Here is a 56,764-nt window from a genome sequence, read left to right on the forward strand (position 1 = left end):
AACAATACCTCTGTCCCCCGCTCAGCCTGCCAGGAATGCCGTATGAAGAAAACAACCATCGATATTCAGGCTTTTATCAACGAACATCCATTCACTAAGTACCAATGGATGATTCTCGCCTTATGTTTTATTACCGTCGCGATGGACGGATTTGATACCGCGATTATCGGATTTATTGCTTCAGACCTGGTACAGGAATGGGGAGTTGAGAAATCCGCGCTGGGCCCGGTAATGAGCGCCGCTCTGGTCGGGCTCGCCGTCGGCGCGCTGACGGCCGGGCCGCTCGCCGACCGTATTGGCCGCAAGAAAGTGCTGATTATGTCGATCCTGGTGTTCGGCGGCTTTAGTTTGTTAACCGCGTTTGCCAGCAGTCTGAACCAACTGACATTATTACGCTTCCTCACCGGTCTGGGCTTAGGCGCGGCAATGCCGAATGCCGCGACGCTAATGAGCGAATATGCTCCGGAACGCCGCCGCGCGCTGATGGTAAACCTGATGTTCGTCGGCTTCCCGATGGGATCGTCGCTCGGGGGCTTCCTGTCAGCCTGGATGATCCCGCACTATGGCTGGCAAAGCGTGTTAGTGCTTGGCGGCGTGATGCCGCTGCTGCTGGCCGTGGCGTTAATGTTCCTGCTGCCGGAATCCGCCCGCTATATGGTCGTGAAACGGCAGCCGGCACAACGCATCGCCGCCATCCTGAAGCGTATCGCGCCGCTGCCGGATGCGGTTGAATTTGAGCTACGTGAAGCAGGCCAGGTGAATGAAAAGTCGGCCATTGGCGTGATTTTCTCCCCGCGCTACGCCGTGGGCACCGTGATGCTGTGCCTGACCTATTTTATGGGATTATTGATTTTCTATCTGCTGACCAGCTGGCTACCGCTGCTGATCCGCGAAACCGGCGCCTCGATGAGCCAGGCTTCTATCATCACCGCGCTGTTCCCGCTCGGCGGCGGGATTGGCGTATTGATCCTCGGCGCGCTAATGGACAAGATCAACCCTAACAAGGTGGTTGCCGTCGGCTGGCTGCTCACCGGCGTCTTTGTTTGCCTGGTCGGTTTCTCAACCAGCAATCTGCTGCTGATGGGAGTGATGGTGTTCATCGCCGGCAGCATTATGAACGGCGCGCAATCATCAATGCCGGCGCTGGCTGCCGGGTTCTACCCAACCCAGGGCCGTGCCACCGGCGTTGCCTGGATGCTGGGTATCGGCCGCTTCGGCGGGATCCTCGGCGCCTTCAGCGGCGCTTTCCTGATGCAGGCGCAATTGTCGTTTGAGACCATCTTCACGATGCTGGCGATCCCGGCGTTTTTATCCGCCATCGCTCTGCTGGTGAAATACAAAATGAGCCAGCGCCAGCCAACCGTCAGCGAAAATGACAGCAAGAATTTACAAAAAGCCTAATCAATCCAGCCAGCGCTCTGCGCTGGCTTTTTCTTGCCGCTAACCATCATTTACATAAATTTTCTAAAGCCGCTGTCGATGTTAGGAATCATCACCTTAGCTTTTACGCACGCCGCTTTTCCGGGTGATTAACGAAACCACGCCAACAAATAATCACTGCTGTTATTATTTTCCTTGCTTTTGCGACTATTCTTAAATGGCTCGATGTATTTTCCTCTCCGCAGTGAGACAGAATAGGAGCTCTCAATGGAATATAAAGATCCCGTATTTGATTTGTTGAGTAACCTGGAACAAATTGTTTTTAAAGATCAGCCGCAAACGGCCACGCTTGCCCGTACCCCAAGCGTTTTTAATGAATTTGAACGGCTGCGTAAAGGCACAGGGCTTAAGACCGATGATTTCGCCAATGCCATGGGCGTCAGCGTCGCAATGGTCGAAGAGTGGGAGTCGCGACGGGTAAAACCGTCATCCACGGAACTCAAACTGATGCGCCTGATGATGGCCAATCCGCAGCTCTCAAGGCAGCTAATAGATTGAAAAACTGGTTTACTATCTTCTTTTGGTAACGGTCCTGATGCAGGGCCGTTTTATATCCTGATGAAAAAAAGTTTGCTATCCGACTGAGAACATGCGTTAATGCTCGCAGGTTTGATGTACAGACCACAGAGCAGTCGAATAGAGCAGTCCTTCAAAGGTTATCCATTAGATATCCCCGTAGTGAACTTTCCCTTTATCGCTTTAAATCTGTAGTCCAGACCACTACGCCGCAAGGCTCACTAATTTTTTTAAAGGTAATTCACTATGTCCGGTAAAATGACTGGTATCGTAAAATGGTTCAACGCTGACAAAGGCTTCGGCTTCATCACTCCTGACGATGGCTCTAAAGACGTGTTCGTACACTTCTCTGCTATCCAGAACGATGGCTACAAATCCCTGGACGAAGGTCAGAAAGTTTCCTTCACCATCGAAAGCGGCGCTAAAGGCCCGGCAGCTGGCAACGTAACTTCTCTGTAAGTTCAAGCCGCTAAGAACAATAAATCCCTGCCTTATGGCGGGGATTTTTTTATCTATTTCGGCGCCACAATCTCACTGATAAACAGTCGCAAGGACAATCCAGATCCGGCAGCTTATCCGGCACCAGGTGGGAACAGCACTTACCGTCGCAGCCAGTGACAACATCACAACCATCGCAAGCATCGCGCTTTCTTCCCGGTTTACGTCTTTTTTTACCCGCTGGGTTAGCCGCGAGTTTTTGTTGCTGTAGGGTTTCCGCAGCCACCCGACAGTCGGCGAATCGCTGACGAATTTCTCGCCAACCGTCAACGACGCCTTTGTTATGAATAATGTCTTTTACCGCACCTGAACAACCCTGCGTATGATGTAAAACGCTATAGGCGCAGCGGTAGCCTTTGCGTGGAGAGATAATCCGTTGATAAAAAGCAATTAATTTTAATATTAGGTTGTCCATATATACCTAAAATGTGCGGGCTATCAGTCATCATATCCCTCCCGATCGCCCGACGGGTATAAATGAATTCCCAAAAACGGAGGCTTTTAAATGGCAGTGAAATGCCAGCCCGTATCCCGCCACTCCAGACTATGAGTCAGCTTCAGGCCTTGTAAAAATGCCTCGTCATGCGATACCACCAGCATCGCGCCGGAAAACGCCGCCAGCGCGCTTTCAATTGCCTGAGTCGAAGCCAGATCGAGGTGATTAGTCGGCTCATCCAGTAGCAGAAGTTGTGTTGAGTCCCGCCGCCAGAGCGCGCAGGCAAGCGCCGCTTTCAGTCGCTCGCCGCCGCTTAACGCCGCCAGCGGAAGGCTGACCTTGTCAGCCCCCAGCTGGAGCTGCGCCAGACGGCTACGCAGCATTCCTTCATCCAGCGGAGTGTTTCCTAAGTTCAGGTGCTCCATTGCCGATAGTGATAAATCAAGCTGCGACAGATGCTGATCGAGATACGCCGCGCTCACCGACAGCCGAACATCGCCAGAGGTTGCCTGCTCCAGCCCCATCAGGGTTTTCAACAATGTTGTTTTGCCACAGCCGTTTGGCCCCTTTAGCGCGATGCGCATCGGGCCATCCACCCGCCAGTCGAGCGGCGCGGTGGATGAGTGAGCTAACTGCAGTGATTCCAGCACCAGTACCTGCTTGCCGGCGGCCACTTCACTGCCCGGTAGCGTGAACATCACCGGACTATCTTCTTCTACCCGCTCCCACGCCTGCTGCACGGCGGCATTCAGGCTGCTGTTCTGTTCACGATGCTGACGGCGCAGCGTGCCCGGGCGCTCTTTTGCGGCCCCCTTGTACTTCACACGTTCGAAAGAGGCGATATTCAGCGTATCGACAGTACGCAGCGTCTGCGCCGATCGCCGCTGGGCCGCATCATGCTCCTTTTGCATCCGCGCCCGGGTGCGCCGCCGTTCGATAGCGGCATGCTCCAGCGCCGCTCGGGCGGCCTGTTGCTCCGCTTCGCGCTGCTGCTGATATGCGGCATAATTACCGCCGTAGCTGCGCAGCGCCGCCGGCGTTAGCTCAATAATCTTCGACATCCGAGCCAGTAATTCACGGTCGTGGCTGGCGATTAATGCCCCGCCCCGCCAGATTTCCAGCTGCTGATACAGCCACTCCCTGCCCTGACGATCGAGATGATTCGTGGGTTCATCCAGCAACAGATAGTCCGCGCCGGAAACAAATGCGCCGCACAGCAGCGCCTTCATCCGTTCGCCGCCGCTGAGCGAAAAAGCGGGACGATCGGCGGAGAATGCCGCGAGATCGGCATCGCGAAAGGCTGAACTCAGGCGATCGGGCAGATCCCAACGACCATCTAACAGTTCGAAGTCATCTGCCAGTCCTTTCCCCTGTTCAAGACGGGACAAAGCGTCAAATAGCGGTGCATAACCCAGTAGCGAGGCAATGGTGGTCCCGGCCGTGAGGGTCGGCTGCTGCGCCACCCAGGCAACCGTAGCCGACCGTTCGATATGTCCGCCGGAAGGAGAATCGAGGCCCGCCAGCAGACGCAACAGGCGTGTCTTGCCAACGCCGTTGCGTCCAACAAGGCCGCAAAGCAACGGTTCCAGCGATAAATTCAGCGGCCCAAAAAGCGTCTGTCCCGTCGCGAACTGACAGGTGACCTGATGTAAAACAAATGAGGGGGTGTGGGCGCAATGAGCCATAAGCACTCCTGAATGAAATCAATACTCCCCTACCCGCAGCGTCTGCAAGGTAAGGCGTGAAATTCATCAGTCGTGTTTGTTCATTTGTCGTGCGCGCTCCAGTGAGACGAGGGATTCGTCGGGACATAGGATAGCCAGGCCTGAACCTGGATTTCAAGATTATTTTTTCACCATCGCGATAAGGCAAAAAAAAGCCTGCCGGATGGCAGGCTTTTGACCTTTCTCGAGATAGTTACTGCAGCAGCGAAATATCCGCAACCTGCAGGAACAGCTCGCGCAGTTTGGACAGCAGCGTCAGACGGTTGATGCGGACATCTTTGTCTTCAGCGTTAACCATCACATTTTCGAAGAACTCATCAACCGGCTCGCGCAGCGCAGCCAGCTCAATCAGCGCATCCTGATAACGGCCTTCGGCGAAGTATGGCTGCAGCTTATCACGCAGCACCACCAGATTACCGGCCAGCTTGATTTCCGCCGCTTCTTTCAGCACCGAGGCATGAACGATATCGTTCAGGGTCTCGTCGGATTTCGCCAGGATGTTGGATACGCGCTTGTTTGCCGCCGCGAGGGCGGAGGACTCTTCCAGCGTACGGAAGTGCGATACGGCCTTCATGCGCGCATCGAAATCCGCCGGGCGAGTCGGACGACGCGCCAGTACCGCCTGAATAGTGTCAACGCCGTAGCCTTCGTCCTGATACCAGGCGCGGAAGCGGCCCAGCATGAAGTCGATGACGTCATCAACGACGTTGGCGTTAGTGAGTTTCTCGCCGTACAGACGCACCGCTTCTTCGGTCAGCGTTTGCAGATCGAGATTCAGGTTCTTCTCAACGATGATACGCAGCACGCCCAGCGCGGCACGACGCAGCGCAAACGGGTCTTTATCGCCTTTCGGATGCTGGCCGATACCGAAAATACCCGCCAGGGTGTCCATCTTGTCGGCAATAGCCACCGCGCAGGCAACCGGGTTAGACGGCAGCGCATCGCCGGCAAAACGCGGCTGATACTGCTCGTTCAGCGCCACTGCGACGTCTTCCGCTTCGCCGTCATGACGCGCGTAGTGCATCCCCATCACGCCCTGCGTGTCGGTGAACTCGAAGACCATATTGGTCATCAGGTCACACTTGGACAGCAGGCCCGCGCGGGTCGCATGGTTAACATCAGCGCCGATTTGCTCGGCAATCCAGCCCGCCAGCGCCTGAATGCGATCGGTCTTGTCGCGCAGGGTTCCCAGCTGCTGTTGGAACAGCACGGTTTCCAGACGCGGCAGGTTATCTTCCAGACGTTTTTTACGGTCGGTATTGAAGAAGAACTCGGCATCCGCCAGACGCGGACGAACGACCTTCTCGTTACCGGAGATGATCTGCTGCGGATCTTTGGACTCGATATTCGCCACGAAGATAAAGTTGGGCAGCAGTTTGCCGTCGTTAGCATAGACCGGGAAGTACTTCTGGTCGCCCTTCATGGTGTAAACCAGCGCTTCGGATGGCACCGCGAGGAATTTCTCTTCAAACTTCGCCGTCAGCACTACCGGCCACTCGACCAGAGAGGTCACTTCTTCCAGCAGGCTTTCGCTCAGGTCAGCGTTACCGCCAATCTTACGCGCCGCCGCTTCAGCGTCCGCTTTGATTTTGGCTTTACGCTCGGCGTAGTCCGCCATCACTTTACCGCGCTCCAGCAGAATCTGCGGATACTGATCGGCATTGTCGATGGTGAATTCCGGCTCGCCCATAAAGCGATGTCCGCGGATGATACGGTCGGAAGCGATGCCCAGAATGGTCGCCGGAATAACCTGATCGCCCAACAGCAGGGTCACGGTGTGTACCGGACGCACGAAGTGAACGTCAGAAGCGCCCCAGCGCATCAGTTTCGGGATCGGCAGCTTCGCCAGCGAGGTTGCAACCATGTTCGGCAGCAGAGTCTGCGCGCTTTCACCTTTAACGTGGGCGCGATACAACAGCCATTCGCCTTTATCGGTGGTCAGACGTTCAGCCTGATCGACGGTGATTCCACAGCCGCGCGCCCAGCCTTCGGCCGCTTTGCTTGGTTTACCTTCCGCGTCAAACGCCTGGGCAATGGCCGGGCCGCGTTTTTCGACTTCGCGATCCGGCTGCGAGGCGGCCAGATTCGCCACTTTCAGCGCCAGGCGGCGCGGCGCGGCAAACCATTCGACGGCGCCGTGCGCAAGGCCAGCGTTGTCCAGTTCCGCAGTAAAGTTGGCAGCGAAGGATTCAGCCAGGCTGCGCAGTGCTTTTGGTGGCAGCTCTTCGGTGCCGATCTCCACCAGGAAAGTTTTCTCAGACATGGCCGCCTCTTATTTGTCTTTGTTGCACATCGGGAAGCCCAGGGCCTCACGGGAAGCATAGTAAGCTTCTGCCACTGCTTTGGTCAGGGTGCGGATGCGCAGAATATAGCGCTGACGCTCGGTGACGGAGATGGCTTTTCGCGCATCCAGCAGGTTAAAGCTATGGGCGGCTTTGAGAATACGTTCGTAGGCAGGAAGCGGCAGCGGGTTTTCCAGCGCCAGCAGTTGCTGCGCTTCTTTCTCGTACTGCTCGAAGCAGGTGAACAGGAAGTCTACGTCCGCATATTCAAAGTTATAGGTGGATTGTTCCACTTCGTTCTGGTGGAACACGTCGCCGTAGGTGGTTTTGCCCAGCGGGCCATCGCTCCAGACCAGATCGTAGACGCTGTCCACGCCCTGGATGTACATCGCCAGACGCTCCAGGCCGTAAGTGATTTCACCGGTAACCGGTTTACATTCCAGGCCGCCAACCTGCTGGAAGTAAGTGAACTGCGTCACTTCCATACCGTTCAGCCACACTTCCCAACCCAACCCCCAGGCGCCCAGCGTCGGGTTTTCCCAGTTATCTTCAACGAAGCGGATGTCGTGAATGGTCGGATCCATACCCAGCTCTTTCAGAGATCCGAGGTACAATTCCTGAATGTTGTCCGGAGACGGCTTAATCACCACCTGGAACTGGTAATAGTGCTGTAAGCGGTTCGGGTTTTCGCCATAGCGACCGTCGGTCGGGCGACGAGAAGGCTGCACGTAGGCGGTCGCCATCGGCTCTGGCCCCAACGCGCGTAAGCAGGTCATCGGGTGGGAGGTGCCGGCGCCAACTTCCATGTCCAGTGGTTGAACAATGGTGCAGCCCTGACGAGCCCAGTAATCCTGTAAGGTCAGGATCAGGCCCTGGAAGGTCCTGGTATCAAACTTTTGCATATTATTTCGTGCTGGATACGTGTGGATTTAAAGGAAGGGATCAGTATACCCGCTGGCTGCGAGATATACAGTATGAAACGCCTTTGTTTAGCGAAATTTGAGCAAAGCGGCGCCATCATGCGGCGTTCAAGCCGCATTTAGCGCATAGAAAGATGCAAAAACTGGCCGTCCGGATCAAAAGAACAGATAAAACGTTCATTCCGCGAAGTCAGGCCGGAAAGCTCATAGCTCGCCTGGAACTGCTCGAAATGATTGACGTCGACGCGACGGGTGTCTGTGCTATAACGTAACGCCGCCTGATCCTTGCATAGTTTTTCCATATTCAGCGTCGTTTGCGGCGTGATACGTGCCTTTTGCGCTTTTTGGACAGGTTGAGCAGGTGTCTGGCTGCAGCCGACCAGCAGCAGCGCCACCAGGACTGATACGAAATATTTCATCACTATTTTTCTCAACCGCCTTGTTAGCCAATTGTTATCGTGCAGACCATGTAAACCCAGACAAACATTTTGCGAATCTCACTGATGCTCTACAAGAGTGTGGCGATAAACTCAGAATATTCCATTGTGATGACGACAAACTACGGGAGTCAGACTCTTTTTACGCAGGAGCCATGAGGTACAGATGCAGGAAAAAATAAGCTGGATTACCAACTTGCGCGGCATAGCATGTCTGATGGTCGTGATGATTCACAGCACCACCTGGTATATTACCCATCCGCATAGCATCAGCCTGTTTGAATGGGATATCGCTAACCTGCTTAACTCGGCATCGCGCGTCAGCGTCCCGCTTTTTTTCATGATTTCAGGTTATCTTTTTTTTGGCGAACGCAGCGCCCAGCCGCGTCATTATCTGCGCATCGTGCTGTGTATCCTGTTCTACAGCGCGCTGGCGCTGCTCTATATCACCCTGTTTACCCATATCAACGTTGGGCTGTCATTAAAAAACTTACTGCAGAAGCCGGTGTTTTATCACCTGTGGTTTTTCTTTGCCATTGTGGTGATTTATCTGCTCTCGCCGCTGATTCAGGTGAAGCAGGTCAGCGGCAAAATGCTGCTGGCGCTGATGCTGGTGATTGGCCTCATCGCCAACCCTAATACGGTAAGTATTAAAGCCGGCGGCATTGAATGGCTACCGATCAATCTTTATATCAACGGCGATACCTTTTACTACGTACTGTACGGGATACTGGGCCGGGCGATCGGCGCCATGAACACCGACAGAAGAGGATTAACCCTGCTGTGCGCGCTGCTGTTTACCGCCGCGGTGTGGGTCATTTCACGCGGCACGCTGCATGAACTGCAATGGCGCGGCGATTTCGGCGATACCTGGTATCTTTATTGCGGACCAGCAGTATTTGTCTGCGCGACCTCGTTGCTGACGCTGGGCAAAAACATCCTCAATAATCGCGAGCTCCCGGGTATTGCGTTAATTTCCAGACATTCGTTAGGCATTTATGGTTTTCACGCGCTGTTTATACACGCGCTGCGCGCAAGTGGTCTTGAGCTTAGCCGCTGGCCATTACTGGATATTGTATGGATTTTCGCCGCTGCGCTCTTGGGTAGCCTGGCGCTGTCTGTACTGGTTCAGCGAATTGACCGCCGCCGGTTAGTGAGCTAAAAAAGCGCCCGCCGTTCAACGCGGGCGCCGTCGGTTACTCTGCGGTCTCTTCGATTACTGCGTTCCCCTCGCTTAACGGCGAGCGATCCCAGGCGTCACGAATATTCTTCTGTACTGCTACCGCGCCGAACAGGCTCAAAAAGAATGCCAGGCCATAGAAGCCTTTCTCGCTTAACATCAGCGTTGCGTTCCACAATCCCACTACCAGCAGGCCTATCGCAATCACGAAGGCGATCAGGCAGGACATGTAATACATAGCGGTGGTTGGAATTTTGTCGTATTTATCACGTACCGTTTTCTGATAAGAAGCGGCGGAAAAAAGACCCAATACCAATACGGCAAAATAGTAGCCCTTTTCATTGAGCTCCATTGGCGCGTTCCACAGGCCAATCAAATACACGAGGATACCGCCCACCAGCGCAATCCATGAGATCAGGTGAAACGCGGGTGAATATGTCGTCGCTTTCATTTCCATTACTGACTACCTCTCTTCGCTGTCGACTGACAGCTTATTCCACTGAGCTATTGCGAGCTTTATCCGCGACTTTGGTGGGATAAGATATCGCTGAAGCGCCATACATACAGACAAACCATGCCATCACGTAAATGCTTTTTTCACGCCACGGCGCGGGGACAAACCAGGCGCCGACCAGCAGCAATCCCACCGATAGCAACAGCACCAGCCGGCACAGAGAGATAAAATCGTCGTCTCGCTGCGCTTCCAGCTCCGTTCGCTGATGCGTGAGCACGGCAAACATCCCCATCACCAGCACACCAAGAAAGTACCCTTTGCCGCTGAATAGCGGACACGTTCGCCAGATGCCGATTAAGTAAACCAGCGAGCCCAGCAGCATGACCAATCTTGCCGTCGTACGTTTTAATTTCATTGCGCCTCCCTGGCCATCGTAACGCTCATTATGACCGGGGAATTGCCAGTTGCGGCGGTTTCAGCGAATTGAAATCCACAATTCGGAATAAATAAATATGTGAATTAAATCAATGCAAAGTGAATCATTCAGAAAGGGAATTCGCCCCAATAAATGGGGCGAGAACATCTTATGACATCAGTGGCTTAAGCTGCTGATAGATCTGGCGGAATGTTTCACGACGCGGCGCATAACGGGCAAACCGTTGAGCATCAGGCAAGTGCGCCTGCTCCAGCGGCAGCTGCGGCAGGAGGTCAGAGAAAGCCGCACCTTGATGAACGCCCAGCTGCGCCAATCTTGCCGCGCCTAACGCCGGGCCGACATCGCCGCCGGTGCGGAAATTCAGCTGCTGCCCGCTAATATCGGCGAGCATTTGCCGCCAGTATGCGCTCCGCGCGCCGCCGCCGATAAGAGTGACGCTTTCCGGTTTCACGCCGCAGGAGTGCACAACATCCATACCGTCGGCCAGCGCGTAACCCACCCCTTCAAGCACCGCCCGCGCCAGTTCGGCGGGACCATGTTGATGGGTAAGGCCGAAGAACACGCCTTTAGCCTGCGGATTGTTGTGCGGGGTACGCTCGCCGGAAAGATAGGGGAGAAACCACACCGGATCGGCATTTTCGGCCGCCGCCTGCGCCGCGGCGAGCAGCGCCGGTACGCTGCCAAGGCCGGTCAACTTCGCCGCCCAATCCAGACAAGACGCGGCGCTGAGCATCACCGACATCAGATGCCAGCGGCCCGGCAGCGCGTGGCAGAAACTATGCACCGCGCTTTCCGGTTTACTCAGAAAACCATCGCTGACGGCGAAATAGACGCCGGAGGTTCCCAGCGATAACATCGCCTGCCCGGCATCGGCCATGCCAACGCCGACAGCGCCTGCGGCGTTATCACCGCCGCCCGCAACCACCAGCGCCCGCGGCATATTCCACGCCTGGGCTACCTCAGCACGCAGTTGGCCGGTCACCTCACAGCCTTCAAATAGCGACGGCATATTGTCGCGGCTGAGCCCGCAGGCGGCGAGCATCTCATCGCTCCAGTCACGACGCGCGACGTTCATCCACATCGTGCCGGCGGCGTCGGACATATCGCTGGCGAATTCACCGCTCATGCGTAGCCGCAGATAATCTTTCGGCAACAGGACCTTATCAACCTGTTTAAAGATATCGGTTTCATGACGCTGCACCCACAGCAGCTTAGGCGCCGTAAAGCCCGGCATCATCAGGTTACCGGTGATTTGCCGCGAAGCGCCGACTTTTTCTTCCAGCAGCATGCACTCTTCGCCGCAGCGGCCATCATTCCACAAAATCGCCGGACGCAGCACCCGTTGCTGTTTATCGAGCAGCGTGGCGCCATGCATTTGTCCGGCGATCCCTAAGGCTTTTACCTCACGCAGAGCGTGTTGCGATCCCAGCGCTTGCATCGCGGTATTCGTCGCCTGCCACCACTGTTCGGGATCTTGTTCGGACCAGAGCGGATGTGGGCGCGAGACGGTCAGTTTTTCGGTATGCGTCGCCAGTACGTCGCCCTGTTCATTGAGCAGAATGGCTTTTACGCCCGAGGTCCCTAAATCAATCCCGATATACATGCAGCGTCTCCTTAACACGAACGCCACGGCAAAGCGTGGCGCAGCAAAAATGGTTACAGCCAGCGCCCGGATTTAGCGGGCGCTTTTGTCGGCATTACTTATCGAACAGGTAATGATTCACCAGGTTTTCCAGCAGTTCCTGATGTCCGCTGTGGTGCTGCGGCGCCAGGTTGTGCTGAGTCGCATAGTGCGCGATGTCGGTCAGGGTCATCTGGCCTTTAAGGATCTGCTGGCCCAATTCACCGTTCCAGCCGGCGTAGCGTTTTGCCACGCGTTTATCCAGCTCGCCATCTTCAATCATGCGCGCCGCGACCTTCAGCGACAGCGCCATGGTGTCCATCGCACCGATATGACCGTAGAACAGGTCGTATTTGTCGGTGCTCTGGCGACGAACTTTAGCATCAAAGTTCAGGCCGCCGGTGGTGAAGCCGCCCGCTTTGAGGATCTCATACATCACCAGGGCGTTCTCTTCCACGCTGTTCGGGAACTGGTCGGTATCCCAGCCAAGCTGCGCATCGCCGCGGTTAGCATCAACCGAACCGAACAGGCCCAGCGCAATAGCCGTCGCGATTTCGTGATGGAAAGAGTGGCCGGCAAGGGTGGCGTGGTTGGCTTCAATGTTCAGTTTAATCTCTTTTTCCAGACCAAACTGTTTCAGGAATCCATAAACCGTGGAGGCATCATAATCATACTGGTGCTTGGTCGGCTCCTGCGGCTTCGGCTCAATCAGCAGGGTGCCCTGGAAACCAATTTTGTGTTTGTGCTCAACCACCAGCTGCATAAAGCGGCCGATCTGCTCGCGTTCCTGACGCAGGTCGGTATTAAGCAGGGTTTCATAGCCTTCGCGACCGCCCCACAGAACATAGTTTTCACCACCCAACTTGTGGGTCGCATTCATTGCGGTGACTACCTGAGTCGCCGCCCAGCTAAAGACTTCCGGATCGGGGTTAGTCGCCGCCCCTGCGCCATAACGCGGGTTGGTAAAGCAGTTTGCCGTCCCCCACAGCAGTTTGACGCCGCTCTGCTGCTGTTTTTCCGCCAGCACGTCCACCATCTGCGCGAAGTTGTTGCTGTACTCTTTCAGCGAAGCGCCTTCCGGAGAAACGTCGACATCATGGAAGCAGTAATACGGCACATTCAACTTATGGAAAAACTCAAATGCCACTTCGGCTTTACGCTTCGCCATTTCCAGCGCTTCGCCCGGCTGCTGCCATGGTCGATCGAAGGACCCCACGCCAAACATATCCGCGCCATTCCAGCAGAAAGTGTGCCAATAGCAGGCGGCGAAACGCAGGTGCTCTTCCATGCGTTTACCCAGTACTAATTCATCCGGATTGTAGTGGCGGAAAGCCAGCGGGTTAGTCGATTTCGGGCCTTCATAACGAACGCGTTCGAGTTGATCGAAATAGGTCTGCATAGAGAACTCCATATTCAGGGGTGCGGCGAGTAACAAGTTATACGCCAATATAGAATTCCACTTTCGCCTTCCTCAATTACGTTATTTCACACCGCCATTGAGAGAATCCACAAACGTGCGCCAGCTCGCAAAAATAATTCCTCTCCGCATCATTTCTGGAATCCTATGATGGAAGAAGAATGAAATAATCTGCATACTCTTGAATAAAATACGATCGCGGTCATAAATTACAAAACAAACTAAATTTCATAATGCGAAAATAAGAACAGGTAATTGCCAGCCCTCGCTTCCCCGTTAAGAATCTGCAACGTATCTGCAACCTGAAGTTTATTCCTGTACGCCTTACCTACCCTTTGAAAAGGTATCGTTATTATGAAGATAAAGAACCTTTGCCTTACGCTCTGCGCCTCATCGCTCCTTCTCGCCAGCATGGCGGGTATGGCTAAAGAAGTTAAGATTGGGATGGCCATCGACGACCTTCGTCTGGAGCGCTGGCAAAAAGATCGCGATATTTTCGTTAATAAAGCAGAATCCTTAGGCGCCAAAGTATTTGTGCAGTCCGCCAATGGCAACGAAGAAACGCAAATGTCGCAAATTGAAAATATGATCAACCGCGGCGTCGATGTTTTAGTGATTATTCCTTACAACGGCCAGGTGCTCAGCAACGTTATTAAGGAAGCAAAACAAGAGGGAATTAAAGTCCTCGCCTACGATCGCATGATTAATAATGCTGACATCGATTTTTATATTTCTTTCGATAATGAAAAAGTCGGTGAAATGCAGGCCCAAAGTCTGGTTGACAAAGTGCCGCAGGGTAATTATTTCCTGATGGGCGGCTCGCCGGTGGATAATAACGCCAAACTGTTCCGCGCCGGCCAGATGAAGGTACTCAAACCTTATGTCGATGAGGGCAAAATTAAGATAGTTGGCGATCAGTGGGTCGACGGCTGGCTGCCGGAAAATGCGTTAAAAATCATGGAAAACGCGCTGACGGCGAATAACAACAAAATTGACGCGGTAGTGGCTTCCAATGACGCGACCGCCGGCGGCGCTATCCAGGCGCTAAGCGCCCAGGGGCTGGCGGGTAAAGTCGCTATCTCCGGGCAAGACGCCGATTTGGCTGGCGTGAAACGTATTATTTCCGGCACCCAGACGATGACCGTTTATAAACCTATCACCACCCTTGCCACCAACGCTGCCGAAATCGCCGTTGAATTAGGCAACGACCAGCAACCCAAGGCCGACGCCACGTTGAATAACGGCTTAAAAGATGTCCCCTCGCGCCTGTTAACGCCAATTGAAGTCAATAAAGAGAATATTGACGCCACGGTAATTAAAGACGGTTTCCACAAAAAGAGTGAACTGTAATGGCTGACGCCCCGATACGGGGCGTCATTTTCGTCCTGCCGGATATCGCTTTTGCGGAGTCTCTATGTCCTGGTTACTCGAAATGAAGAACATCACCAAAGCCTTCGGCGCGGTTAAAGCCGTGGATAACGTCAGCCTGCGGCTGAATGCCGGGGAAGTGGTGTCGTTATGCGGTGAAAATGGTTCGGGGAAATCAACGCTGATGAAAGTGCTGTGCGGGATCTATCCGCACGGTAGCTACGAAGGTGAAATTATTTTCGCCGGCGAGACGCTGCAGGCGAATCATATTCGCGATACCGAGCGTAAAGGTATCGCCATCATTCACCAGGAGCTGGCGTTGGTGAAGCATCTCACGGTGCTGGAAAATATCTTTCTCGGCGCCGAGATCTCACGCCATGGCCTGCTGGATTACGAAACCATGACCCTGCGCTGCCAGAAGCTGTTGGCACAGGTGAATTTATCGATCTCGCCGGATACCCGCGTCGGTGATTTAGGTCTGGGCCAGCAGCAGTTAGTCGAGATCGCCAAGGCGCTGAATAAACAGGTACGTTTGCTGATCCTCGATGAACCCACGGCATCGTTAACTGAACAAGAAACCGCGACGCTGCTGGCGATTATTCGCGATCTGCAAAACCACGGTATCGCCTGTATTTATATTTCGCACAAGCTCAATGAAGTTAAAGCCATCTCCGACACTATCTGCGTAATACGTGACGGTCAGCATATTGGCACCCGCGACGCCAGCGGAATGAACGAAGATGACATCATCACTATGATGGTCGGGCGCGAGCTCACGGCGCTGTATCCAAACGAACCCCATAGCCATGGCGAAGAAATCTTGCGTGTCGAGCATCTCACCGCATGGCACCCGGTAAACCGCCATATTAAGCGCGTCAACGACGTCTCATTTACCCTCCGCCGCGGCGAAATCCTCGGCATCGCCGGGTTAGTCGGCGCCGGGCGCACCGAAGCCGTACAGTGCCTGTTTGGCGTCTGGCCGGGGCGCTGGCAGGGAAGCATTTTTATCGATGGCCAACCGGTGACAATTAACAATTGCCAACAGGCGATTGCCCATGGCATCGCCATGGTGCCGGAAGATCGCAAAAAAGACGGCATCGTGCCGGTGATGGCAGTCGGCAAGAACATCACTCTCGCGGCGTTAAACCAGTTCACCGGCCCGGTGAGCAGTCTCGACGACGCCGCAGAGCAGCACTGCATCCAGCAGTCGATTCAGCGGCTGAAAATTAAAACGTCATCGCCGGATCTGGCGATTGGCCGCCTGAGCGGCGGCAATCAACAAAAGGCGATTCTGGCCCGCTGCCTGCTGCTCAACCCGCGCATCTTGATCCTCGATGAACCAACCCGCGGCATCGATATCGGCGCGAAATACGAAATCTACAAGCTTATCAATCAACTGGTGCAGCAAGGCATCGCCGTCATCGTCATCTCATCCGAACTGCCTGAAGTGCTCGGGCTGAGCGATAGGGTACTGGTGATGCACGAAGGCAAGCTTAAGGCCGATTTACTTAATCAAGGTCTGACCCAGGAACAGGTGATGGAAGCCGCGCTGAGGAGCGAACGCCATGTCGAAAAACACGTCGTCTGAAATCAAACTCACCCCATCCGCCCCTACCGCTTTTCCGGCGCTGAAAGGGCTCAATCTCCAGGTTTTCGTGATGATCGCCGCGATTATCGCCATTATGCTGTTTTTTACCTGGGTTACCGACGGCGCCTATTTGAGCGCACGTAATATTTCCAACCTCCTGCGGCAAACCGCCATCACCGGCATCCTCGCCGTCGGCATGGTGTTTGTGATCATTTCGGCGGAAATTGACCTCTCCGTCGGCTCGATGATGGGGCTGCTCGGCGGGGCGGCGGCGATTTTCGACGTCTGGCTCGGCTGGCCGCTACCGCTCACCATCCTCGTTACGTTGGTTATGGGGCTACTGCTCGGCGCGTGGAACGGATGGTGGGTCGCCTATCGTAAGGTGCCCTCTTTCATTGTGACCCTTGCCGGCATGCTGGCGTTTCGCGGAATTTTAATCGGCATTACCAACGGTACCACCGTCTCGCCCACCACGCCGGCAATGTCGCAAATCGGCCAAAGTTATTTACCGGACGGCATCGGCTTTGGAATCGGCGTTATTGGCATGGCGGCTTTTATCATCTGGCAATGGCGCGGACGGATGCGCCGACAGGCTTTAGGGCTGGCGACCACCAGTTCTGGCGGCGCCGTTGGTCGTCAGACCATCACCGCGGTTATTGTGCTGGGCGCTATCTGGCTGCTCAATGACTATCGCGGCGTACCGACGCCGGTGCTCATACTCGCCGCTCTGCTGCTGGCGGGCATGTTTATGGCGACCCGCACCGCTTTTGGCCGCCGCATCTATGCCATTGGCGGCAATCTGGAAGCGGCTCGCCTCTCCGGGATTAACGTCGAGCGCACCAAGCTTGCGGTCTTCGCCATTAACGGCCTGATGGTGGCCATCGCCGGGTTGATTCTCAGCTCGCGGCTGGGAGCAGGTTCGCCTTCCGCCGGCAACATCGCCGAATTGGACGCTATCGCCGCCTGCGTGATTGGCGGCACCAGTCTGGCGGGCGGCGTCGGCAGCGTTGCTGGCGCGGTGATGGGGGCGTTTATTATGTCGGCGCTGGATAATGGCATGAGCATGATGGACGTCGCCACCTTCTGGCAATACATCGTCAAAGGCGCCATTTTACTGTTGGCGGTCTGGATGGATTCGGCTACCAAACGGAGAACATAACGGTATCACTATGAAAAATGCCCGAATAACTTGCGCCACCGCCAAACTTCGCAATAAGGCGCTTGAAATAATTCGGGCATTAGCCGGTATTGTATGACCGGGGTAAGAGCAGGAATATCATCTATGTTTGAAAAGCGTCACCGCATTACGCTGTTATTCAACGCCAACAAAGCCTATGACCGTCAGGTGGTTGAAGGCGTTGGCGAATATCTGCAGGCATCACAGCTGGAATGGGATATTTTTATCGAAGAGGATTTTCGCGCGCGTATCGAAAACATCAAAGAGTGGCTGGGTGATGGCGTGATCGCCGATTACGACGACCCGGAGATTGAAAAGCTACTGGCGGATGTCAAAGTGCCGATTATCGGCGTCGGCGGCTCCTACCATAAGCCAGAATGCTATCCGCCTGTTCACTATATCGCCACCGATAATGCCGCGCTGGTCGAAAGCGCATTCCTGCATCTGAAAGAAAAAGGCGTGAACCGCTTCGCCTTTTACGGGCTACCGACCTCCAGCGGCAAGCGCTGGGCGATGGAGCGCGAACACGCCTTCAGCCAGCTAGTCGCCAAAGAAAAATACCGTGGCGTGGTCTATCAGGGGCTGGAGACCGCGCCGGAGAACTGGCAGCATGCGCAAAATCGGCTCGCCGACTGGCTACAAACGCTGCCGCCGCAAACCGGCATTATCGCCGTGACCGATGCCCGGGCACGTCACGTCCTGCAGGCCTGTGAGCTGCTGCATATTCCGGTGCCGGAAAAATTGTGCGTTATCGGTATCGATAACGAAGAATTGACCCGCTATCTCTCCCGCGTCGCGCTCTCTTCCGTGGCGCAAGGTACCCGGCAAATGGGCTACCAGGCGGCGAAACTACTGCACCGTTTAATGGAAAACGAAGCGCTGCCGCTGCAGCGCCTGCTGGTGCCGCCGATGCGCGTCATTGAGCGGCGTTCCACCGATTATCGCTCACTCACCGACCCTGCGGTGATTCAGGCGATGCATTACATCCGCAACCACGCCTGCAAAGGCATTAAGGTTGAGCAGGTGCTCGACGCCGTCGGTATTTCCCGCTCTAATCTGGAGAAACGCTTTAAAGAAGAGGTCGGCGAGACCATCCACACGGTGATCCACAGCGAAAAGCTGGAAAAAGCGCGCAGCCTGCTGGTCTCCACCACGCTATCGATAAACGAAATTTCGCAGATGTGCGGTTATCCGTCGCTGCAGTATTTCTATTCGGTGTTTAAGAAAGAGTACGACGTGACGCCAAAGGAATACCGCGACCAGCACAGTGAAGTAATGATGTAGCGGGAAAGAAAAATGCCCGGGCTTACGCACCGGGCATTGATGATTACATATGAGCGGCAATTAAGCGCTGATTGTCCTGATACATGGCGAAGAGATAGTTGTTGTAGCTCGACCCTTTTGTCGAATATCCCTTCAGCTTGTGGATCATCGCGCTGGCAGTTACTTCCTGATCCGTCTTACGCAGCTGTGCGCGAGACTTACGGAAGGATGAATAAGCCGGGTGCGTATTCAGGTTTTTTACATAAGCCTGAACCGACTGCTCGACAGATTCAAACTGGGAGTAGCCTTTCATTGCACCGCGACAGTTACCGCCGCCACACTTCATACCAAACAGGTTGTTGTTCTCACGCGCCAGCTTCGAGGTGCCCCAACCGCTTTCCGCCGCCGCCATGGTTGCCACCATGCTGTTCGGAATAATGTCGACGCGCTCAAGCAGCGAGTTCCATGGTATATGGCGAGTATTGCCAGACCACTTCACTTTATAACGTGAGGCGATGTCTTTCAGGCGCGCCTGCTCGCTCGGCGACCAACGGCCGTCGTATTGCTTAGAGACAAGCCAGTTACGATCTGCCGTGATCGCTTGATTTTGCTTTGTAATGTAAGGCATAACCGTCCGGAGAAACGCTTTTTTCCTTGGTGTCCCGGAAGGGTATTTTCGCAAATCAGGAAGTGAACTGCTCTTTACACTATTGCGAGAATACTCTTGTTTACTGCTAACCTTGATACTACTGGGCTTCTTTACTTTCTTAACTACTGAGGCTTTATGACTCTTTGTTGCTGTGTGCGTTGTCGCCAACACACTACCTGAAAATATACAGGTAAGTAACATGAGTATCGCAGCCCCATATCGTCGCATGGGAATCGATATCATTAGGTCTCCTGGTCGGATTTACTCATTCCAACACCTTGTTTTTCGCAAAAAATCGATAGTTGAATCGCGAATAGTATCAAAAATACCCAGAGAGAGCATCAAGAGAAATAGTCCAATTCCGAATCGCTGTCATCTGAAATCGGTTTCTACACCGTCGCGAAGGTGCAGAAATGCTATCTCCGTCTCATTTATAGCTCATTTTTTGAACTAAATCACTCACCCCTTTTCATCCTCCCCGCAAAATTACCGGCAGGATGAGTTCAACCTTATGGCGCGCAGGCACACTGTGATAAAAACCGCTAACAGGACTCCAGCATGAAACTCGCTGCGCTCGCCTCGCTACTGCTGCCCGGGATGGCTTTTGCCGCCTGGACAACCGCTGACTTTCCCGCCTTCACTGAACAGGATGCAGGCCGCTTCACGACGCAAAATGAGGTGACGAAGGGTACCCGCCCTTTGCGGATAAGTTTTGACCAACAGTGCTGGCAGCCTGCGGGGGCGATAAAACTCAATCAGATGCTATCGCTGGAACCTTGTCGGGATATGCCGCCGCAGTGGCGCGTATTCCGCGACGGGCGCTATACGCTGGAAGTCGATACCCGCTCCGGTACGCCAACGCTGATGCTGTCGCTGGCGGAGCAGGAAACAGCCAGCACGCAGCCGCTGGTGCGCCAGTGTCCGAAATGGGATGGTAAACCGTTAACGTTTGATGTCGGCCAGACGTTTGCCGAGGGAAGCCAGGTCCGCGATTTTTACAGCGGTAATCTCGCTACGGTGAAAGCAGGCAAAATCACGCTGCAGCCCGCCACAGGCAGTAATGGGCTCCTGCTGCTTGAACAAGCGGATAGCGCCGCCAGCGCGCCGTTTAACTGGCATAACGCCACGATCTATTTTGTCCTGACCGATCGCTTCGTCAACGGCAATCCGACCAATGACAACAGCTACGGGCGCCATAAAGACGGTATGCAGGAGATAGGCACCTTCCACGGCGGCGATTTACAGGGGCTGACCAGCAAGCTGGATTATCTTCAACAGCTTGGCGTCAACGCGCTGTGGATAAGTTCGCCGCTGGAGCAAATTCACGGCTGGGTTGGCGGCGGCGCCAAAGGCGACTTCCCCCACTACGCTTATCACGGTTACTACACCCAGGACTGGACCCGTCTTGACGCCAACATGGGTGACGAAGCCGATCTTCGGCAACTGGTCGATGAAGCCCATCGGCGCGGCATGCGCGTCCTGTTTGATATCGTCATGAATCATACCGGTTACGCCACGCTCGCCGATATGCAGGAATTTCACTTCGGTTCCTTGTACCTGAAAGGCGATGAACTGAAAAAAACACTTGGCGAGCGCTGGACCGACTGGAAACCGGCGCCGGGGCAAAGTTGGCATAGCTTCAATGACTATATCAACTTCAGCGATAAAGCGGGCTGGGAACAATGGTGGGGGAAAAAATGGATCCGCACCGATATCGGCGACTACGACAATCCAGGTTTCGACGATCTCACCATGTCGCTGGCGTTCCTGCCGGATCTGAAAACCGAATCGACGCTCCCTTCTGGCTTGCCAAATTTCTACCGTCACAAGCCGGATACCGCCGCCAAAGAGATAGCCGGCTACACGCCGCGCGACTATCTGACCCACTGGCTTAGCCAATGGGTACGCGACTACGGGATTGACGGCTTCCGCGTCGATACCGCGAAACACGTCGAACTGGACGCCTGGCAGCAGCTCAAAACCCAGGCCACGGCCGCGCTGGCAGACTGGAAAAAAGCGAATCCGCAGAAAGCGCTGGATGACGCGCCATTCTGGATGACCGGCGAGGCCTGGGGCCACGGCGTGATGCAAAGCGACTACTATCGCCACGGTTTCGACGCGATGATTAATTTCGATTATCAGGATCAAGCGGCGAAAGCAGCAAACTGTCTCGCAAACATGGACGCCACCTGGCAGCAAATGGCGGACAAGCTGCAGGATTTCAACGTGCTGAGCTATCTCTCCTCGCACGATACCCGCCTGTTCCGCGAAGGCGGCAGTCGGGCGGCGGAACTGCTATTACTCGCGCCAGGCGCCGTACAACTCTTCTATGGCGATGAATCTTCACGTCCGTTCGGCCCCACGGGTTCCGACCCGCTGCAGGGTACCCGCTCCGATATGAACTGGCAGGATGTTGTCGGTAGCGCATCCGATAACGTCGCGCACTGGCAAAAAATCGCCCAATTCCGCGCCCGCCATCCGGCCATTGGTATGGGTAAACAACAGACGCTGACGCTAGAGCAGGGCTATGGTTTCGTGCGTGAAAGCAGCGCTGATAAAGTGATGGTTGTCTGGGCCGGACAGCAATAGCAGTCGCTTACCGGGCTCCTTGCCGCTGGCGGGAGCCTTTTCAGCACAAATTACTAATATCTCCACTATTAGCAGAACAAAAAATAAATCGCTCCCTCCTGTGCCGATTTGCACCGCGTTGACGCTGGCGTTATGGTAATTCCCTTTCCAGAAGACCAACAGAATATCCGCGATGACATTTTCACTTTTCGGCGACAAATTCACCCGTCATTCAGGCATCACCCGCCTGATGGAAGACCTCAATGACGGCCTGCGCACACCGGGCGCGATCATGCTGGGCGGCGGCAACCCCGCGCAAATCCCGGAGATGAATGAATACTTCAATAGCCTGCTGGCCGATATGCTGGATAACGGCAAAGCCCTTGATGCGCTTTGCAATTATGATGGTCCGCAAGGGAAAAGCGAGCTTCTGACCTTGCTTGCGCAAATGCTGCGCGAAGAATTAGGTTGGGAGATCGAACCACAGAATATTGCTCTGACGAATGGCAGCCAGAGCGCATTTTTCTACTTATTTAACCTGTTTGCCGGCCGCCGTGCCGACGGCACCACCCGCAAGGTGCTGTTCCCGCTGACGCCGGAATATATCGGCTACGCCGATTCCGGGCTGGAAGAGGATCTGTTTGTCGCCACCCGCCCCAACATTGAACTGCTGCCGGAAGGCCAGTTCAAATATCACGTGGACTTCGAACACCTGCAGATCACCGAAGAGACGGGAATGATCTGCGTCTCCCGGCCAACCAACCCGACCGGTAACGTCATTACCGATGAAGAGCTCATCAAACTGGATGCTCTCGCTAACCAGAATGGCGTCCCGCTGGTTATTGATAACGCCTATGGCGTACCTTTCCCCGGCATTATCTTTAGCGAAGCGCGCCCGCTGTGGAACCCGAATATTGTGCTGTGCATGAGTTTATCCAAGCTCGGACTGCCGGGCACCCGCTGCGGCATCATCATCGCCAACGAAAAAATCATCACCGCGATCAGCAATATGAACGGCATTATCAGCCTCGCCCCTGGCGGAATTGGGCCGGCGATGATGTGCGAAATGATCAAGCGCAAGGACCTGCTGCGGTTGTCCGAAACGGTAATTAAACCGTTCTATTATCAGCGTGTTCAGGAAACTATTGCTACCATTCGCCGCTATTTGCCGGAAGAACGCTGCCTGATTCATAAACCGGAAGGGGCGATTTTCCTGTGGCTGTGGTTTAAGGATCTGCCGATCTCCACCGAGCTGCTGTATCAGCGCCTGAAGCAACGCGGCGTGCTGATGGTACCGGGCGATTACTTCTTCCCGGGGCTGGACAAGCCGTGGCCGCATACGCATCAGTGCATGCGCATGAACTACGTGCCGGACCCGGAGAAAATCGAGGCGGGGGTTAAAATTCTTGCCGAAGAGATTGAGCGCGCCTGGCAGGAGCAAGACGCCTGATGATGTTCCCGGCCATCGCTGGCCGGGAACATGCAGTTACATTGCCTGCGCCGCCCAACGACGGCGCTCGGCGCTTAATCTTTCCAGCTCAGCGGGCTCAATACAGCGCAGCGCCTGAGTCGGGCAGGCCGCTACACACGCCGGCCCCGTTTGCCGGTGCGCGCACAGGTCGCACTTCAGCGCCTGCACGCCTTCGTCGGTCAACATCACCGTCATCGCCCCATAAGGGCACGCCACCATACAGCTTTTACAACCAATGCACAGCCGTTGATCGACTCGCCAGACGTCGCCCTCATGGCGTATTGCCCCTTCCGGGCAGACGTTCGCGCAAGGGGCATCTTCGCACTGACGACACAGCGTCGCCGTTGATAACTCATCGCTCTTCACTACCCGGATCCGCGGCGCAAAGCGTCTTGCAGAAACGGTAGAACAATCCTGCCCCTGCTGATGCGACACCACGCAGGCCACCTCGCAGGTTCGGCAGCCAATACACTTTTGCGCATCGGCGATAATAAACCGGTTCATCCTCAACTCCCTTCGGGATAAAAACGCAGCGTGCCAGAAAAACCCCGCTGCGCGCTTTGATCCTGAATGGAATCAGCTGCGTTTTAGGCAAATACCCAGCAAGATCTCGCCAGTTGCCTTAGCCTTCGCGAATAACAAACCCCAGCTCGCGGGAAATCGCCTCTGCCGTTTCACGCAATGGTTTGAGCAGATTTTTCTCACCAACCTGTTTCAGGCGCGAAGTCGACAGCGAAATCGAAATGGCGTAAGGCACGCGACCGTGAATATCGAATACCGGTACCGCCAGGCACGAGACGCCGAGTTCGTTCTCTTCGCGGTCCATCGCCATATTACGTTCACGAATCTGCGCCAGCTCGTCGTTCATCGCCGGCAGGCCGGTAATGGTGTTACGGGTCAACGGCTGAATAATATCCTGATGGCTATCCCAGTAGCTGGCAACGTAGTCAGGATGGCCGAACGCCATGTAGATCTTACCCATCGCCGAACAGTACAGCGGCATATGCTGGCCAATATAGGCGCGGGTACGCAGCATACCGGTAGTCGGCTCCAGCTTATAAATCAGAATCGCGTGGTCGTCCTCACGGCTGGAGAAGTTCACCGTCTCGCCGGTGGCGATGTTTAAAGCTTCAAGATGCGGCGCAGCGACATGAATAATATTCAGCGACGACAGCGCCTTTTGGCCCACGGCTATAAATTTGGTGGTCAGGCGGTAACTTCCGGCGGCAGGCGCCGGCGTAACGTAGCCGCAGGACTGCAGGCCCTGCAACAACCGATGCACGGTACTTTTGTTCAGGCCCGCCAGTTCAGACAGATGCGCCAACGGACAACCGTTTGGATAGTTACTGAGGATCTCAATCAGCATTAACCCGCGAAATAGACTCTGGCTTCCGGCTGGCCTCTCTTTCTCTTGCGTCATTTCACTCTCTTTTGTGCCCATCGCTTCGGCTTCCTTTTTAATCGCGCTCTGATGGTAGCGCAAAGTGTGGTTCAGTTCACGATCTGAACCGAAAAAACACAACCAACTGATTTTAATGATTTTTAAAAATAGCATCTGCCGTTGATCTGTCAAAAATTGATCGTTATATTTGAAATCAGATTTCGATATGTGAAACGTAAAGATAAAAAATCACTCAAACCCTAAGGGGAACACGGGAATGAAAGTAACTTTTGCGCAGCTAAAAGAGGCGTTCAATCGGGTATTACTCTCACGCGGTATTGCGGCGGAAACCGCCGACGCCTGCGCGGAAATGTTCGCCCGCACCACGGAATCCGGCGTCTACTCACACGGAGTGAATCGCTTTCCACGTTTTATTCAGCAACTGGATAACGGCGATATCATTCCGGATGCGAAACCTCAGCGCGTCACCAGCCTTGGCGCTATTGAGCAGTGGGATGCCCGGCGTTCGATTGGCAATCTGACGGCGAAAAAGATGATGGATCGCGCCATTGAATTGGCCTCCGACCACGGCATTGGCCTGGTGGCATTACGCAACGCCAACCACTGGATGCGCGGCGGCAGCTACGGCTGGCAGGCGGCGGAAAAAGGCTATATCGGCATTTGCTGGACCAACTCCATCGCCGTCATGCCGCCGTGGGGCGCGAAAGAGTGCCGCATTGGCACCAATCCGCTGATCGTGGCAATTCCCTCCACTCCCATCACAATGGTCGATATGTCGATGTCGATGTTCTCTTACGGCATGCTGGAGGTTAATCGCCTGGCTGGCCGCACGCTGCCGGTAGATGGCGGGTTTGATGATGAAGGTAATTTGACGAAGGAACCCGGCGTGATTGAGAAAAATCGCCGTATCCTGCCGATGGGCTACTGGAAGGGTTCCGGTTTATCAATTGTGCTGGATATGATAGCCACTCTGCTTTCCAACGGTTCCTCCGTTGCTGAAGTCACCCAGGACAATAGCGACGAATATGGCGTATCGCAGATTTTCATCGCCATTGAAGTCGACAAGCTCATTGATGGCAAAACTCGCGATGCCAAACTACAGCGGATCATGGACTTTATCACCACCGCCGAACGCGCCGATGAAAATGTGGCGGTCCGCCTACCGGGCCACGAGTTTACGCGATTGCTGGAAGAAAACCGCCGTAATGGGATCACCGTCGACGACAGCGTATGGGCCAAAATTCAGGCTCTATAGGGGAAACCACTATGATCTTCGGCCATATTTCACAACCGAATCCGTGCCGTCTACCGGCAGCGATTGAAAAGGCGCTCGATTTTCTTCGGACTACCGATTTTCGCCACCAGCCGCCCGGCGTCGTCGAAATTGAGGGTAAGAATATTTTTGCGCAGATCATCGATCTGACCACCCGCGCGGCGACAGAAAACCGTCCGGAGGTACATCGGCGTTATTTAGATATTCAATTTCTCGCTTCCGGTGAAGAAAAAATAGGTATCGCCATCGATAGCGGAAATAACCAGATCAGCGAATCGTTATTAGAACAGCGCGATATTATTTTTTATCACGACAGTCAACATGAATCGTTTATTGAAATGATACCCGGTAGCTATGCCATATTCTTTCCACAAGATGTGCATCGCCCTGGATGCATTAAAATGACTGCCACCCCTATTAGAAAAATAGTCGTCAAGGTAGCTATCGATATTCTGTAAAAGAACTAATTATCTCATTAAATTTACAGGAGCACATAATGAACATTACTACCGGTTATATTATCGGTGCGTATCCCTGTGCCCCCTCATTTCACCAAAAGAGTGAAGAGGAAGAGAAGGAATTCTGGCGACAACTTGCCGATACTCCAGATATTCGTGGCATAGAACAGCCTTGTCTTGAGCATATCCATCCTTTAGGCGATGAGTGGCTGCTGCGCCATACGCCGGATAACTGGCAAATTGTGATTACCGCCATTATGGAAACCATGCGCCGCCGCGGAGAGAACGCGGGTTTCGGTCTGGCCTCCAGCGATGAACAACAGCGTGTAGCCTGCGTTGAATACTACCGCCACCTTCATCGCAAAATTAATAAAATCAACGGTATTCAACCCGGTAAAGTCACCGCGCTTGAGTTACAGGCCGCGCCGCTGGCGGGAGATCAAAACATCGCCCAGGCAACGGACGCCTTTTCCCGCTCGCTCAAAGAAATCGCCAGTTGGGACTGGCGCTGCGACCTGGTGCTGGAACACTGTGACGCGATGAATGGCCCGGCGCCGCGTAAAGGCTTCCTGCCGCTGGATAATGTACTGGAAGTTATTGCCGACTACGAGATAAGCGTGTGCATTAACTGGGCGCGCTCGGCCATTGAAGGCCGCGATACCGCGCTGCCGTTGGCCCATACCCGACAGGTTAAACAGGCCGGGAAACTGGGCGCGCTGATGTTTTCCGGCACCACCCAAACAGGCGAATATGGCGAATGGCAGGATTTACACGCGCCGTTTGCCCCCTTCTGCCCGCAAAGCCTGATGACCGCGCAGCATGCCCGCGATATTTTCGCCTGCGCCGCCGGCGCATCGTTGCAGTTCGCCGGTATTAAATTACTGGAAATAGACGCGAATGCCGATGTTAACCACCGCATAGCCATTTTGCGTGACGGTATCACCCTATTAAAAAACGCATAAGAACAACTACGTTTTCATTGTCATAATATTTACTCTACGAGAATATTAATATGAACATGACCTCTCGCCCTACAGCAAAAGATATTCCACGCCAGCGTTGGCTGAGAATTATCCCACCGATTCTTATTGCCTGTATTATTTCCTATATGGACCGCGTTAATATCGCATTTGCGATGCCGGGCGGTATGGATGCCGAACTGGGTATTTCCGCCACCATGGCGGGGCTCGCTGGCGGTATTTTCTTTATCGGTTATTTATTCTTACAAGTCCCTGGCGGAAAAATTGCCGTACACGGCAGCGGCAAGAAATTTATCGGCTGGTCGCTGGTCGCCTGGGCCATTATTTCCGTACTGACCGGTTTAATCACCAATCAATATCAACTGCTGATCCTGCGCTTCTTATTAGGGGTAGCGGAAGGCGGCATGTTGCCGGTGGTGCTAACGATGATCAGCAACTGGTTCCCGGACGCTGAACGCGGCCGCGCCAACGCCATTGTGATTATGTTTGTGCCGATTGCCGGGATTATTACCGCCCCGCTGTCAGGCTGGATCATCACCGTTCTCGACTGGCGCTGGCTATTTATTATCGAAGGCTTGCTCTCGGTGGTCGTGCTGGCGCTGTGGGCATACACCGTTTATGACCGTCCGCAGGAAGCGCGCTGGATATCCGCAGCGGAAAAAACCTACCTGGTCGAAACGCTGGCGGCGGAACAAAAGGCGATTGCCGGAACTGAAGTCAAAAATGCCTCGCTCGGCGCGGTGCTCTCTGACAAAACCATGTGGCAGCTCATCGCCCTTAACTTCTTCTACCAAACCGGGATTTACGGTTACACCCTGTGGCTGCCGACCATTCTGAAAGAGCTGACCCATAGCAGCATGGGACAAGTCGGCGTGCTCGCCATCCTGCCCTACGTTGGCGCGATTGCCGGTATGTTCCTTTTCTCTTCGCTCTCCGATCGTACCGGCAAACGCAAGCTATTCGTCTGCCTGCCGCTGATCGGCTTCGCACTGTGCATGTTCCTCTCCGTGGCGTTGAAAAATCACATCTGGCTGGCCTATGCCGCGCTGGTTGGCTGCGGATTCTTCCTGCAATCCGCCGCAGGCGTGTTCTGGACCATACCGGCACGCCTGTTCAGCGCCGAAATGGCCGGCGGCGCCCGCGGGGTGATCAACGCTCTCGGTAACCTCGGCGGCTTCTGCGGTCCTTACGCCGTGGGCGTACTGATCACCCTCTACAGCAAAGATGCCGGCGTCTATTGCCTGGCTATCTCACTGGCGCTGGCGGCCCTGATGGCGCTGCTGCTGCCGGCAAAATGCGATGCCGGCGCAGCACCCGCAAAGACGATGACTCCGCGTAACCACGCAGCTTAAAACTGTCCCGGACGGCCAGGCGCCGTCCGGAAAAACTGGAAGACTAAGATGAGTGAAAAAGAGACCTTCTGGCTGGGTATCGATTGTGGCGGTACTTATCTAAAAGCCGGTTTATATAACAGCCAGGGCGTAGAGCGGCGTATCGAGCGCTGCCCTTTACGCACCCTCAGCGCGCAGCCGGGATACGCCGAGCGGGAAATGGATCTGCTCTGGCAACGCTGCCATGAAACCATCGCCAGGCTGCTCAGCGCCGCTAACGTCAATGGTAAGCAAATCAAGGGCATCGCTATCTCCGCGCAGGGCAAAGGGCTATTTCTACTTGATAAACAGGATCGCCCGTTAGGTAACGCGATGCTCTCCTCCGATCGTCGGGCGTTGGAAATCGTTCAACGCTGGCAGCAGGATGGCATCCCTGAGCGACTGTATCCCCTTACCCGCCAGACGCTGTGGACCGGCCATCCCGCTTCATTGCTGCGGTGGCTGAAAGAAAATGAACCGCAGCGCTATGGGCAAATCGGCTGCGTCATGATGGCCCATGATTATCTTCGCTGGCGTTTAACCGGGATGAAGGGCTGCGAAGAGAGCAACATTTCTGAGTCCAATCTCTACAACATGAACAGCGGGCAATACGACCCACGCCTGACCCAGTGGTTAGGCATAAGTGAAATTGACGAGGCGCTACCGCCGATCGTCGGCTCTGCGGAAATATGCGGGGAAATCACCGCTCAGGCGGCCGCCGTTACCGGTCTGGCGGCGGGAACGCCCGTCGTCGGCGGTCTGTTTGATGTGGTTTCTACCGCGCTCTGCGCGGGCCTCAATGATGAATCAGTGCTCAATGCGGTGATGGGGACCTGGGCGGTTACCAGCGGGATCACCCACGGGCTGCGTGAGCATGAAGCTCATCCTTACGTCTATGGCCGTTTCGTCAATGACGGTGAATACATCGTCCACGAAGCGAGCCCCACCTCTTCCGGCAATCTTGAATGGTTTACCGCGCAGTGGGGCGGGCTCTCATTTACCGAGATTAATGAGGCCGTCGCCAGCCTGCCAAAAGCGGGAAGCGAGCTCTTCTTTCTGCCGTTCCTTTACGGTAGTAACGCCGGCCTGGAGATGACCGGCGGTTTTTACGGCATGCAGGCCATGCACACCCGCGCGCATTTACTACAGGCGGTGTATGAAGGGGTGGTCTTCAGCCATATGACGCATCTCAACCGCATGCGCGAGCGCTTTACCCAAGTCCAGGCTCTGCGCGTCACCGGCGGTCCGGCGCATTCCGAGGTATGGATGCAAATGCTGGCGGACGTCAGCGGTCTGCGCATCGAACTGCCGCAGGTTGAAGAGACCGGTTGTTTTGGCGCCGCGCTTGCCGCCCGCGTCGGTACCGGCGTCTATCGCCACTTCCGCGAGGCCCTGAGCAGCCTGCAGCATCCGGTACGAACCCTGCTGCCTGACATGACCGCACACCGTCTTTATCAGCGTAAATACCGCCAATACCAGCAATTGATTAGCGCACTACAGGGCTATCACGCCCGCATTAAGGAGCACACATTATGAGCCGACCATTACTACAACTGGCGCTCGACCATACCAGCCTGGAAGCCGCCCAGCGCGATGTCGCCGTACTGCGCCATCACGTTGATATCGTGGAAGCGGGCACAATTCTGTGTCTGACGGAAGGACTCAACGCGGTAAAAGCCCTGCGCGCCCAGTGTCCGGATAAAATCATCGTCGCCGACTGGAAAGTCGCCGATGCTGGCGAAACGCTGGCCCAACAGGCCTTTGCCGCAGGCGCCGACTGGATGACCATTATCTGCGCCGCGCCGCTGGCGACCGTTGAGAAAGGCCATGCCGTCGCCCAGTCCTGCGGCGGCGATATTCAGATTGAACTCTTCGGTAACTGGACGCTGGATGACGCGCGCGACTGGTACCGCATCGGCGTCCGCCAGGCGATTTATCACCGCGGCCGCGATGCGCAGGCCAGCGGCCAGCAGTGGGGCGACGCCGATCTGGCGCGTATGAAAGCGCTGTCGGATATCGGCCTGCAACTGTCTATTACCGGCGGCATCACGCCGGCCGACTTACCCCTGTTTAGCGATATTGACGTCAAAGCGTTTATTGCCGGACGCGCGCTGGCGGGCGCGGCGCAGCCCGCGCAGGTGGCAGGTGATTTCCACGCCCAAATCGACGCCATCTGGGGAGAGCAGCATGCGTAATCATCCCTTAGGCATCTATGAGAAAGCGCTGGCGAAAAACCTTAGCTGGCCGGAACGGCTGGTGCTGGCGAAAAGCTGTGGTTTTGATTTTGTCGAAATGTCGGTCGATGAAACCGACGAACGTCTGGCGCGCCTGGAGTGGAGCGCCACCCAGCGCGCCTCTCTGGTCGCGGCGATGCTGGAGACCGGGGTAGCCATTCCGTCAATGTGCCTGTCTGCCCATCGCCGCTTCCCGTTTGGCAGCCGCGATGAGCCAACCCGCCTGCGGGCGCGCGAGATCATGACCAAAGCCATTCAGCTGGCTCGCGATTTAGGGATCCGCACCATCCAACTGGCAGGCTATGACGTCTACTACGAAGAACACGATGACGGCACGCAGCAACGCTTTGCCGAAGGGCTGGCGTGGGCGGTCGAACAGGCGGCCGCGGCGCAGGTCATGCTGGCGGTCGAAATCATGGACACCGCGTTTATGAACTCCATCAGCAAATGGAAAAAGTGGGACGAGATGCTCGCCTCGCCGTGGTTCAGCGTCTATCCGGACGTCGGCAATCTGAGCGCCTGGGGCAACGACGTCAGCGCCGAGCTTAAACTGGGCATCGACCGCATCGCCGCTATCCATCTTAAAGACACGCTACCCGTAACCGCACAATCGCCGGGGCAGTTTCGCGACGTCCCCTTCGGCGAGGGTTGTGTCGATTTTGTCGGCATCTTCAAAACGCTGCATGAGCTGAACTATCGCGGTTCATTCTTAATTGAGATGTGGACGGAAAAAGCCAAAGAGCCGGTACTGGAAATTATACAGGCACGCCGCTGGATAGAAGCGCGGATGCAAGAAGGAGGTTTCACATGTTAGAACAATTGAAGTCTGAGGTATTAGCCGCCAACCTGGCGCTACCTGCGCATCAGCTGGTGACGTTCACCTGGGGCAACGTGAGCGCCGTCGATGAAACGGGCAAGCTGATGGTTATCAAGCCATCCGGGGTGGAGTACGACGTCATGCGCGCTGACGACATGGTGGTCGTCGATATCGCCAGCGGCCATGTGGTTGAAGGCGCTAAAAAGCCCTCCTCCGATACGCCAACCCACCTTGCCTTGTACCGCCGCTACCCGCAAATCGGCGGTATCGTTCACACCCACTCGCGCCACGCGACTATCTGGTCGCAGGCAGGGTTGGATTTACCGGCCTGGGGCACCACGCACGCGGATTATTTTTATGGCGCGATCCCCTGCACCCGCCTGATGACTGCCGATGAAATCAATGGTGAATATGAGTATCAGACCGGCGAGGTGATCGTTAAAACCTTTGAAGCGCGCGATCTCGATCCCATGCAGGTCCCGGCAGTGCTAGTGCATTCACACGGTCCGTTTGCGTGGGGTAAAAACGCCGCCGACGCCGTGCATAATGCCGTCGTCCTCGAAGAGTGCGCTTATATGGGGCTTTTTTCCCGTCAGCTCACGCCACAGCTGGCCGATATGCAGCAAGAACTGCTCGACAAACATTATCTGCGTAAGCACGGCGCGAATGCCTATTACGGACAGGACACGCCTTCTATGCCGAATTAATGTGCTCTTTGCAGTAGCGTCGCTTCCAGGCCGCGGGAGTCAGGCTGGTATGTTTGCGAAAGATTTTGCGGAAATAGCCCACATCGTTAAAGCCGCACTGCCGCGCCACCTCGCTAAGCGATAATGAATCGCTGATTAACAGCTTCTCCGCCGCCCTTACCCGTTGGCGGTGTAATGCGTCGGTCAGCGTTAAATGAAACGCATGGCGATAAACCCGCCCGAGATAGTCCGCGTTGCAGTGCAGTTCTTTGGCGAGGGTCGCCGCGGAAAGCGGCAGATGATACTGGGTAAGGATTATCTGCTGTGCTTTCCACGCCAACGCATTACCAGGAGTATCGACCGGCAACTCTTCTGCAGCGGCGGAAAGTTGCTGCAAAATCAGCAGCAATATTAATTCCAGCGCGACGCTGCGATGAATATTTTCCTGCTCACGCAAGAATTGGCGGAATAGCGAAATAATATATTGAGGTTCAGCTACGCGGGTATGCTGCGGCAGCGCAATTTTTGGCTGACATGATGAAACCAACGCCTCCGGGATCATTTCAAAATGGAGCCAGTAGAATTTAAGGTCTGCCGGAAATTGTTCCACACCTACATGTAACCGCTCCGGCCAAAGCAGCAAACTTTCTCCGGCACGAACGCAGAATGTCTCCTCATCTTCGCGAATCGTTAATGTCCCCTTTTCAACAAAAATGATCTCCCAGGACTGTAACTTCCTCGCCGGGTGGCTGCCGATGCCGCGAGAGATAAACAGGCCACCATTTTGGACTTTAATTGGCAGCGGCATGGATAAATTAAGCATATATATTCAATATTCTATTATCACGACAATAATTAAGTGGATTACGCTTTGATTATTCATCATAAAATAGCGCTCTGCCGGATCGAAATCACATTTTCGCGATGAAGTCGGAATCGTCATCTTTTTATACTTTTTCCTTCCCTTGTTGCCGTTAATATTCCGTGCAAAATAATTAACGTACTTTGCTAATGACAAAACCAAAGCCCGCCATACAGCGGAATATTTTCCGAATATCCTTCCCGGGAGTTATTTATGACTTCGGCTCCGATTACCACAAGTGAAATAGCGCAACGCGCGCAGGACGACACGTTATCCCTCCGTGAAAAAATAGGTTACGGCCTGGGAGATGCCGGCGGGACCGTGATTACCTGCCTGATCATGAATTTTCTGACCTTTTTTTATACCGATGTCTTTGGTCTCACCCCAGCGCTGGTCGGCACGATGTTTCTTGCGCTGCGCGTTTTCGATGCCATTTCCGACCCGGTCATGGGCGTGCTGGCCGACCGCACGCAGAGCCGCTGGGGGCGCTTTCGCCCGTGGCAGCTATGGATTGCGGTGCCCATCGGCATTATCGGCGTCCTGACCTTCACGGTGCCGGATGCCGGCATGGGGGTAAAAATCGCCTGGGCGTTTGGCACTTATCTGCTGCTTTCTGTCAGCTACACCGCCATCAACGTTCCCTACTGCGCGTTAATCAACACCATGACCAGCCGCCACAACGAGGTGATCTCCTGCCAGGCGTGGAGATTCGTCCTGTGCGGCGTGGCCGGTTTTCTGGTCTCCGTCGGTCTGCCGTGGCTGGTGAAAGCGCTCGGCCAGGGCAATATCGCACAGGGCTATCAGTACGGCGTCGGCGTACTGTGCGCCATTGCCGTGGTGATGTTCCTGTGCTGCTTTTTCTGGGTGCGCGAGCGCGTGTCGCTGGATGTGATGGGCAAATTTACCCTCCGCGAACATGTTGCCGGGCTGCGTAAAAACGATCAGCTGCTGCTGATGCTGGTGATGTCTTTCCTGCTGATCAACGTGTTTAACATCCGTGGCGGCGGCTACATGTATTTCATCACCTACGTGCTGGGCGGCTCGACCGGCTACACCTCACTCTTTTTCACCATGGTGACTTTCGCTTCGATTTTCGGCTCCGTCATTATTAACCTGCTGTCACGCCGCTTCGATACGGTTAAGCTTTACTATTACACCAACCTGCTGCTTGCCGCGCTGGCGGTAGCGATGTGGTTCCTGCCGACCGGGCCCGCCTGGCAAACCTTGTGGCTGGCGGTCATCCTCGGCAACGGCATTATTCTCGGCTTCACCCTGCCGCTGCATTTCTCGCTGATGGCCTTCTCCGATGACTATGGCGAATGGAAAACCGGCGTGCGCTCCTCGGGGATGAACTTCGCCTTCAACCTGTTCTTTATCAAGCTCGCCTGGGCCTCAAGCGCCGGCATTATCAGCCTGGTCTTTATTTTCGTCGCCTATCAGCCAGGCGCCGATAACCAAACGGCCTCTTCACTGGCCGGGATCGCCGCGATGGAAACCCTACTGCCCGCGCTCTTTCACCTGTTGCTGGCGTTCGCCATCCGCGCCTGCAAGCTCAATAACCCTATGATATCGCGCATCACCACCGACCTGCGCGCGCGTCACGTTCAGTCTTAAGGAGTCTCCGTCATGTCCGTAATGGAAGTCGATCTGCACAAGCTTAAAATTAATGATCCGTTCCTCGGTCAGTATCAGCAACTGGTGCGCGATGTCGTGATCCCCTACCAGTGGGACGCGCTCAATGACCGGATCGCCGAGGCCGATCCAAGCCACGCGATAGAAAACTTCCGCATCGCCGCCGGGCTACAGGAAGGGGAATTTTATGGCATGGTTTTTCAGGATAGCGATGTGGCGAAATGGCTGGAGGCCGTCGCCTGGTCGCTATGCCAACAGCCGGATGCCGAGCTGGAAAAAACCGCCGATGAGGTGATCGAACTGGTGGCTGCCGCACAGTGCGCCGATGGCTATCTCAACACCTATTTCACGGTAAAGGAGCCGAACGCCCGCTGGACCAACCTTGCCGAATGCCACGAGCTATACTGCGCCGGGCATATGATTGAAGCGGGCGTCGCTTTCTTTCAGGCCACCGGCAAACGCCGCCTGCTGGAGGTGGTTTGCCGCCTGGCGGACCACATTGATAGCGTCTTCGGCCCCGCCGACCACCAGCTGCACGGCTATCCGGGCCACCCGGAGATTGAACTGGCGCTGATGCGCCTGTATGACGTCACTCAGCAGCCGCGCTATCTGGCGCTGGTCAATTACTTCGTCGAACAGCGTGGAACACAGCCACACTTTTACGATATCGAATACGAGAAACGCGGCAAGACGTCCTACTGGAACACCTACGGCCCGGCATGGATGGTAATGGACAAACCCTACAGCCAGGCGCATCTGCCGATTGCCGAACAGCCCACTGCCATTGGTCACGCGGTACGTTTTGTCTACCTGATGACCGGCGTCGCGCATCTGGCGCGGCTGAGCAAGGACGAAGGCAAGCGCCAGGATTGCCTGCGGCTGTGGAACAATATGGTCCAGCGCCAGTTGTATATTACCGGCGGCATCGGCTCACAAAGCAGCGGTGAGGCGTTTAGTAGCGATTACGATCTGCCAAATGATACGGTATACGCGGAAAGCTGCGCCTCTATTGGGCTGATGATGTTTGCCCGCCGGATGCTCGAGCTAGAAGCGGACAGCCAGTATGCCGACGTCATGGAGCGCGCGCTTTACAACACCGTGCTGGGCGGCATGGCGCTCGACGGTAAGCACTTCTTCTACGTCAACCCGCTGGAAGTACAACCAAAAGCGCTGAAATTCAACCATATCTACGACCATGTGAAGCCCGTCCGCCAGCGCTGGTTTGGCTGCGCCTGCTGCCCGCCGAATATCGCCCGCGTGCTGACCTCGCTCGGCCACTATATCTACACGCCGCGCGATGAGGCGCTGTATATCAACTTGTATGTCGGCAATCAGGTAGAAGTTGCGGTCGGCGAGGAGACATTGCGCCTGCGCATCAGCGGCAACTATCCGTGGCAGGAACAGGTCAAAATCGCCATCGATTCGCCTGTCGCGATCGCTCATACTCTGGCGTTACGCCTGCCGGACTGGTGCGACCATCCGCAGGTGACGCTGAACGGCCTTCCGGTCGCCGAGGATATCCGCAAAGGCTACCTGCACATCAATCGCCGCTGGCAGGAAGGCGATACCCTGGTACTGACGCTGCCGATGCCGGTGCGTCGTCTGTATGGCAATCCGCTGGTGCGCCATCAGGCAGGCCAGGTCGCCCTGCAGCGCGGCCCGCTGGTCTACTGCCTGGAACAGGCGGATAACGGCGAGGCGCTGCATAATCTGCAGCTGCCACGCGATGCGCAGTTCACCACCTTTGAAGGAAAAGGGATTTTCGCTCATAAAATGCTGATTCAGGCGCCGGGCTACAAGCTGACGGCAGAACGGGCGGAGCAGCAGACGCTCTGGCGATACGACAGCCCCGCCGCTACCCGCGAGGCGCAGACGCTCACGTTCATTCCGTGGTTTAGCTGGGCTAACCGCGGCGAAGGTGAAATGCGGGTGTGGGTACAGGAAAGCGCATAAGCAAAAGGCAAGAAAAACGCCCGGCAGCAAAGGCCGGGCGCTTTTTGTTTTACATCGCGGCGCGGAAAATCGCCATGATTTCTTCGTGAGTCGCCTGAATCGGATTGGTTAAACCGCAGGCATCTTTCAGCGCGTTGCTGGCCAGTAGCGGAATATCCTCTTCTTTAACGTTCAGATCGCGCAGACCGGCCGGAATGCCGACTTTACGCGCCAGCTCGCGGATGGCCGCGATGCAGGCTTCCGCCCCCTGTTTGTCATTCAGCCCGGCAACGTTCACACCCATCGCCTGCGCGCAGTCACGCAGACGCGCGGCGGCGACGCTGCAGTTATACTCCTGCACGAATGGCAGCAGGACGGCGTTGCAGACGCCGTGCGGCAGATCGTAGAAGCCGCCCAGCTGGTGCGCCATCGCGTGGACATAGCCCAGCGACGCGTTGTTGAAGGCCATCCCGGCGAGGAACTGCGCATAGGCCATTGCTTCACGCGCCTGTTCATTACCGCCATCTTCCACTGCGTGAGTTAAATTCTGTGAAATCATGGTCATCGCTTTCAACGCGCAGGCATCGGTGATCGGCGTCGCCGCGATAGAAACATAGGCTTCGATAGCGTGAGTCAGCGCGTCCATACCGGTAGCGGCGGTCAGTGATTTCGGCATCCCCATCATCAGCGAAGAGTCGTTAACCGACAGAACCGGCGTCACGTGCTTATCGACAATCGCCATTTTGATGTGGCGATCGACATCGGTGATGATGCAGAAGCGGGTCATTTCCGAAGCCGTACCGGCGGTGGTATTGATAGCGATCATCGGCAGTTGCGGTTTTGCCGAACGGTCCACCCCTTCATAGTCACGGATGTTGCCGCCGTTTGCCGCGACCAGCGCGATCCCTTTCGCGCAATCGTGCGGCGAACCGCCGCCCAGAGAAATCACGCAGTCGCAGTTATTCTCTTTCAGCAGCGCCAGGCCGTTTTCGACGTTCAGAGTCGTCGGGTTCGGGTGCACGCCGTCATACACCACGCTGAAGATATCCCGTTCCTGCAACGCCTTTTGTACTTCACCCGCCATACCTAATTTATTCAGCATCGCGTCGGTGACGATTAATGCCCGACGATATCCGTATTGCTGGATAGTATTCATCGCTTCAGTAACAGAACCAGCGCCAATAACGTTTACTGGCGGAATATAAAAAGTCGATGCAGCCATGATGATTCCTTCATTTAGGTGAATATCATGGAAGGGTACGAGGATGTCGCAATAAAAAACATGACCTGAACGCCATTTTTGGCAAGAAATTGGATGAAAAACAGTACGTTAATATTTTCATTTTTAACGTACTGTTAAACATTACCGGCTTAATTTTTCATTTGCGTTATTATTCGCCGTTTTTATTTTCAGGGAATAACAGCGCGTCGCGGAGAAGATGATCGTTACCACGACGGCGGGTAAAGCCAATGCGGTCGAAATATTCAAGAATTTGAATCGCCAGTTTACGGCCAATATTTAGCGTATCGCGAAAATCCGCTGCGCAGGTGGAACCGCGCTGCAGATCCAGGCGGCGGATCAACTGCGCAAATTCAACGATGCGATCGTTGCGATAATAACGATCTTTTACGATCGCCGTAATCATCCCCTGCTGCGCCGCCTGCCGCAGCACCGCGCGCATCAACGACTCTTCGACGTTCAGATCGCGCGCCAGGTCGCGTACCCACCATGGCTCATCGGCGAAGAGCGGTTCCACGCGCTGCCAGATGGCCTGCTGCTCATCGGTAAACCCGGCTTTATGCTCCGGCAGGTGCAGCCAGCCGTGATGGCTTTGAATGACGCCGCTGCTGCGCATCTGTTCAATCAACAGCAGCACCAGCGCTTCATCTTCCATCGGCAGCGCAATTCGCCGCAGGCGTTCACGACCGGGCCCCGGCTCATCGCGATGCTGGTCGTGATAACGGGCCAGCGCGTCGAGCAGCTTTTTCTGCCAGCGGGCGGCCAGCGGCGCGCTAAGCAGACTGTTACCGGCCTGCAGGTAATCCGGACGGTTAATTAATGCCGTCAGGCCGTCGGCGCTCAGCTGCCGCGCCCAGGCAAACTCGTCAAGACGCACCGCATCACGCTGCAGATGAATATCCAACGCCTGCGCGTCGTCTCGCGCGGCGGCGAGCAAAGAGAGCCACTGCAGATATTCCGGTTTGCGTTTACCGCGGCGCGGCGGATTCAGCGTCACCACCCGCGCGCCAGCCAGCGTCAAACGGGCGGAGATATCGCGCAACACCAGGCGATCGTTATCCGCCAGCCACAGCGGGGTATCCAGCACCAGCTCGGCCAAATTGCCTTCCAGTAGCGAAACGCGGCCGGTGATATGGCTGGCGGCATGATGGATATGCAGCGACTGCCACTGGCTGAGCGGCGCGTGGCAGGTCAGCTCGACAATCGCCCGCTCGCAAGGTTCTGCGGGCTGCGCCGAGAGCAGCCAGTCGCCGCGGCTGAGATCCTCTTTTTGCGCGTCGCCGACGATGTTCAGCGCGATACGCTGCCCGGCCCGCGCCTGTTCAACCGGCTGATTCTGCGCATGCAGCCCGCGGACGCGCATGGGTTTATTGGCGCCGGTCAGCCAGAGGGTATCGCCGATTTTTACCTCGCCGGATAACGCCGTTCCGGTCACCACCAGCCCCGCGCCCTTGACGGTAAAGGCGCGATCCAGCGCCAGACGAAAACGCTGCTGTCGCGGATGCTCGCGCTCAGCCAGCTGAAGCAAATGGCTGCGCAGTTCGGCAATGCCGAGATTTTCCGTCGCCGCGGTGGCGAAGAAAGCAGCGGCGTCGAACCCCAGCTCGCTCAGCGTGGATTCCACCTGCGCCCGAACTTCGGCAACGCGCGCCGCTTCCACGCGGTCCGTTTTGGTCAACGCGACGGTTAACGTCGGTTTTCCCGTCAGCTGCAGAATCGCCAGATGCTCGCGGGTTTGCGCCATCACGCCGTCATCGCAGGCCACCACCAACAGCGCGTGATCGATCCCGCCCACGCCGGCCAGCATGTTGGACAAAAACTTTTCATGCCCCGGAACATCGATAAAACCCAACACCCGGCCATCGGGCTGCGGCCAATAGGCGTAGCCGAGATCGATAGTCATCCCGCGTGATTTCTCTTCCGGCAGGCGATCGGCGTTGACGCCGGTAATCGCCTGCAGCAGCGTGGTTTTGCCGTGGTCCACATGACCGGCGGTGGCAATAATCATCTCAATAACATCTCCATAAACCGGGGTTCATCTTCAAGACAGCGCAGATCCAGCCACAGACGGCCATCATAGATTCTGCCGATCGTCGGTATCGGTAAGGCGCGCCAGCGGGCGGCCAGCGCTTCCAGCTGGCTGCCGCGACCATCGCGCGGCGTAAAGGTTAACGCGGCGCTGGGCAGTCGCTCGACCGGCAACGACCCGCTGCCAATCTGCGACAAACACGCTTCAACGCGCACCTCAAAATCGCTATAGTGCGCCGCCAGCCCAGGCTGTATGCGCTCGCCCTGCTGGCGAATATCCTCGGCGCGGCGGGTTAGCAGGCGCAGCGTCGGCAACTCGTCGGCCAGCGCTTCCGGATGCAGATACAGGCGCAGAGTCGCCTCCAGCGCCGCCAGGGTCATTTTATCCGCCCGCAGCGCGCGCTTAAGCGGATGACTCTGTAACTTCGCGATCAGCGACCTGTCGCCGACGATAATCCCCGCCTGCGGCCCGCCGAGCAGCTTATCGCCGGAAAAGCTCACCAGGTTCACGCCCGCGGCAATCAATTCCTGCGGCATTGGTTCTTTCGGTAAACCGTACTGGCTCAAATCCACCAGCGAGCCGCTGCCGAGATCGGCCACCACCGGTACGCCATATTCGCGGCCAATTTCCGCCAGTTCCGCTTCATCAATCGCTTTGGTAAAACCTTCAATGCTGTAGTTGCTGGTATGCACTTTCATCAGCAGGGCGGTCTGCTCATTGATAGCCTGACGATAATCTTTGGCGTGGGTGCGGTTAGTGGTGCCCACTTCATGCAGCAGACAGCCGGCCTGGCGCATGACGTCGGGGATGCGAAATGCGCCGCCGATCTCGACCAGTTCGCCGCGCGAGACCACCACTTCTTTCCCGCTGGCCGTCGCCGCCAGCATCAGCAGCACCGCCGCCGCGTTGTTATTGACGATACAGGCATCTTCCGCGCCGGTAATGCGGCACAGCAGATCGGCCAATGCCCGGTCGCGATGACCGCGTCCGGCATCATCGAGATCGTATTCCAGCGTGACCGGCGCGCGCATCGCCTGCGCTACCGCCTGTACCGCGGCTTCCGCCTGGATTGCGCGCCCCAGATTGGTGTGCAGCACGGTGCCCGTGAGGTTGAATACCGGACGCAGCGCGCTCTGCTGGTTAAGATTCAGCCGGCTGGCGGTCTCTTGTGGCCAGTCGTCGCACCACTCTGGCAATGCCTGCGCCTGGCGGATATGCTCCCGCGCCTCATCCAACATCTGGCGCAGCAGCGCCACGATTTGCGAATGGCCATGACGATCGAGCAGTAAAGCAAAAGCGGGATCGCGAAGTAAACGATCAATGGCCGGAAGCCGGGTATAAAGCGCGCGAGTATCGGTAGACATGAGTGAACCTGACGATAAGTTATTTTCCCCCCTCCCGACGGGAGAGGGAGTCAACAATGAGTGGCGATTGTAACGCCTGCGCGAGGAAACTGTTACCTGCCTGGGTCAACTCCCTGGCGGTTCGGTACGCGCAAAACTGGCGCGCTGAAATAAGGTCTCGACCAGTTTGACCAGTTTTGGCCGCGTCGCGCACCATCCGGGAGCCACGCGACGGAAATTCAGATAAGCAATGGCGCAGGCGGCAGTAATGGTCGCCAGATTCAGTTCACCATTACGCAAGGTACCGTCGACGGCATACCCTTCCAACATATCAAGACCGCGGGCGATTTTTTCCCGCTGGCGGAGCAGCTCGGTTTCTGACTGCTGGGCCGCCGGACGCGCTTTTTCCCGCACCAGCGCGATCGCCGCCTCCATGATGCCGTCAGATAAGGCTTCCAGCTGGCGTATCTTCAGCGCCGCCAGAGGTTCCGCGGGCAGCATCGCCGGCGCGACGTTAAGCAGTTCCAGATATTGCGCAATAATGGGCGAATCAAACCAGCACGCGTCGTCATCGGTCAGCAGCGCCGGGACTTTACCCAGCGGGTTGTACTGCGCCACGCCGTTGACGTCGTTATAGGGGAATTCGTTCACAAACTCGAAGGGAATCGCCTTTTCCAGCAAGATGACGGAAATTTTACGTACAAAAGGACTGGTATAGCTGCCGATAAGTTTCATTGCCTGCTCCTTTCGCCAACGAAAAGATCAGTATGGTTCAGGCGCAGGCAAATGGCAGGCGCGACGTTGTCTCAACCTGCCGCCGATCGCATTAATGATCGAGATAGAGGTAGTGCATCCAGCTGGTCATGCGCAGCAGCACTTTTCTCATCACCGACACGTGGGTGAAATGGTCGGAATAGACCGCTACCTGGGCGTAGATGCCGTCGGGCAGCGCATCGACTTGCGCATCGGGATCCAGTTCAATCGTCGCCAGCACGCCATCGGTACCCGGCGTGACGCTCAGCGACTGCAGCGATCCCTGCGCCTGATAAGTCCCCCCCGGCACCACCGGCAATACGTTTACCAGTTTACCGTGGAATACCTGCCCTGGCAGTGCGTTAAACACCGCTTCGGCATCATCGCCGGCTTCCAGCCTGAGCAACGAATTCTGGCGGAACTGGGCGACAATCAGCCGTTTTTGTTGCGGAATAAAGACCATCACCGGGCGCAGCGGCAGCGACGCGGCGTAGGTTCCCGGGCGAATCAGTACCTGGGTAATGTAGCCATCGCTCGGCGCCCGGACGGTGGTCTGATCGAGATTATATTTCGCTTCCGCCAACTGCGCGCGCAGGCTCACCACCTGCGACTGTTCGCCATTCAGCGTGCTATCCAGTTGGCTCTGAATCTGCGCCTGCTCGGCGACGGAGGCTTTCACCAATGCATCCTGGGCAAGGTAGTTTTGCCGGGCATTATCGATATCGCTTTCCGAAAACGGGTTGACCCGCGCCTGGCTGCCTTTCAAATAGCGCTGATAATCTTTATACAGCCGGTCGCGCTCGGCGGAAACGCGCACGGTGTTCGCCTGCGCTTCCTGCAGTTGGGCTTTCAGGGTGTTGATACTGTGCAATGCGGTGACCAGATCGGCCTGCAGTCGGTCGACACGCGCCTGGTAGCGCGCCGGGTCGATAGTAAATAATACCTCGCCCTTTTTCACCCGCTGGTTGGCTTTATCGGTCACGCTGCTGACAATGCCGGTAACCTGCGGCGTAATAGGAATGGAAATAACCGCTTTCTGCGCCGTAAAAGTATAAGGGTGGTTATAGTTCATCAATAAAATAAGCGCGCTAACAATAAATACGCCGCCCAGGGCCGCGGTCGGGACCGTCCATTTATTTACCGGAATACGGAATATTTTAAATACCGACCACGCAATGGCCACGTACGTCAAAATGATCAACAGGTCCATGATTATTTCTCCGTCGAGGATGGCGGCGCTGTCGGCTGCAGATGCGCGATTTTATGTTCGAGTTCAGCGATACGCTGATTGAGCTGCGCCAGCTCGCTGTCGGCATCATCAGGCCCTGCTTCATTCGGCTTATGCTGCATTCCCCAGCCGCGCTCCGGCTGATAGAGGGTGGCCCAGATCCATAAAAATGGCCATATTACGTGCAGCGTAAACAGGCTGACCCACCCCGCGACGTGAATTGCGTCAGAGTGCGGATGATTACGTTTCTTCGCAATCAGGTACGGAATATCGTGCAAAATAATAATCCCGTAAAAAATAACCAGAAAAACGAAGATCAGAACGCCCAGCGCAAAATAATTGAGAAACATAATTTCCTCGATTCACGCTAATAGATTATTGGAATTGTGAGCGACCGCGAAGCGGCGCCTGGCTGACAATTTGAGCATAATTCACCGTATTCATTTCCGCCATCAGCGGCAAAAAATGTTCTTCATGCAGGCGAGTTGCAAAGTTACATCGTTGGCCGTTGGGGAAGACAGAACCTGCCGCAGATCACACAAGACGGAATTGAGCGCAAAATATTTTGTGATTCATATCACAAACAAATAACAAAACAGCAAAGTTATAATGTGACAACCATCACATAAATATGCGATTTATGGCCTCCCATTACGTGTTGTTGTTTTTTTACACATCATTTTTGTGATTGAGATCACTACATATAAGTACCAGCCCCCTATATTTATGTGATGCACATCACATAAAAAGTCACTTGCTGGACAGCTTAACGATTCAGTGCCAGATTTCGCACTATCAATCAGGGTCCGGCTACCTCTGCCGCCACATTAACAACAAACCTCGGGCGTTCAGCCTGCGCGATAAGCAAAACAGAAGAAGGGGTGTTTTATGTCATCCGATATCAAGATCAAAGTGCAAAGCTTTGGTCGTTTCCTCAGCAATATGGTGATGCCGAATATCGGCGCGTTTATCGCGTGGGGGATTATCACCGCGTTATTTATTCCAACAGGGTGGTTGCCGAACGAGACGCTGGCGAAGCTGGTCGGCCCGATGATCACCTATCTGCTGCCGCTGCTGATCGGTTATACCGGCGGTAAGCTGGTGGGCGGCGAACGCGGCGGCGTCGTCGGCGCTATCACCACCATGGGCGTTATCGTCGGCGCGGATATGCCGATGTTCCTCGGTTCGATGATCGCCGGTCCGCTCGGCGGCTACTGCATCAAGAAATTTGACGCCTGGGTAGACGGTAAGATCAAATCCGGTTTCGAAATGCTGGTGAATAACTTCTCCGCCGGTATCATCGGGATGATCCTTGCCATTCTGGCGTTCCTCGGCATCGGCCCGGCGGTTGAAGTGCTGTCAAAACTGCTGGCAGCCGGCGTTAACTTCATGGTGGCGCACGACATGCTGCCGCTGGCGTCTATCTTTGTTGAACCGGCGAAAATCCTGTTCCTCAATAACGCCATTAACCACGGTATCTTCTCGCCGCTGGGTATTCAGCAGTCCCATGAGCTTGGCAAATCCATCTTCTTCCTGATTGAAGCTAACCCGGGTCCGGGGATGGGCGTCCTGCTGGCGTACATGTTCTTTGGCCGCGGCAGCGCGAAGCAGTCTGCGGGCGGTGCGGCAATCATTCACTTCCTGGGCGGTATTCACGAAATTTACTTCCCGTACGTGCTGATGAACCCGCGTCTGATTCTGGCCGTTATCCTCGGCGGTATGACCGGCGTCTTCACCCTGACTATCCTCAACGGCGGCCTGGTTTCTCCGGCTTCCCCAGGTTCCATTCTGGCGGTACTGGCGATGACGCCAAAAGGCGCCTACTTCGCTAACATCGCGGCCATTATTGCGGCGATGGCGGTCTCCTTTATTGTCTCTGCCATCCTGCTGAAAACCAGCAAAGTGAAGGAAGAAGACGATATCGAAGCCGCAACCCGTCGCATGCACGACATGAAAGCCGAGTCCAAAGGCGCGGCGACGCCGCTGGCCGCGGGCGACGTGGCTAACGACCTGAGCCACGTGCGTAAAATCATCGTTGCCTGCGACGCCGGTATGGGTTCCAGCGCCATGGGCGCCGGGGTACTGCGTAAGAAGGTGCAGGATGCCGGACTGAGCAACATTTCGGTCACCAACAGCGCGATTAACAATCTGCCGCCGGATGTCGACCTGGTGATCACCCACCGCGACCTGACCGAGCGCGCCATGCGCCAGGTACCGCAGGCGCAGCATATTTCGCTGACCAACTTCCTCGACAGCGGCCTGTACACCAGCCTGACCGAGCGTCTGGTTGCGGCGCAGCGCCACATCGACAACGAAGTAAAGGTCACCGATAGCCTGAAAGATAGCTTTGATAATGACGACAAAAATCTGTTCCAGCTGGGCGCGGATAACATCTTCCTGGGGCGTAAAGCGGCCACCAAAGAAGAGGCGATTCGCTTCGCCGGTGAACAACTGGTGAAAGGCGGATACGTTGAGCCGGAATACGTGCAGGCGATGCTTGACCGCGAGAAGCTGACCTCGACCTATCTTGGCGAATCCATCGCCGTACCGCACGGTACCATCGAAGCGAAAGACCGGGTGCTGAAAACCGGCGTCGTCTTCTGCCAGTATCCGGAAGGCGTGCGCTTCGGCGAAGAAGAAGATGAAGTCGCGCGTCTGGTCATCGGTATCGCCGCTCGCAACAACGAACACATTCACGTTATCACTAGCCTTACCAACGCGCTGGATGATGAAACCGTGATTGAGCGGCTGGCGAAAACCACCAGCGTCGAAGAAGTCCTGTCGTTGCTGAATAAATAACCACAACGCTCCACGCCCTCTCCCTTTGGGAGAGGGTTGGGGTGAGGGAAAAGCCTCACCCCAGCCCTCTCAGGTAAAAACATTAATTGAAGGTTAATACTATGAAAGCATTACATTTTGGCGCAGGTAATATCGGACGTGGCTTCATTGGCAAACTGCTGGCTGACGCCGGTATCACCCTCACGTTCGCCGATGTCAATCAGGTGGTTCTTGACGCCCTGAATGCCCGTCATAGCTATCAGGTTCACGTAGTGGGCGAAAACGAACAGGTTGACACCGTCTCCGGCGTGAATGCCGTCAGCAGCATTGGCGATGAAGTGGTGGATCTGATCGCCGATGTCGACCTGGTGACCACCGCCGTCGGTCCCGTCGTTCTGGAGCGTATCGCTCCGGCCATCGCCAAAGGCCTGGTGAAACGCAAAGCGCAGGGTATTGAACGCCCGCTGAATATCATCGCCTGCGAAAACATGGTGCGCGGCACCACCCAGCTGAAAGGCCATGTGTTTAACGCGCTGGCGGAAGAAGATAAATCGTGGGTTGAAGCGCATATCGGCTTCGTCGATTCCGCCGTAGACCGTATCGTGCCGCCGTCGGCTTCCGCCACCAACGATCCGCTGGAAGTCACCGTTGAAACCTTCAGCGAATGGATTGTGGATAAAACCCAGTTTAAGGGCGAGCTGCCGAACATCCCAGGAATGGAATTAACCGATAACCTGATGGCATTTGTCGAACGTAAGCTATTCACCTTAAACACCGGGCATGCTATAACCGCCTACCTCGGGAAACTGGCGGGCCATCAAACGATTCGCGACGCGATTCTTGATGAGAACATTCGCGCCGTCGTAAAAGGCGCAATGGAAGAGAGCGGCGCGGTGCTGATCAAACGCTACAGCTTTGATGCGCAGAAACACGCGGCTTATATCCAGAAAATCCTTGGTCGCTTTGAGAACCCGTATCTGAAAGATGATGTGGAGCGCGTCGGCCGCCAGCCGCTGCGTAAACTGAGCGCGGGCGATCGTTTGATCAAGCCGCTGCTTGGCACGCTAGAATACGGCCTGCCGCACCGGAACCTGGTAAAAGGGATTGCCGCGGCTATGCATTTCCGCAGCGAAGACGATCCGCAGGCGCAGGAGCTGGCGGCGCTGATTAGCGAAAAAGGCCCACAGGCCGCGCTGGCGCAGATTTCCGGCCTGGATGCGGCAAGCGCGGTAGTGGCGGAAGCCGTTAACGACTACAACGCGGTAAAATGATGTACAACCTGGCGCGGCCGATGCCGCGCCCAATACCACTCCTGTCCGATATGCAGGCAATAATGGAAGAAACACAGGCATTTGAAAACCGCGTACTTGAGCGTTTAAATGCTGGTAAGACCGTAAGAAGTTTCCTGATAGCCGCCGTCGAACTCCTGACGGAGGCGGTCAATATTCTGGTACTTCAGGTATTCCGCAAAGACGATTACGCGGTGAAATACGCAGTGGAGCCATTGCTGGATGGCAGTGGGCCGCTGGGCGACCTTTCCGTACGCCTGAAGCTTATCTACGGCCTTGGGGTGATAAGCCGCGCCGAATACGAAGATGCCGAGCTATTGATGGCGCTGCGTGAAGAGCTCAATCATGACGGTAATGAGTACACTTTCACCGATGATGAAATTCTCGGGCCGTTAGGCGAACTGCACTGCGTCGCCGCGCTTCCGCCGACGCCGCTGTTTGATGAGAGCGATAGGGAACTGCTGGCAATGCAGAAACTGCGCTACCAGCAGATGGTACGTTCAACGATGGTGTTGTCTCTGACTGAGCTGATTTCTCGAATCAGCTTAAAAAAAGCCTTCCAGAAATCAACGCTCTGACTCCGTTTCTTGCTGGTCGCACGTCGGCCGGTACAGCTGCCGGTAATACTCCAGACGACTCAGGAATAGCTCCTTTTTATCCTCAGGAATATCGCGCGGTATCCGCTGTAAACGCGGGCATTTTTTCAGATATTCCATAAACGCCTGGCTCGAGGCCATGAAATCTACCGTTTTATCGATGATACGTGGTACGCCGTCGCCGATTTTCGCCATCACGCTCTCCTCTGTTCAGGGGGATCTTATTAAGGATTGGCGAAAAAAAGGGAGCAAGTTGAGGAAAACGTGCGGAATGGCCGTCAGGCTTCACAAAAATGACAAACAGCTTAATTAAAACGACAATATCATTATTTTTCAAATAATTATAATCTATCTGGTCTCATGCTTATGGCCGTATAGCCGCGAGTATTTCGATAAAAAACTATCAACAAAGGCCCGCCCGGCCCATACTATGTAACGTCGAAGCCCTTTTATTCACAGATAAAATTACCATGAAAGAAGTCGAAAAGAATGAAATCAAGCGTTTGAGCGACCGTCTCGACGCCATCCGCCACCAGCAGGCCGACCTGTCGCTGGTCGAAGCCGCCGATAAATACGCGGAGCTGGAAAAAGAAAAAGCGACCCTGGAAACGGAAATCGAACGTCTGCGTTCCGTCCAGTCGCAGAAGCTGAGCAAAGAAGCGCAGAAGCTGATGAGCATGCCGCACCGTCGCGCTATTACCAAGAAAGAGCAGGCCGATATGGGCAAGCTGAAGAAAAGCGTGCGCGGACTGGTTGTCGTCCACCCGATGACCGCGCTGGGCCGCGAAATGGGCCTCAAAGAGATGACCGGCTTCGCGAAGAGCGAGTTTTAATCTTTTGCCCGCTGTGAGTTCGTCGTCTATTACCCGGTAGCCCTACCGGGCCGTGAACTCACAGCCAATTTCTCCTTCCCCACCAAATTGGCCCAACCAATTATTTCTTAAACCGTCAATCGGTTCACATATCCATCACTTTGCATCACAAACGCGTTGCCACATCATAACATTTGGTTAACCATCAATTGTCGTTAACCCTACAATCGCAATTTGGCTGGGCCAATTTTACAAACAGTGTGATCGGCAATGGGCGCAGACCCAACCTGACGCACTGGATGTGGCCCGATGGAGACCTGCATGAACCTCTGGCAACAAAATTACGATCCGGCTGGTAATATCTGGCTATCGAGCCTTATCGCCTCACTGCCGATTCTGTTTTTCTTTTTCGCCCTGATTAAGCTCAAGCTTAAAGGCTATATCGCCGCCACCTGGACCGTAGCCATCGCGCTGCTTGTCGCCCTGCTGTTCTACAAAATGCCGGTCGATCGCGCCTTATCGTCGGTGGTATACGGCTTCTTCTACGGCCTGTGGCCTATCGCGTGGATTATTATCGCCGCGGTCTTCGTCTATAAAATCTCGGTGAAGACCGGGCAGTTCGACATTATCCGCTCGTCGATTCTTTCGATTACGCCGGATCAGCGCCTGCAGATGCTGATTGTCGGCTTCTCCTTTGGCGCCTTCCTCGAAGGGGCCGCTGGTTTCGGCGCGCCGGTGGCGATTACCGCCGCGCTGCTGGTCGGGCTCGGCTTCAATCCGCTGTACGCCGCCGGGCTGTGCCTGATTGTTAACACCGCGCCGGTGGCTTTCGGCGCCATGGGGATCCCGATTCTGGTCGCCGGCCAGGTCACCGGCATCGATAGCTTCGCCATCGGCCAGATGGTTGGCCGTCAGCTGCCGTTCCTGACCATTATCGTGCTGTTCTGGATCATGGCGATTATGGACGGCTGGCGCGGGGTGAAAGAGACGTGGCCGGCGGTGATGGTCGCGGGTGGTTCGTTCGCCATCGCGCAGTACCTCAGCTCCAACTTCCTCGGCCCGGAACTGCCGGACATCATCTCTTCGTTGGTGTCGCTGGTATGCCTGACGCTGTTCCTCAAACGCTGGCAGCCAGTACGTATCTTCCGCTTTGGCGATATGGGCGCCGCGCAGGTTGATCAAACCCTGGCGCGCACGCATTACACCGTCGGTCAGGTCATTCGCGCCTGGTCGCCGTTCCTGTTCCTCACCGCTACCGTCACCCTGTGGAGCGTGCCGCCGTTTAAAGCGCTGTTTGCGCCGGGCGGGGCGATGTATGACTTCGTGGTTAATATTTCGGTACCGTTCCTCGACAAAATGGTCGCCCGTATGCCGCCGGTGGTGAGCGCCGCGACGCCATACGCCGCGGTGTATAAATTCGACTGGCTGTCGGCGACCGGCACCGCCATTCTGTTCGCCGCTATACTGTCTATCGTCTGGCTGCGTATGAAGCCGAAGGATGCGCTGACCACCTTCGCCGGGACGCTGAAAGAGCTGGCGCTGCCGATTTACTCCATCGGCATGGTGCTGGCGTTCGCCTTTATCTCGAACTACTCCGGGCTGTCATCGACGCTGGCGTTGGCGCTGGCGCATACCGGCCACGCGTTTACCTTCTTCTCGCCGTTCCTCGGCTGGCTGGGGGTTTTCCTGACTGGTTCGGATACCTCGTCTAACGCGCTATTCGCCGCGCTGCAGGCGACGGCAGCCCAGCAAATCGGCGTCTCCGATATTCTGCTGGTCGCCGCGAATACCACCGGTGGGGTGACGGGCAAGATGATTTCGCCACAGTCGATCGCCATTGCCTGCGCCGCGGTAGGCCTGGTGGGTAAAGAGTCGGACCTGTTCCGCTTTACCGTCAAGCACAGTCTGATATTCACCTGCATGGTGGGCCTGATTACCACGCTACAGGCGTATGTCTTAACCTGGATGATTCCGTGAAAGTGATGCCAAAACGCCTGGCTGACGACGTCGCAAATCGCGTCCGGGCGCTGATAGAAGAACAACAGCTGGAGGCGGGCATGCGTTTGCCCGCCGAGCGCCAGCTTGCCGTCCAGCTCGGTGTTTCACGCAATTCGCTGCGTGAAGCGCTGGCGATGCTGGTCAACGAAGGGGTGCTGCTTAGCCGTCGCGGCGGCGGCACCTTCGTGCGCTGGCAGCATGAGCCCTGGTCGGAGCAAAACATCGTCCAGCCGCTGAAAACGCTGCTCGCCGACGACCCCGACTACAGTTTTGATATTCTCGAAGCCCGCCACGCTATTGAAGCCAGCACCGCCTGGCATGCGGCGATGCGAGCCACCGACGCCGAAAAAGAAAAAATCCGCCTCTGTTTTGAAGCCACCCTCAGCGATGACCCGGATCTCGCCTCACAGGCGGATGTTCGCTTCCACCTGGCGATCGCTGAAGCCTCGCATAACGTGGTGCTGCTGCAAACCATGCGCGGTTTCTTCGAGCTTCTGCAATCCTCGGTGAAGCAGAGCCGCCAGCGCATGTATCTGGTGCCGCCGGTGTTCGCGCGTCTGACCGAACAACATCAGGCGGTGATGGAAGCGATCTTCGCCGGCGACGCGGAAGGCGCGCGCCAGGCGATGATGGCCCACCTCGGTTTTGTCCACGCCACCATTAAACGTTTTGATGAAGACCAGGCCCGCCAGGCGCGCATTACCCGCCTGCCCGGTGACCACAATGAAAATTCCAGGGAGAACTCGTGATGATTATTTCCGCCGCCAGCGACTATCGCGCCGCCGCACAGCGTATCCTGCCGCCGTTTCTGTTCCACTATATCGACGGCGGCGCCTACGCCGAACACACCCTGCGCCGTAACGTTGAAGACCTCTCCGACGTGGCGCTCCGCCAGCGCATTCTGCGCAATATGTCGGATTTGAGCCTGGAGACCACGTTATTCAACGAGAAGCTGGCAATGCCGACGGCGCTGGCGCCGGTCGGGCTATGTGGCATGTACGCGCGCCGCGGCGAAGTGCAGGCGGCGGGCGCGGCGGACGACAAAGGCATCCCGTTTACCCTCTCTACCGTTTCCGTTTGCCCGATTGAAGAGGTCGCCCCGACCATCAAACGCCCGATGTGGTTCCAGCTGTACGTCCTGCGCGATCGCGGATTTATGCGCAATGCGCTGGAGCGCGCTAAAGCCGCAGGCTGCTCCACGCTGGTCTTTACCGTGGATATGCCGACCCCCGGCGCACGCTATCGCGACGCCCATTCTGGCATGAGCGGCCCGAATGCCGCCATGCGCCGCTACTGGCAGGCCGTCACTCATCCACAGTGGGCATGGGACGTCGGCCTCAACGGACGCCCGCACGATCTGGGTAATATCTCCGCCTATCTCGGCAAACCGACCGGGCTTGAGGATTACATCGGCTGGCTGGCGAATAATTTCGATCCGTCAATTTCATGGAAAGACCTGGAGTGGATCCGCGATTTCTGGGACGGCCCGATGGTGATCAAAGGGATCCTCGACCCGGAGGACGCCCGCGACGCGGTGCGCTTCGGCGCTGACGGCATTGTCGTCTCCAACCACGGCGGCCGCCAGCTTGACGGCGTGCTCTCTTCCGCCCGCGCCCTGCCCGCCATTGCCGATGCGGTTAAAGGCGACATCACTATTCTCGCCGACAGCGGCATCCGCAACGGTCTCGACGTGGTGCGGATGATCGCCCTTGGCGCCGACAGCGTGCTGCTGGGCCGCGCGTATCTGTACGCGCTGGCGACCCACGGCAAGCAGGGGGTGGCGAATCTGCTCAATCTTATCGAGAAAGAGATGAAAGTGGCGATGACGCTGACCGGGGCGAAATCCATCAGTGAAATCAGCCGCGATTCGCTGGTGCAGAATGCCGAAGCGCTGCAGACCTTTGATGCGCTCAAGCAGGGCAACGCCGCGTAATTCCCTCACTCTCCCCCTCTCCCAAAGGGAGAGTGGATCATCCGGCTGGCATCGGTTTTCTCCCTCTCCCAAAGGGAGAGAGACCGTCCGGCTGGCATCGGTTTTCCCCCTCTCCCAAAGGGAGAGAGACCATCCGGCTGGCATCGGTTTTCCCCCTCTCCCAAAGGGCGAGAGACCGTCCGGCTGGCATCGGTTTTCCCCCTCTCCCTCTGGGAGAGGGTCGGGGTGAGGGTTCGGCAAATATCTGCTATTCTGCCCCCCGCAATTAAGGGGGCAGTATGCTGAACATCGTGTTATTCGAACCAGAAATCCCGCCGAACACCGGCAATATCATCCGCCTGTGCGCCAACACCGGCTTCAATTTACATATCATTGAGCCAATGGGCTTTACCTGGGACGATAAACGCCTGAGACGCGCCGGGTTGGATTATCACGAGTTCACCGCCGTACAGCGCCACGCGGATTATGCGGCGTTTATCGCCAGCGCGAAGCCGCAGCGCCTGTTCGCCCTCACCACCAAAGGCACGCCCGCCCACAGCGCGGTAAGCTATCAGGATGGTGATTTCTTGATGTTTGGTCCGGAAACGCGCGGCCTGCCGGCCAGCATCCTCGATGCCCTACCGGCGGAGCAAAAAATCCGTATTCCGATGATGCCGGACAGCCGCAGCATGAACCTGTCAAACGCGGTGTCGGTGGTGGTGTATGAAGCCTGGCGCCAGTTGGGATACCCGGGCGCCGTGTTACGCAGCTAACCTGAGCGGTTCCCGGATTGCGGCGCGTTGCGCCTTATCCGGGCTACATCTTTATCAATGGCTGCTGAAACTGCCGGTATTGGTGGCCTCAAAATCGCTGAGACGTTCCCGGAAGGCCGGGGCAGCCCGCATGGATGCGGGCTGAGGGCCGTGTTTTGCACGGACGCTGCCTCGGCCCGACCCGAAGCCTGCCGGGATAAGTCGAAGGCACCACGAAGTGGCGATTTTGGCGGCCAGAGCCCGGGAGTACAGAGGGCGGCGGCGATTGGCCGCCCTCTGTGCGCTCCCTGCGCCATGAAAGGCATAACGCAGAAGAAATATTAGGAGCGCAATGTGCTCTAAATTAACACAAAGCACATGTTTTTTCCGGACCAGAACAGTTGCAAACTGATAACAGATATCTACATTTTTGAGCTTCGCGGCGGCAAATGGCAATAAATCAAATCCCGTCGCCGTACTCGAAGGTATGGTGGATGCCATTAAAATGCTGATCCATATCCATCGCCGGTTTGTCGCTCTCCGGCTTACCGACGATACGCGCCGGTACGCCTGCGGCGGTGGTATGCGGCGGCACAGGTTGCAGCACCACGGAACCGGCGCCAATCTTCGCCCCGCGCCCGACTTCGATATTGCCGAGGATCTTCGCCCCGGCGCCAATCATCACGCCTTCGCGAATTTTCGGGTGACGGTCGCCGCTGGTTTTGCCGGTACCGCCGAGGGTCACGGACTGCAGAATGGATACGTCGTCTTCAATCACCGCCGTTTCACCGACCACGATACCGGTGGCGTGGTCGAGCATGATCCCACGGCCAATCTTCGCCGCCGGATGGATATCGACCTGGAACGAGACGGAGACCTGGTTCTGCAGGAAAATAGCCAGCGCGCGGCGCCCCTGATTCCACAGCCAGTGGCCGATGCGGTAGGCCTGCAGCGCATGGAAGCCTTTCAGGTACAACAGCGGCGTTGAGTATTTATCGACTGCAGGGTCGCGGGTACGTACCGCCTGGATATCACAGGCGGCGGAAGCGATCATCTCAGGGTCAGCGGCATAAGCCTCTTCCACTACTTCGCGAATGGCGATAGCGGGCATAATCGGCGAGGCCAGCTTATTCGCCAGCATATAGCTCAGGGCGCTGCCCAGATTTTCGTGCTTGAGTAGCGTTGCGTGGTAAAAACTGGCGAGCATCGGCTCACAGTCGGCCAAAGCCCGGGCTTCGGCTTTAATATTGTTCCAGACGATATCCAGTTCTTCACACGGCATTGCATACTCCAGACGGTAAGAATTATGACCGGTCAGTTCTTCGCTGACCGGGTCATACAGGTAACAGACTTTCCCTGCGGCTAGTTGGCGCTGCGTTCGTCCTTGCGTGCGCGACCCAATAAGGTCAATGCTGCCTCGCGCGCAATTTTTCCGCAATACAATACCTGATAAATTTCCTCGGTTATTGGCATTTCGACGCCTAAACGCTGCGCCAGAACGCGAACCTCTTTGGTATTGCGATAGCCTTCAACCACCTGGCCAATCTTGTCCTGCGCGCTTTGCACGTCCATGCCCTGTCCGAGCATCATGCCAAAACGGCGGTTTCGCGATTGGTTATCGGTACAAGTCAGTACCAGGTCGCCCAGCCCGGCCATGCCCATGAAGGTTTCCGGATCGGCGCCCAGCGCCGCCCCGAGACGGGACATTTCCACCAGACCACGGGTGATCAACGCCGTACGGGCATTCGCGCCAAAGCCGATACCGTCAGACATCCCGGCGCCGATGGCGATAACGTTTTTCACCGCGCCGCCCAGCTGCACGCCGATAAAGTCCGGGTTAATGTAGACGCGGAAGCTTTTACCGCAGTGCAGCAGGCGCTGAAGGTCTTCCGCAAACTGCGGATCCGTCGCCGCCAGAGAAATCGCCGTCGGCAGGCCGGCGGCCAGCTCTTTGGCGAAAGTCGGACCGGAGATGACCGCTAATGGGATGTCATCGCCCAGCGCTTCACGCGCCACGTCCTGCAGCAGACGGCCAGTTTCGGCCTCCAGGCCTTTCGTCGCCCACACCAGACGCGCATCTGAACGCATCAGCGGTTTAATCTGGCGCAAAACCTGACCGAAGACGTGGCTCGGCACCACCACGAGGATATCGCGGCTGGCGGCCAGCGCCGTCGCTAAATCGCTCTCAAGGCGCAGCGTGTCCGGGAAGGGCACATCGGGAAGGAACGCGGCGTTGCAGCGATCGTGTTGCAGCGTCGCGATATGTTTCGGGTCATGGCCCCAGAGGACAACCTCGTGGCCATTTCTTGCCAGGGTGATGGCAAGAGCGGTGCCGTAAGAGCCGGCACCGATCACAGTCATTGCAGCATTAAGCGCGTTCATCAGGCATCCTGATGTTGTTCAGCACCTTCGCCAGCCTGCTGTTGCAGATAGTTCATAAACAGCGCGTCAAAGTTCACCGGCGCAAGGTTGAGTTGCGGGAAGGTGCCGCGGGAAACCAGGCTGGTAACAGTCTCGCGAGCGTACGGGAACAGAATGTTCGGGCAGTACGCGCCGAGGCAGTGCGCCATCTGGTTGCCATCGATGCCGTCGATGGAGAAGATGCCGCCCTGCTGTACTTCGCACAGGAATGCGGTTTCTTCGCCCAGCGATGCCGTTACGGTGACACGCAGCACCACTTCATAAACGCCTTCAGCCAGCTGGCTGGAAGCGGTATCCAGATCAAGTTTAACTTCCGGCTGCCAATCTTTCTGGAAAACTTGCGGCGCATTTGGCGCTTCGAAGGAAACGTCTTTGGTGTAGATGCGCTGAATCTGGAAAGTCATTTCGGTGCTGTTTTGTTCTGACATAGTAAAACCCTTTCGTGTTGTCCTTAAATACGCGGCCCCTGAATGGGGAAAGCGTAAAAATTAGCGCAAGAGGGGATCAAGTCCACCACGTGAA

Annotated in this window: 52 protein-coding genes (1 of these 52 only partly in view); 28 read left to right on the forward strand and 24 right to left on the reverse strand. The window is 55.9% G+C overall.

The genetic code is table 11. The features are described from left to right. Nucleotides 1-42: 42 nt before the first annotated feature. The 3 genes from PGR09_RS15500 to cspE all read left to right on the forward strand — a co-directional run bounded on the left by PGR09_RS15500 (nucleotide 43) and on the right by cspE (nucleotide 2,415). A complete protein-coding gene (locus PGR09_RS15500) occupies nucleotides 43-1,401 on the forward strand; it encodes an MFS transporter (RefSeq protein ID WP_045390741.1) in 1,359 nt (452 codons plus the stop codon). Nucleotides 1,402-1,647: 246 nt separating this feature from the next. Then, nucleotides 1,648-1,938: an HTH-type transcriptional regulator gene (locus tag PGR09_RS15505; RefSeq protein WP_045390740.1), complete on the forward strand. Its 291-nt coding sequence runs from the start codon at nucleotides 1,648-1,650 to the stop codon at nucleotides 1,936-1,938. A gap of 264 nt (nucleotides 1,939-2,202) precedes the next feature. After that, nucleotides 2,203-2,415, forward strand: coding sequence for a transcription antiterminator/RNA stability regulator CspE (cspE, locus tag PGR09_RS15510; RefSeq protein ID WP_000014594.1), 213 nt, complete (start codon nucleotides 2,203-2,205; stop codon nucleotides 2,413-2,415). Nucleotides 2,416-2,464: 49 nt separating this feature from the next. On the opposite strand, the gene yidD is transcribed toward cspE, so the two are convergent. The 5 genes from yidD to PGR09_RS15535 all read right to left on the reverse strand — a co-directional run bounded on the left by yidD (nucleotide 2,465) and on the right by PGR09_RS15535 (nucleotide 8,235). Then, nucleotides 2,465-2,869 carry a membrane protein insertion efficiency factor YidD gene (yidD, locus tag PGR09_RS15515; protein WP_072056487.1) on the reverse strand — a complete coding sequence of 135 codons (405 nt, stop codon included), beginning with the start codon at nucleotides 2,867-2,869 and terminating at the stop codon, nucleotides 2,465-2,467. Between the two features lie 86 nt (nucleotides 2,870-2,955). Next, complete coding sequence (locus PGR09_RS15520; protein ID WP_430916280.1) at nucleotides 2,956-4,575, reverse strand: ABC-F family ATP-binding cassette domain-containing protein; 1,620 nt, start codon at nucleotides 4,573-4,575, stop codon at nucleotides 2,956-2,958. Between the two features lie 232 nt (nucleotides 4,576-4,807). Beyond that, entirely contained in the window at nucleotides 4,808-6,877 is a 2,070-nt protein-coding gene (glyS, locus tag PGR09_RS15525) for a glycine--tRNA ligase subunit beta (RefSeq protein WP_020077709.1), read from the reverse strand. A 9-nt stretch (nucleotides 6,878-6,886) separates the two neighbouring features. Next, nucleotides 6,887-7,798 carry a glycine--tRNA ligase subunit alpha gene (glyQ, locus tag PGR09_RS15530; RefSeq protein ID WP_001168551.1) on the reverse strand — a complete coding sequence of 304 codons (912 nt, stop codon included), beginning with the start codon at nucleotides 7,796-7,798 and terminating at the stop codon, nucleotides 6,887-6,889. A 137-nt stretch (nucleotides 7,799-7,935) separates the two neighbouring features. Further along, a complete protein-coding gene (locus PGR09_RS15535) occupies nucleotides 7,936-8,235 on the reverse strand; it encodes a YsaB family lipoprotein (RefSeq protein WP_045390734.1) in 300 nt (99 codons plus the stop codon). Nucleotides 8,236-8,419: 184 nt separating this feature from the next. Between PGR09_RS15535 and PGR09_RS15540 the strand changes: the two genes are divergently transcribed. Then, a complete protein-coding gene (locus PGR09_RS15540) occupies nucleotides 8,420-9,415 on the forward strand; it encodes an acyltransferase (protein WP_047047740.1) in 996 nt (331 codons plus the stop codon). A gap of 34 nt (nucleotides 9,416-9,449) precedes the next feature. Here the strand turns inward: PGR09_RS15540 and yiaA are convergent, their stop codons facing one another. The 4 genes from yiaA to xylA all read right to left on the reverse strand — a co-directional run bounded on the left by yiaA (nucleotide 9,450) and on the right by xylA (nucleotide 13,343). Beyond that, nucleotides 9,450-9,890 (reverse strand): inner membrane protein YiaA, encoded by a 441-nt coding sequence (yiaA, locus tag PGR09_RS15545; RefSeq protein WP_045390728.1) that lies wholly within the window; start codon nucleotides 9,888-9,890, stop codon nucleotides 9,450-9,452. Nucleotides 9,891-9,924: 34 nt separating this feature from the next. Next, nucleotides 9,925-10,302 (reverse strand): inner membrane protein YiaB, encoded by a 378-nt coding sequence (yiaB, locus tag PGR09_RS15550; RefSeq protein WP_047047737.1) that lies wholly within the window; start codon nucleotides 10,300-10,302, stop codon nucleotides 9,925-9,927. 169 nt (nucleotides 10,303-10,471) lie between these two features. Beyond that, entirely contained in the window at nucleotides 10,472-11,926 is a 1,455-nt protein-coding gene (xylB, locus tag PGR09_RS15555) for a xylulokinase (RefSeq protein WP_047047735.1), read from the reverse strand. A gap of 94 nt (nucleotides 11,927-12,020) precedes the next feature. Next, complete coding sequence (xylA, locus tag PGR09_RS15560; protein WP_045390720.1) at nucleotides 12,021-13,343, reverse strand: xylose isomerase; 1,323 nt, start codon at nucleotides 13,341-13,343, stop codon at nucleotides 12,021-12,023. A 372-nt stretch (nucleotides 13,344-13,715) separates the two neighbouring features. On the opposite strand from xylA, the gene xylF reads away from it, so the two are divergent. The 4 genes from xylF (at nucleotide 13,716) to xylR (ending at nucleotide 18,778) form a co-directional block, all read left to right on the forward strand. Then, complete coding sequence (xylF, locus tag PGR09_RS15565; protein WP_045390717.1) at nucleotides 13,716-14,711, forward strand: D-xylose ABC transporter substrate-binding protein; 996 nt, start codon at nucleotides 13,716-13,718, stop codon at nucleotides 14,709-14,711. 64 nt (nucleotides 14,712-14,775) lie between these two features. Continuing rightward, nucleotides 14,776-16,317, forward strand: coding sequence for a xylose ABC transporter ATP-binding protein (locus PGR09_RS15570; protein ID WP_045390714.1), 1,542 nt, complete (start codon nucleotides 14,776-14,778; stop codon nucleotides 16,315-16,317). Next, the gene (gene xylH / locus PGR09_RS15575; protein ID WP_047047728.1) at nucleotides 16,295-17,476 is read left to right on the forward strand and encodes a xylose ABC transporter permease XylH; all 1,182 of its coding nucleotides are present in this window, start codon (nucleotides 16,295-16,297) and stop codon (nucleotides 17,474-17,476) included. Before PGR09_RS15570 ends, xylH begins: the two co-directional genes overlap by 23 nt. 123 nt (nucleotides 17,477-17,599) lie before the next feature. Next, a complete protein-coding gene (gene xylR, locus PGR09_RS15580) occupies nucleotides 17,600-18,778 on the forward strand; it encodes a D-xylose utilization transcriptional activator XylR (RefSeq protein WP_045390709.1) in 1,179 nt (392 codons plus the stop codon). Nucleotides 18,779-18,821: 43 nt separating this feature from the next. Here the strand turns inward: xylR and PGR09_RS15585 are convergent, their stop codons facing one another. Beyond that, nucleotides 18,822-19,649 (reverse strand): protein bax, encoded by an 828-nt coding sequence (locus tag PGR09_RS15585; RefSeq protein ID WP_063447255.1) that lies wholly within the window; start codon nucleotides 19,647-19,649, stop codon nucleotides 18,822-18,824. Nucleotides 19,650-19,964: 315 nt separating this feature from the next. Here PGR09_RS15585 and PGR09_RS15590 point away from each other — a divergent pair, with 315 nt between their 5' ends. After that, nucleotides 19,965-21,995 (forward strand): alpha-amylase, encoded by a 2,031-nt coding sequence (locus tag PGR09_RS15590; protein WP_315711839.1) that lies wholly within the window; start codon nucleotides 19,965-19,967, stop codon nucleotides 21,993-21,995. Between the two features lie 172 nt (nucleotides 21,996-22,167). After that, nucleotides 22,168-23,424, forward strand: a complete 1,257-nt coding sequence (avtA, locus tag PGR09_RS15595; protein WP_430916281.1) for a valine--pyruvate transaminase — start codon at nucleotides 22,168-22,170, stop codon at nucleotides 23,422-23,424. Nucleotides 23,425-23,460: 36 nt separating this feature from the next. Here avtA and PGR09_RS15600 read toward each other — a convergent pair whose 3' ends face one another. Then, nucleotides 23,461-23,949 carry a 4Fe-4S binding protein gene (locus PGR09_RS15600; RefSeq protein ID WP_045390701.1) on the reverse strand — a complete coding sequence of 163 codons (489 nt, stop codon included), beginning with the start codon at nucleotides 23,947-23,949 and terminating at the stop codon, nucleotides 23,461-23,463. Nucleotides 23,950-24,067: 118 nt separating this feature from the next. Next, a complete protein-coding gene (yiaJ, locus tag PGR09_RS15605; protein ID WP_045390824.1) occupies nucleotides 24,068-24,886 on the reverse strand; it encodes an IclR family transcriptional regulator YiaJ in 819 nt (272 codons plus the stop codon). A gap of 217 nt (nucleotides 24,887-25,103) precedes the next feature. Between yiaJ and yiaK the strand changes: the two genes are divergently transcribed. Genes yiaK through araD form a run of 8 tightly spaced genes read left to right on the forward strand, consistent with a single transcriptional unit; the run spans nucleotide 25,104 to nucleotide 32,686 of the window. Continuing rightward, entirely contained in the window at nucleotides 25,104-26,102 is a 999-nt protein-coding gene (yiaK, locus tag PGR09_RS15610; RefSeq protein WP_047078827.1) for a 3-dehydro-L-gulonate 2-dehydrogenase, read from the forward strand. A gap of 11 nt (nucleotides 26,103-26,113) precedes the next feature. Then, nucleotides 26,114-26,578 carry a YhcH/YjgK/YiaL family protein gene (locus PGR09_RS15615; RefSeq protein ID WP_045390696.1) on the forward strand — a complete coding sequence of 155 codons (465 nt, stop codon included), beginning with the start codon at nucleotides 26,114-26,116 and terminating at the stop codon, nucleotides 26,576-26,578. A 38-nt stretch (nucleotides 26,579-26,616) separates the two neighbouring features. Then, the gene (locus PGR09_RS15620) at nucleotides 26,617-27,540 is read left to right on the forward strand and encodes a DUF4862 family protein (RefSeq protein ID WP_047047713.1); all 924 of its coding nucleotides are present in this window, start codon (nucleotides 26,617-26,619) and stop codon (nucleotides 27,538-27,540) included. Nucleotides 27,541-27,590: 50 nt separating this feature from the next. After that, nucleotides 27,591-28,910 (forward strand): MFS transporter, encoded by a 1,320-nt coding sequence (locus PGR09_RS15625; RefSeq protein WP_047047711.1) that lies wholly within the window; start codon nucleotides 27,591-27,593, stop codon nucleotides 28,908-28,910. 48 nt (nucleotides 28,911-28,958) lie between these two features. Beyond that, a complete protein-coding gene (locus PGR09_RS15630; protein ID WP_045390687.1) occupies nucleotides 28,959-30,464 on the forward strand; it encodes an FGGY-family carbohydrate kinase in 1,506 nt (501 codons plus the stop codon). Next, on the forward strand, nucleotides 30,461-31,123 hold the full coding sequence (gene ulaD / locus PGR09_RS15635) for a 3-keto-L-gulonate-6-phosphate decarboxylase UlaD (protein ID WP_213797575.1): 663 nt from the start codon (nucleotides 30,461-30,463) through the stop codon (nucleotides 31,121-31,123). Before PGR09_RS15630 ends, ulaD begins: the two co-directional genes overlap by 4 nt. After that, on the forward strand, nucleotides 31,116-31,976 hold the full coding sequence (locus tag PGR09_RS15640; protein ID WP_045390681.1) for an L-ribulose-5-phosphate 3-epimerase: 861 nt from the start codon (nucleotides 31,116-31,118) through the stop codon (nucleotides 31,974-31,976). Before ulaD ends, PGR09_RS15640 begins: the two co-directional genes overlap by 8 nt. After that, nucleotides 31,970-32,686: an L-ribulose-5-phosphate 4-epimerase gene (gene araD / locus PGR09_RS15645; protein WP_047047702.1), complete on the forward strand. Its 717-nt coding sequence runs from the start codon at nucleotides 31,970-31,972 to the stop codon at nucleotides 32,684-32,686. Before PGR09_RS15640 ends, araD begins: the two co-directional genes overlap by 7 nt. Here the strand turns inward: araD and PGR09_RS15650 are convergent. Continuing rightward, nucleotides 32,673-33,488: an AraC family transcriptional regulator gene (locus tag PGR09_RS15650; protein WP_320482765.1), complete on the reverse strand. Its 816-nt coding sequence runs from the start codon at nucleotides 33,486-33,488 to the stop codon at nucleotides 32,673-32,675. The genes araD and PGR09_RS15650 overlap by 14 nt on opposite strands. Before the next feature lie 252 nt (nucleotides 33,489-33,740). Here PGR09_RS15650 and PGR09_RS15655 point away from each other — a divergent pair, with 252 nt between their 5' ends. Next, complete coding sequence (locus PGR09_RS15655; protein WP_430916282.1) at nucleotides 33,741-35,141, forward strand: MFS transporter; 1,401 nt, start codon at nucleotides 33,741-33,743, stop codon at nucleotides 35,139-35,141. 12 nt (nucleotides 35,142-35,153) lie between these two features. Further along, nucleotides 35,154-37,112 carry a glycoside hydrolase family 127 protein gene (locus PGR09_RS15660; protein WP_430916284.1) on the forward strand — a complete coding sequence of 653 codons (1,959 nt, stop codon included), beginning with the start codon at nucleotides 35,154-35,156 and terminating at the stop codon, nucleotides 37,110-37,112. A gap of 49 nt (nucleotides 37,113-37,161) precedes the next feature. Here the strand turns inward: PGR09_RS15660 and yiaY are convergent, their stop codons facing one another. From yiaY to PGR09_RS15690, 6 genes are all read right to left on the reverse strand, one after another. After that, nucleotides 37,162-38,313: an L-threonine dehydrogenase gene (gene yiaY / locus PGR09_RS15665; RefSeq protein ID WP_045359266.1), complete on the reverse strand. Its 1,152-nt coding sequence runs from the start codon at nucleotides 38,311-38,313 to the stop codon at nucleotides 37,162-37,164. A 169-nt stretch (nucleotides 38,314-38,482) separates the two neighbouring features. Continuing rightward, on the reverse strand, nucleotides 38,483-40,339 hold the full coding sequence (selB, locus tag PGR09_RS15670; protein WP_045390675.1) for a selenocysteine-specific translation elongation factor: 1,857 nt from the start codon (nucleotides 40,337-40,339) through the stop codon (nucleotides 38,483-38,485). Further along, complete coding sequence (gene selA / locus PGR09_RS15675; RefSeq protein WP_430916285.1) at nucleotides 40,336-41,724, reverse strand: L-seryl-tRNA(Sec) selenium transferase; 1,389 nt, start codon at nucleotides 41,722-41,724, stop codon at nucleotides 40,336-40,338. The genes selB and selA overlap by 4 nt, the downstream gene beginning before the upstream one ends. A gap of 105 nt (nucleotides 41,725-41,829) precedes the next feature. After that, on the reverse strand, nucleotides 41,830-42,438 hold the full coding sequence (locus PGR09_RS15680) for a glutathione S-transferase (RefSeq protein WP_430916286.1): 609 nt from the start codon (nucleotides 42,436-42,438) through the stop codon (nucleotides 41,830-41,832). Nucleotides 42,439-42,529: 91 nt separating this feature from the next. Beyond that, the gene (locus tag PGR09_RS15685) at nucleotides 42,530-43,666 is read right to left on the reverse strand and encodes an HlyD family secretion protein (protein ID WP_042893612.1); all 1,137 of its coding nucleotides are present in this window, start codon (nucleotides 43,664-43,666) and stop codon (nucleotides 42,530-42,532) included. 2 nt (nucleotides 43,667-43,668) lie between these two features. Continuing rightward, a complete protein-coding gene (locus PGR09_RS15690) occupies nucleotides 43,669-44,034 on the reverse strand; it encodes a DUF3302 domain-containing protein (RefSeq protein ID WP_315711859.1) in 366 nt (121 codons plus the stop codon). A gap of 538 nt (nucleotides 44,035-44,572) precedes the next feature. Between PGR09_RS15690 and mtlA the strand changes: the two genes are divergently transcribed. The 3 genes from mtlA to mtlR all read left to right on the forward strand — a co-directional run bounded on the left by mtlA (nucleotide 44,573) and on the right by mtlR (nucleotide 48,329). After that, on the forward strand, nucleotides 44,573-46,483 hold the full coding sequence (gene mtlA / locus PGR09_RS15695; RefSeq protein ID WP_047047680.1) for a PTS mannitol transporter subunit IICBA: 1,911 nt from the start codon (nucleotides 44,573-44,575) through the stop codon (nucleotides 46,481-46,483). Nucleotides 46,484-46,584: 101 nt separating this feature from the next. Beyond that, nucleotides 46,585-47,733 carry a mannitol-1-phosphate 5-dehydrogenase gene (gene mtlD, locus PGR09_RS15700; RefSeq protein ID WP_045390661.1) on the forward strand — a complete coding sequence of 383 codons (1,149 nt, stop codon included), beginning with the start codon at nucleotides 46,585-46,587 and terminating at the stop codon, nucleotides 47,731-47,733. After that, nucleotides 47,733-48,329 (forward strand): mannitol operon repressor MtlR, encoded by a 597-nt coding sequence (gene mtlR, locus PGR09_RS15705; RefSeq protein WP_045390658.1) that lies wholly within the window; start codon nucleotides 47,733-47,735, stop codon nucleotides 48,327-48,329. Before mtlD ends, mtlR begins: the two co-directional genes overlap by 1 nt. On the opposite strand, the gene PGR09_RS15710 is transcribed toward mtlR, so the two are convergent. After that, on the reverse strand, nucleotides 48,318-48,542 hold the full coding sequence (locus PGR09_RS15710; RefSeq protein WP_045390655.1) for a hypothetical protein: 225 nt from the start codon (nucleotides 48,540-48,542) through the stop codon (nucleotides 48,318-48,320). The genes mtlR and PGR09_RS15710 overlap by 12 nt on opposite strands. Nucleotides 48,543-48,817: 275 nt before the next feature. On the opposite strand from PGR09_RS15710, the gene PGR09_RS15715 reads away from it, so the two are divergent. From PGR09_RS15715 to trmL, 5 genes are all read left to right on the forward strand, one after another. Further along, entirely contained in the window at nucleotides 48,818-49,180 is a 363-nt protein-coding gene (locus PGR09_RS15715) for a YibL family ribosome-associated protein (RefSeq protein ID WP_015369186.1), read from the forward strand. A gap of 300 nt (nucleotides 49,181-49,480) precedes the next feature. Then, the gene (gene lldP, locus PGR09_RS15720) at nucleotides 49,481-51,136 is read left to right on the forward strand and encodes an L-lactate permease (RefSeq protein ID WP_047047673.1); all 1,656 of its coding nucleotides are present in this window, start codon (nucleotides 49,481-49,483) and stop codon (nucleotides 51,134-51,136) included. Beyond that, nucleotides 51,133-51,906, forward strand: coding sequence for a transcriptional regulator LldR (gene lldR / locus PGR09_RS15725; RefSeq protein ID WP_015369184.1), 774 nt, complete (start codon nucleotides 51,133-51,135; stop codon nucleotides 51,904-51,906). Before lldP ends, lldR begins: the two co-directional genes overlap by 4 nt. Beyond that, a complete protein-coding gene (gene lldD / locus PGR09_RS15730; RefSeq protein ID WP_015369183.1) occupies nucleotides 51,906-53,090 on the forward strand; it encodes an FMN-dependent L-lactate dehydrogenase LldD in 1,185 nt (394 codons plus the stop codon). The genes lldR and lldD overlap by 1 nt, the downstream gene beginning before the upstream one ends. A 278-nt stretch (nucleotides 53,091-53,368) precedes the next feature. Continuing rightward, complete coding sequence (trmL, locus tag PGR09_RS15735; protein WP_045359275.1) at nucleotides 53,369-53,842, forward strand: tRNA (uridine(34)/cytosine(34)/5-carboxymethylaminomethyluridine(34)-2'-O)-methyltransferase TrmL; 474 nt, start codon at nucleotides 53,369-53,371, stop codon at nucleotides 53,840-53,842. A 439-nt stretch (nucleotides 53,843-54,281) separates the two neighbouring features. On the opposite strand, the gene cysE is transcribed toward trmL, so the two are convergent. From cysE to grxC, 4 genes are all read right to left on the reverse strand, one after another. Continuing rightward, nucleotides 54,282-55,103, reverse strand: coding sequence for a serine O-acetyltransferase (gene cysE, locus PGR09_RS15740; RefSeq protein WP_004106845.1), 822 nt, complete (start codon nucleotides 55,101-55,103; stop codon nucleotides 54,282-54,284). An 80-nt stretch (nucleotides 55,104-55,183) separates the two neighbouring features. Then, nucleotides 55,184-56,203: an NAD(P)H-dependent glycerol-3-phosphate dehydrogenase gene (gene gpsA / locus PGR09_RS15745; protein ID WP_015369181.1), complete on the reverse strand. Its 1,020-nt coding sequence runs from the start codon at nucleotides 56,201-56,203 to the stop codon at nucleotides 55,184-55,186. Next, entirely contained in the window at nucleotides 56,203-56,670 is a 468-nt protein-coding gene (secB, locus tag PGR09_RS15750; RefSeq protein WP_015369180.1) for a protein-export chaperone SecB, read from the reverse strand. Before secB ends, gpsA begins: the two co-directional genes overlap by 1 nt. A 60-nt stretch (nucleotides 56,671-56,730) precedes the next feature. Continuing rightward, nucleotides 56,731-56,764 carry the final stretch of a glutaredoxin 3 gene (grxC, locus tag PGR09_RS15755; protein WP_015369179.1) on the reverse strand. It continues 218 nt past the right edge of the window, so 34 of the gene's 252 nt are visible here — the last part of the coding sequence; its start codon lies off the right edge, out of view; the stop codon is at nucleotides 56,731-56,733.

It is taken from the genome of Klebsiella sp. 141251 (assembly GCF_050600725.1).
Classification (GTDB): domain Bacteria; phylum Pseudomonadota; class Gammaproteobacteria; order Enterobacterales; family Enterobacteriaceae; genus Klebsiella; species Klebsiella aerogenes.

What these genes read in the sequence shown, in the direction of transcription:
- PGR09_RS15500 (WP_045390741.1), top strand. Translation starts at nt 43, where the DNA reads ATGAAGAAAACAACCATCGATATTCAGGCTTTTATCAACGAACATCCA.
- PGR09_RS15505 (WP_045390740.1), top strand. Translation starts at nt 1,648, where the DNA reads ATGGAATATAAAGATCCCGTATTTGATTTGTTGAGTAACCTGGAACAA.
- cspE (WP_000014594.1), top strand. Translation starts at nt 2,203, where the DNA reads ATGTCCGGTAAAATGACTGGTATCGTAAAATGGTTCAACGCTGACAAA.
- yidD (WP_072056487.1), bottom strand. Translation starts at nt 2,869, where the DNA reads ATGGACAACCTAATATTAAAATTAATTGCTTTTTATCAACGGATTATC.
- PGR09_RS15520 (WP_430916280.1), bottom strand. Translation starts at nt 4,575, where the DNA reads ATGGCTCATTGCGCCCACACCCCCTCATTTGTTTTACATCAGGTCACC.
- glyS (WP_020077709.1), bottom strand. Translation starts at nt 6,877, where the DNA reads ATGTCTGAGAAAACTTTCCTGGTGGAGATCGGCACCGAAGAGCTGCCA.
- glyQ (WP_001168551.1), bottom strand. Translation starts at nt 7,798, where the DNA reads ATGCAAAAGTTTGATACCAGGACCTTCCAGGGCCTGATCCTGACCTTA.
- PGR09_RS15535 (WP_045390734.1), bottom strand. Translation starts at nt 8,235, where the DNA reads ATGAAATATTTCGTATCAGTCCTGGTGGCGCTGCTGCTGGTCGGCTGC.
- PGR09_RS15540 (WP_047047740.1), top strand. Translation starts at nt 8,420, where the DNA reads ATGCAGGAAAAAATAAGCTGGATTACCAACTTGCGCGGCATAGCATGT.
- yiaA (WP_045390728.1), bottom strand. Translation starts at nt 9,890, where the DNA reads ATGGAAATGAAAGCGACGACATATTCACCCGCGTTTCACCTGATCTCA.
- yiaB (WP_047047737.1), bottom strand. Translation starts at nt 10,302, where the DNA reads ATGAAATTAAAACGTACGACGGCAAGATTGGTCATGCTGCTGGGCTCG.
- xylB (WP_047047735.1), bottom strand. Translation starts at nt 11,926, where the DNA reads ATGTATATCGGGATTGATTTAGGGACCTCGGGCGTAAAAGCCATTCTG.
- xylA (WP_045390720.1), bottom strand. Translation starts at nt 13,343, where the DNA reads ATGCAGACCTATTTCGATCAACTCGAACGCGTTCGTTATGAAGGCCCG.
- xylF (WP_045390717.1), top strand. Translation starts at nt 13,716, where the DNA reads ATGAAGATAAAGAACCTTTGCCTTACGCTCTGCGCCTCATCGCTCCTT.
- PGR09_RS15570 (WP_045390714.1), top strand. Translation starts at nt 14,776, where the DNA reads ATGTCCTGGTTACTCGAAATGAAGAACATCACCAAAGCCTTCGGCGCG.
- xylH (WP_047047728.1), top strand. Translation starts at nt 16,295, where the DNA reads ATGTCGAAAAACACGTCGTCTGAAATCAAACTCACCCCATCCGCCCCT.
- xylR (WP_045390709.1), top strand. Translation starts at nt 17,600, where the DNA reads ATGTTTGAAAAGCGTCACCGCATTACGCTGTTATTCAACGCCAACAAA.
- PGR09_RS15585 (WP_063447255.1), bottom strand. Translation starts at nt 19,649, where the DNA reads ATGATATCGATTCCCATGCGACGATATGGGGCTGCGATACTCATGTTA.
- PGR09_RS15590 (WP_315711839.1), top strand. Translation starts at nt 19,965, where the DNA reads ATGAAACTCGCTGCGCTCGCCTCGCTACTGCTGCCCGGGATGGCTTTT.
- avtA (WP_430916281.1), top strand. Translation starts at nt 22,168, where the DNA reads ATGACATTTTCACTTTTCGGCGACAAATTCACCCGTCATTCAGGCATC.
- PGR09_RS15600 (WP_045390701.1), bottom strand. Translation starts at nt 23,949, where the DNA reads ATGAACCGGTTTATTATCGCCGATGCGCAAAAGTGTATTGGCTGCCGA.
- yiaJ (WP_045390824.1), bottom strand. Translation starts at nt 24,886, where the DNA reads ATGGGCACAAAAGAGAGTGAAATGACGCAAGAGAAAGAGAGGCCAGCC.
- yiaK (WP_047078827.1), top strand. Translation starts at nt 25,104, where the DNA reads ATGAAAGTAACTTTTGCGCAGCTAAAAGAGGCGTTCAATCGGGTATTA.
- PGR09_RS15615 (WP_045390696.1), top strand. Translation starts at nt 26,114, where the DNA reads ATGATCTTCGGCCATATTTCACAACCGAATCCGTGCCGTCTACCGGCA.
- PGR09_RS15620 (WP_047047713.1), top strand. Translation starts at nt 26,617, where the DNA reads ATGAACATTACTACCGGTTATATTATCGGTGCGTATCCCTGTGCCCCC.
- PGR09_RS15625 (WP_047047711.1), top strand. Translation starts at nt 27,591, where the DNA reads ATGAACATGACCTCTCGCCCTACAGCAAAAGATATTCCACGCCAGCGT.
- PGR09_RS15630 (WP_045390687.1), top strand. Translation starts at nt 28,959, where the DNA reads ATGAGTGAAAAAGAGACCTTCTGGCTGGGTATCGATTGTGGCGGTACT.
- ulaD (WP_213797575.1), top strand. Translation starts at nt 30,461, where the DNA reads ATGAGCCGACCATTACTACAACTGGCGCTCGACCATACCAGCCTGGAA.
- PGR09_RS15640 (WP_045390681.1), top strand. Translation starts at nt 31,116, where the DNA reads ATGCGTAATCATCCCTTAGGCATCTATGAGAAAGCGCTGGCGAAAAAC.
- araD (WP_047047702.1), top strand. Translation starts at nt 31,970, where the DNA reads ATGTTAGAACAATTGAAGTCTGAGGTATTAGCCGCCAACCTGGCGCTA.
- PGR09_RS15650 (WP_320482765.1), bottom strand. Translation starts at nt 33,488, where the DNA reads ATGCTTAATTTATCCATGCCGCTGCCAATTAAAGTCCAAAATGGTGGC.
- PGR09_RS15655 (WP_430916282.1), top strand. Translation starts at nt 33,741, where the DNA reads ATGACTTCGGCTCCGATTACCACAAGTGAAATAGCGCAACGCGCGCAG.
- PGR09_RS15660 (WP_430916284.1), top strand. Translation starts at nt 35,154, where the DNA reads ATGTCCGTAATGGAAGTCGATCTGCACAAGCTTAAAATTAATGATCCG.
- yiaY (WP_045359266.1), bottom strand. Translation starts at nt 38,313, where the DNA reads ATGGCTGCATCGACTTTTTATATTCCGCCAGTAAACGTTATTGGCGCT.
- selB (WP_045390675.1), bottom strand. Translation starts at nt 40,339, where the DNA reads ATGATTATTGCCACCGCCGGTCATGTGGACCACGGCAAAACCACGCTG.
- selA (WP_430916285.1), bottom strand. Translation starts at nt 41,724, where the DNA reads ATGTCTACCGATACTCGCGCGCTTTATACCCGGCTTCCGGCCATTGAT.
- PGR09_RS15680 (WP_430916286.1), bottom strand. Translation starts at nt 42,438, where the DNA reads ATGAAACTTATCGGCAGCTATACCAGTCCTTTTGTACGTAAAATTTCC.
- PGR09_RS15685 (WP_042893612.1), bottom strand. Translation starts at nt 43,666, where the DNA reads ATGGACCTGTTGATCATTTTGACGTACGTGGCCATTGCGTGGTCGGTA.
- PGR09_RS15690 (WP_315711859.1), bottom strand. Translation starts at nt 44,034, where the DNA reads ATGTTTCTCAATTATTTTGCGCTGGGCGTTCTGATCTTCGTTTTTCTG.
- mtlA (WP_047047680.1), top strand. Translation starts at nt 44,573, where the DNA reads ATGTCATCCGATATCAAGATCAAAGTGCAAAGCTTTGGTCGTTTCCTC.
- mtlD (WP_045390661.1), top strand. Translation starts at nt 46,585, where the DNA reads ATGAAAGCATTACATTTTGGCGCAGGTAATATCGGACGTGGCTTCATT.
- mtlR (WP_045390658.1), top strand. Translation starts at nt 47,733, where the DNA reads ATGTACAACCTGGCGCGGCCGATGCCGCGCCCAATACCACTCCTGTCC.
- PGR09_RS15710 (WP_045390655.1), bottom strand. Translation starts at nt 48,542, where the DNA reads ATGGCGAAAATCGGCGACGGCGTACCACGTATCATCGATAAAACGGTA.
- PGR09_RS15715 (WP_015369186.1), top strand. Translation starts at nt 48,818, where the DNA reads ATGAAAGAAGTCGAAAAGAATGAAATCAAGCGTTTGAGCGACCGTCTC.
- lldP (WP_047047673.1), top strand. Translation starts at nt 49,481, where the DNA reads ATGAACCTCTGGCAACAAAATTACGATCCGGCTGGTAATATCTGGCTA.
- lldD (WP_015369183.1), top strand. Translation starts at nt 51,906, where the DNA reads ATGATTATTTCCGCCGCCAGCGACTATCGCGCCGCCGCACAGCGTATC.
- trmL (WP_045359275.1), top strand. Translation starts at nt 53,369, where the DNA reads ATGCTGAACATCGTGTTATTCGAACCAGAAATCCCGCCGAACACCGGC.
- cysE (WP_004106845.1), bottom strand. Translation starts at nt 55,103, where the DNA reads ATGCCGTGTGAAGAACTGGATATCGTCTGGAACAATATTAAAGCCGAA.
- gpsA (WP_015369181.1), bottom strand. Translation starts at nt 56,203, where the DNA reads ATGAACGCGCTTAATGCTGCAATGACTGTGATCGGTGCCGGCTCTTAC.
- secB (WP_015369180.1), bottom strand. Translation starts at nt 56,670, where the DNA reads ATGTCAGAACAAAACAGCACCGAAATGACTTTCCAGATTCAGCGCATC.